At 54.9% G+C, this 57,228-nt stretch carries 56 protein-coding genes and 1 pseudogene (2 of these 57 running past the window's edge); 26 read left to right on the forward strand and 31 right to left on the reverse strand.

The window, feature by feature from the left end:
- On the forward strand, positions 1-675 hold the 3' end of the coding sequence (locus D3261_RS03650; RefSeq protein WP_120069031.1) for an MATE family efflux transporter. The gene continues 846 nt to the left of window position 1, outside the view; only the last 675 of its 1,521 coding nucleotides appear in the window; the start codon falls outside the window, past its left edge; its stop codon occupies positions 673-675.
- Positions 676-1,321: 646 nt separating this feature from the next.
- Here D3261_RS03650 and D3261_RS03655 read toward each other — a convergent pair.
- The 4 genes from D3261_RS03655 to D3261_RS03670 form a co-directional block, all read right to left on the reverse strand.
- On the reverse strand, positions 1,322-1,705 hold the full coding sequence (locus tag D3261_RS03655; RefSeq protein ID WP_120069034.1) for a DUF6220 domain-containing protein: 384 nt from the start codon (positions 1,703-1,705) through the stop codon (positions 1,322-1,324).
- 431 nt (positions 1,706-2,136) lie between these two features.
- The gene (locus tag D3261_RS03660; protein WP_120069037.1) at positions 2,137-2,418 is read right to left on the reverse strand and encodes a hypothetical protein; all 282 of its coding nucleotides are present in this window, start codon (positions 2,416-2,418) and stop codon (positions 2,137-2,139) included.
- Positions 2,415-2,792 (reverse strand): helix-turn-helix domain-containing protein, encoded by a 378-nt coding sequence (locus D3261_RS03665; RefSeq protein WP_120069040.1) that lies wholly within the window; start codon positions 2,790-2,792, stop codon positions 2,415-2,417. Before D3261_RS03665 ends, D3261_RS03660 begins: the two co-directional genes overlap by 4 nt.
- A 757-nt stretch (positions 2,793-3,549) precedes the next feature.
- Positions 3,550-4,113, reverse strand: coding sequence for a plastocyanin/azurin family copper-binding protein (locus D3261_RS03670; protein ID WP_120069042.1), 564 nt, complete (start codon positions 4,111-4,113; stop codon positions 3,550-3,552).
- 482 nt (positions 4,114-4,595) lie between these two features.
- On the opposite strand from D3261_RS03670, the gene D3261_RS03675 reads away from it, so the two are divergent.
- From D3261_RS03675 to D3261_RS03695, 5 genes are all read left to right on the forward strand, one after another.
- The gene (locus D3261_RS03675; protein ID WP_199693906.1) at positions 4,596-5,810 is read left to right on the forward strand and encodes an MFS transporter; all 1,215 of its coding nucleotides are present in this window, start codon (positions 4,596-4,598) and stop codon (positions 5,808-5,810) included.
- Positions 5,811-5,979: 169 nt separating this feature from the next.
- Positions 5,980-6,684 carry an NAD(P)-binding oxidoreductase gene (locus D3261_RS03680; RefSeq protein ID WP_120069047.1) on the forward strand — a complete coding sequence of 235 codons (705 nt, stop codon included), beginning with the start codon at positions 5,980-5,982 and terminating at the stop codon, positions 6,682-6,684.
- Positions 6,685-7,051: 367 nt separating this feature from the next.
- A complete protein-coding gene (gene sod, locus D3261_RS03685; RefSeq protein WP_120069049.1) occupies positions 7,052-7,654 on the forward strand; it encodes a superoxide dismutase in 603 nt (200 codons plus the stop codon).
- Between the two features lie 163 nt (positions 7,655-7,817).
- Positions 7,818-8,903 (forward strand): glycosyl hydrolase, encoded by a 1,086-nt coding sequence (locus D3261_RS03690; RefSeq protein WP_120069052.1) that lies wholly within the window; start codon positions 7,818-7,820, stop codon positions 8,901-8,903.
- Between the two features lie 74 nt (positions 8,904-8,977).
- A complete protein-coding gene (locus D3261_RS03695; RefSeq protein WP_120069055.1) occupies positions 8,978-9,973 on the forward strand; it encodes a glycosyl hydrolase in 996 nt (331 codons plus the stop codon).
- Between the two features lie 113 nt (positions 9,974-10,086).
- Here the strand turns inward: D3261_RS03695 and D3261_RS03700 are convergent, their stop codons facing one another.
- From D3261_RS03700 to D3261_RS03720, 5 genes are all read right to left on the reverse strand, one after another.
- The gene (locus tag D3261_RS03700) at positions 10,087-10,821 is read right to left on the reverse strand and encodes a tRNA-dihydrouridine synthase (RefSeq protein ID WP_120069058.1); all 735 of its coding nucleotides are present in this window, start codon (positions 10,819-10,821) and stop codon (positions 10,087-10,089) included.
- Positions 10,822-10,930: 109 nt separating this feature from the next.
- On the reverse strand, positions 10,931-11,290 hold the full coding sequence (locus D3261_RS03705; protein WP_120069061.1) for an iron-sulfur cluster assembly accessory protein: 360 nt from the start codon (positions 11,288-11,290) through the stop codon (positions 10,931-10,933).
- A 330-nt stretch (positions 11,291-11,620) separates the two neighbouring features.
- Positions 11,621-12,358: an NAD(P)/FAD-dependent oxidoreductase gene (locus tag D3261_RS03710; RefSeq protein WP_120069064.1), complete on the reverse strand. Its 738-nt coding sequence runs from the start codon at positions 12,356-12,358 to the stop codon at positions 11,621-11,623.
- Positions 12,355-12,840: a flavin reductase family protein gene (locus tag D3261_RS03715; protein WP_120069067.1), complete on the reverse strand. Its 486-nt coding sequence runs from the start codon at positions 12,838-12,840 to the stop codon at positions 12,355-12,357. The genes D3261_RS03710 and D3261_RS03715 overlap by 4 nt, the downstream gene beginning before the upstream one ends.
- An 890-nt stretch (positions 12,841-13,730) precedes the next feature.
- Positions 13,731-14,708, reverse strand: a complete 978-nt coding sequence (locus tag D3261_RS03720; protein WP_120069258.1) for a helix-turn-helix domain-containing protein — start codon at positions 14,706-14,708, stop codon at positions 13,731-13,733.
- 340 nt (positions 14,709-15,048) lie between these two features.
- Here D3261_RS03720 and D3261_RS03725 point away from each other — a divergent pair, with 340 nt between their 5' ends.
- The 7 genes and pseudogenes from D3261_RS03725 (at position 15,049) to D3261_RS03755 (ending at position 20,509) form a co-directional block, all read left to right on the forward strand.
- Positions 15,049-15,612, forward strand: a complete 564-nt coding sequence (locus D3261_RS03725) for an NADPH-dependent FMN reductase (RefSeq protein WP_120069070.1) — start codon at positions 15,049-15,051, stop codon at positions 15,610-15,612.
- A 201-nt stretch (positions 15,613-15,813) separates the two neighbouring features.
- Positions 15,814-16,491, forward strand: a complete 678-nt coding sequence (locus D3261_RS03730) for a helix-turn-helix domain-containing protein (RefSeq protein WP_120069073.1) — start codon at positions 15,814-15,816, stop codon at positions 16,489-16,491.
- A 90-nt stretch (positions 16,492-16,581) separates the two neighbouring features.
- Positions 16,582-17,346, forward strand: coding sequence for an SDR family oxidoreductase (locus D3261_RS03735; protein ID WP_120069076.1), 765 nt, complete (start codon positions 16,582-16,584; stop codon positions 17,344-17,346).
- A gap of 228 nt (positions 17,347-17,574) precedes the next feature.
- Positions 17,575-17,880 (forward strand): annotated as a pseudogene (locus tag D3261_RS20605) (cupin domain-containing protein); the annotation flags it as partial.
- Between the two features lie 168 nt (positions 17,881-18,048).
- Complete coding sequence (locus D3261_RS03745) at positions 18,049-18,432, forward strand: DUF2255 family protein (RefSeq protein WP_120069082.1); 384 nt, start codon at positions 18,049-18,051, stop codon at positions 18,430-18,432.
- Positions 18,433-18,671: 239 nt separating this feature from the next.
- Positions 18,672-19,922, forward strand: coding sequence for a nitrate/nitrite transporter (locus D3261_RS03750; protein WP_147464917.1), 1,251 nt, complete (start codon positions 18,672-18,674; stop codon positions 19,920-19,922).
- A gap of 305 nt (positions 19,923-20,227) precedes the next feature.
- Positions 20,228-20,509, forward strand: a complete 282-nt coding sequence (locus tag D3261_RS03755; protein WP_120069087.1) for a winged helix-turn-helix domain-containing protein — start codon at positions 20,228-20,230, stop codon at positions 20,507-20,509.
- Positions 20,510-20,945: 436 nt separating this feature from the next.
- On the opposite strand, the gene D3261_RS03760 is transcribed toward D3261_RS03755, so the two are convergent.
- The gene (locus tag D3261_RS03760; RefSeq protein WP_120069090.1) at positions 20,946-21,692 is read right to left on the reverse strand and encodes a hypothetical protein; all 747 of its coding nucleotides are present in this window, start codon (positions 21,690-21,692) and stop codon (positions 20,946-20,948) included.
- A gap of 667 nt (positions 21,693-22,359) precedes the next feature.
- Here D3261_RS03760 and D3261_RS03765 point away from each other — a divergent pair.
- Positions 22,360-23,022, forward strand: a complete 663-nt coding sequence (locus tag D3261_RS03765) for a CDP-alcohol phosphatidyltransferase family protein (protein ID WP_233553870.1) — start codon at positions 22,360-22,362, stop codon at positions 23,020-23,022.
- Positions 23,023-23,101: 79 nt separating this feature from the next.
- Here the strand turns inward: D3261_RS03765 and D3261_RS03770 are convergent, their stop codons facing one another.
- Positions 23,102-23,461 carry a hypothetical protein gene (locus D3261_RS03770; RefSeq protein WP_120069092.1) on the reverse strand — a complete coding sequence of 120 codons (360 nt, stop codon included), beginning with the start codon at positions 23,459-23,461 and terminating at the stop codon, positions 23,102-23,104.
- A gap of 190 nt (positions 23,462-23,651) precedes the next feature.
- On the opposite strand from D3261_RS03770, the gene D3261_RS03775 reads away from it, so the two are divergent.
- A complete protein-coding gene (locus tag D3261_RS03775) occupies positions 23,652-25,601 on the forward strand; it encodes an aldo/keto reductase (RefSeq protein WP_120069094.1) in 1,950 nt (649 codons plus the stop codon).
- Between the two features lie 38 nt (positions 25,602-25,639).
- On the opposite strand, the gene D3261_RS03780 is transcribed toward D3261_RS03775, so the two are convergent.
- The 9 genes from D3261_RS03780 to D3261_RS03820 form a co-directional block, all read right to left on the reverse strand.
- A complete protein-coding gene (locus tag D3261_RS03780) occupies positions 25,640-26,197 on the reverse strand; it encodes a phosphatase PAP2 family protein (RefSeq protein ID WP_120069264.1) in 558 nt (185 codons plus the stop codon).
- Positions 26,198-26,296: 99 nt separating this feature from the next.
- Positions 26,297-26,761: a metal-dependent hydrolase gene (locus D3261_RS03785; protein ID WP_120069097.1), complete on the reverse strand. Its 465-nt coding sequence runs from the start codon at positions 26,759-26,761 to the stop codon at positions 26,297-26,299.
- Between the two features lie 274 nt (positions 26,762-27,035).
- Entirely contained in the window at positions 27,036-27,797 is a 762-nt protein-coding gene (locus tag D3261_RS03790; protein WP_120069100.1) for a GTP cyclohydrolase III, read from the reverse strand.
- 69 nt (positions 27,798-27,866) lie between these two features.
- Positions 27,867-28,526, reverse strand: a complete 660-nt coding sequence (locus D3261_RS03795; protein ID WP_233553871.1) for a hypothetical protein — start codon at positions 28,524-28,526, stop codon at positions 27,867-27,869.
- Positions 28,523-29,413: a trans-aconitate 2-methyltransferase gene (locus D3261_RS03800; protein WP_120069105.1), complete on the reverse strand. Its 891-nt coding sequence runs from the start codon at positions 29,411-29,413 to the stop codon at positions 28,523-28,525. The genes D3261_RS03795 and D3261_RS03800 overlap by 4 nt, the downstream gene beginning before the upstream one ends.
- A complete protein-coding gene (locus D3261_RS03805; RefSeq protein WP_120069108.1) occupies positions 29,400-30,503 on the reverse strand; it encodes a glycosyltransferase family 4 protein in 1,104 nt (367 codons plus the stop codon). The genes D3261_RS03800 and D3261_RS03805 overlap by 14 nt, the downstream gene beginning before the upstream one ends.
- The gene (locus D3261_RS03810) at positions 30,504-30,881 is read right to left on the reverse strand and encodes a 6-carboxytetrahydropterin synthase (RefSeq protein WP_120069111.1); all 378 of its coding nucleotides are present in this window, start codon (positions 30,879-30,881) and stop codon (positions 30,504-30,506) included.
- A gap of 185 nt (positions 30,882-31,066) precedes the next feature.
- On the reverse strand, positions 31,067-32,074 hold the full coding sequence (locus D3261_RS03815) for a zinc-binding alcohol dehydrogenase (RefSeq protein ID WP_120069114.1): 1,008 nt from the start codon (positions 32,072-32,074) through the stop codon (positions 31,067-31,069).
- Between the two features lie 331 nt (positions 32,075-32,405).
- Positions 32,406-32,810, reverse strand: a complete 405-nt coding sequence (locus tag D3261_RS03820) for a PPOX class F420-dependent oxidoreductase (RefSeq protein WP_120069117.1) — start codon at positions 32,808-32,810, stop codon at positions 32,406-32,408.
- Between the two features lie 398 nt (positions 32,811-33,208).
- On the opposite strand from D3261_RS03820, the gene D3261_RS03825 reads away from it, so the two are divergent.
- Positions 33,209-34,450 (forward strand): MFS transporter, encoded by a 1,242-nt coding sequence (locus D3261_RS03825; RefSeq protein ID WP_120069266.1) that lies wholly within the window; start codon positions 33,209-33,211, stop codon positions 34,448-34,450.
- Positions 34,451-35,154: 704 nt separating this feature from the next.
- On the opposite strand, the gene lrp (D3261_RS03830) is transcribed toward D3261_RS03825, so the two are convergent.
- From lrp (D3261_RS03830) to D3261_RS03845, 4 genes are all read right to left on the reverse strand, one after another.
- Positions 35,155-35,610 carry an HTH-type transcriptional regulator Lrp gene (gene lrp, locus D3261_RS03830; protein ID WP_120069120.1) on the reverse strand — a complete coding sequence of 152 codons (456 nt, stop codon included), beginning with the start codon at positions 35,608-35,610 and terminating at the stop codon, positions 35,155-35,157.
- 29 nt (positions 35,611-35,639) lie between these two features.
- Positions 35,640-36,218, reverse strand: coding sequence for a TATA-box-binding protein (locus D3261_RS03835; protein ID WP_120069124.1), 579 nt, complete (start codon positions 36,216-36,218; stop codon positions 35,640-35,642).
- 627 nt (positions 36,219-36,845) lie between these two features.
- Positions 36,846-37,013 (reverse strand): DUF1931 domain-containing protein, encoded by a 168-nt coding sequence (locus D3261_RS03840; RefSeq protein ID WP_120069127.1) that lies wholly within the window; start codon positions 37,011-37,013, stop codon positions 36,846-36,848.
- A 118-nt stretch (positions 37,014-37,131) separates the two neighbouring features.
- Entirely contained in the window at positions 37,132-37,398 is a 267-nt protein-coding gene (locus D3261_RS03845) for a hypothetical protein (protein ID WP_120069129.1), read from the reverse strand.
- A 112-nt stretch (positions 37,399-37,510) separates the two neighbouring features.
- Between D3261_RS03845 and D3261_RS03850 the strand changes: the two genes are divergently transcribed.
- Complete coding sequence (locus D3261_RS03850; protein ID WP_120069130.1) at positions 37,511-37,948, forward strand: TRAM domain-containing protein; 438 nt, start codon at positions 37,511-37,513, stop codon at positions 37,946-37,948.
- A gap of 218 nt (positions 37,949-38,166) precedes the next feature.
- Here the strand turns inward: D3261_RS03850 and D3261_RS03855 are convergent, their stop codons facing one another.
- Complete coding sequence (locus D3261_RS03855; protein ID WP_120069132.1) at positions 38,167-38,895, reverse strand: DNA-directed RNA polymerase subunit epsilon; 729 nt, start codon at positions 38,893-38,895, stop codon at positions 38,167-38,169.
- Positions 38,896-39,324: 429 nt separating this feature from the next.
- Here D3261_RS03855 and D3261_RS03860 point away from each other — a divergent pair, with 429 nt between their 5' ends.
- Positions 39,325-39,972: a response regulator receiver protein gene (locus tag D3261_RS03860; protein ID WP_120069134.1), complete on the forward strand. Its 648-nt coding sequence runs from the start codon at positions 39,325-39,327 to the stop codon at positions 39,970-39,972.
- Positions 39,973-40,231: 259 nt separating this feature from the next.
- Here D3261_RS03860 and lrp (D3261_RS03865) read toward each other — a convergent pair whose 3' ends face one another.
- Entirely contained in the window at positions 40,232-40,687 is a 456-nt protein-coding gene (lrp, locus tag D3261_RS03865; RefSeq protein ID WP_120069136.1) for an HTH-type transcriptional regulator Lrp, read from the reverse strand.
- Positions 40,688-40,845: 158 nt separating this feature from the next.
- On the reverse strand, positions 40,846-41,676 hold the full coding sequence (tbsP, locus tag D3261_RS03870) for a transcriptional regulator TbsP (protein ID WP_120069138.1): 831 nt from the start codon (positions 41,674-41,676) through the stop codon (positions 40,846-40,848).
- 284 nt (positions 41,677-41,960) lie between these two features.
- Between tbsP and D3261_RS03875 the strand changes: the two genes are divergently transcribed.
- From D3261_RS03875 to D3261_RS03895, 5 genes are all read left to right on the forward strand, one after another.
- Positions 41,961-42,590, forward strand: a complete 630-nt coding sequence (locus tag D3261_RS03875; RefSeq protein WP_233553872.1) for a hypothetical protein — start codon at positions 41,961-41,963, stop codon at positions 42,588-42,590.
- The gene (locus D3261_RS03880) at positions 42,583-43,131 is read left to right on the forward strand and encodes a hypothetical protein (protein WP_120069140.1); all 549 of its coding nucleotides are present in this window, start codon (positions 42,583-42,585) and stop codon (positions 43,129-43,131) included. Before D3261_RS03875 ends, D3261_RS03880 begins: the two co-directional genes overlap by 8 nt.
- A gap of 406 nt (positions 43,132-43,537) precedes the next feature.
- Positions 43,538-44,395 carry a ParA family protein gene (locus D3261_RS03885; protein WP_120069142.1) on the forward strand — a complete coding sequence of 286 codons (858 nt, stop codon included), beginning with the start codon at positions 43,538-43,540 and terminating at the stop codon, positions 44,393-44,395.
- Positions 44,395-44,817 (forward strand): hypothetical protein, encoded by a 423-nt coding sequence (locus tag D3261_RS20295; protein ID WP_199693907.1) that lies wholly within the window; start codon positions 44,395-44,397, stop codon positions 44,815-44,817. The genes D3261_RS03885 and D3261_RS20295 overlap by 1 nt, the downstream gene beginning before the upstream one ends.
- An 849-nt stretch (positions 44,818-45,666) precedes the next feature.
- Positions 45,667-46,869, forward strand: a complete 1,203-nt coding sequence (locus D3261_RS03895) for an orc1/cdc6 family replication initiation protein (protein WP_120069144.1) — start codon at positions 45,667-45,669, stop codon at positions 46,867-46,869.
- A gap of 307 nt (positions 46,870-47,176) precedes the next feature.
- On the opposite strand, the gene D3261_RS03900 is transcribed toward D3261_RS03895, so the two are convergent.
- A complete protein-coding gene (locus D3261_RS03900) occupies positions 47,177-47,566 on the reverse strand; it encodes a hypothetical protein (RefSeq protein ID WP_120069146.1) in 390 nt (129 codons plus the stop codon).
- Between the two features lie 359 nt (positions 47,567-47,925).
- On the opposite strand from D3261_RS03900, the gene D3261_RS03905 reads away from it, so the two are divergent.
- Positions 47,926-48,207 (forward strand): methyltransferase domain-containing protein, encoded by a 282-nt coding sequence (locus tag D3261_RS03905; protein ID WP_120069149.1) that lies wholly within the window; start codon positions 47,926-47,928, stop codon positions 48,205-48,207.
- A gap of 347 nt (positions 48,208-48,554) precedes the next feature.
- Here the strand turns inward: D3261_RS03905 and D3261_RS19655 are convergent, their stop codons facing one another.
- Entirely contained in the window at positions 48,555-49,151 is a 597-nt protein-coding gene (locus D3261_RS19655; protein WP_147464918.1) for a hypothetical protein, read from the reverse strand.
- 125 nt (positions 49,152-49,276) lie between these two features.
- Between D3261_RS19655 and D3261_RS03910 the strand changes: the two genes are divergently transcribed.
- On the forward strand, positions 49,277-54,142 hold the full coding sequence (locus D3261_RS03910) for a hypothetical protein (protein WP_120069152.1): 4,866 nt from the start codon (positions 49,277-49,279) through the stop codon (positions 54,140-54,142).
- 1,814 nt (positions 54,143-55,956) lie between these two features.
- Here D3261_RS03910 and D3261_RS03925 read toward each other — a convergent pair.
- The gene (locus tag D3261_RS03925; protein ID WP_120069159.1) at positions 55,957-56,325 is read right to left on the reverse strand and encodes a hypothetical protein; all 369 of its coding nucleotides are present in this window, start codon (positions 56,323-56,325) and stop codon (positions 55,957-55,959) included.
- A 384-nt stretch (positions 56,326-56,709) separates the two neighbouring features.
- Here D3261_RS03925 and D3261_RS03930 point away from each other — a divergent pair, with 384 nt between their 5' ends.
- On the forward strand, positions 56,710-56,928 hold the full coding sequence (locus tag D3261_RS03930; RefSeq protein WP_233553873.1) for a winged helix-turn-helix domain-containing protein: 219 nt from the start codon (positions 56,710-56,712) through the stop codon (positions 56,926-56,928).
- Positions 56,929-57,096: 168 nt separating this feature from the next.
- Here the strand turns inward: D3261_RS03930 and D3261_RS19660 are convergent, their stop codons facing one another.
- Positions 57,097-57,228, reverse strand: partial view of a hypothetical protein gene (locus D3261_RS19660; protein ID WP_147464919.1) — the 3' portion only. Its footprint extends 738 nt past the window's final position; the window shows 132 of its 870 coding nt (coding positions 739-870); its start codon lies off the right edge, out of view; it ends in the stop codon at positions 57,097-57,099.

Below are 57,228 nucleotides of genomic sequence, written 5' to 3' on the forward strand. Positions count from 1 at the left end.
ACCATCGCCCTCAGTACGACCGTCCTAACTGCCTTAGTCGCCATCGCTGGGGCCGAAGCCGTCGCTGCGTACGGGATCGGCACTCGCATTACATCGCTGATCGTGCTCCCCGCGATCGGGTTACAGCGTGGGGTCGAGGCTGCTGTCGGGCAGAACTTAGGGGCGAATCAATCGGAGCGAGCGGAACAGGGTGTCCTCGCCGCCGTCGGTATCATTGTCGCCTGTCTGGTCGTTCTGAGCGCAGCTATCTTCATGTCCGCAAGTACGATCGTTGGCGTGTTCGTCACTGGCGCGAGCTCCGCAGCGGTCATCGAACTCGGATCCGAATATCTACAGATCGTCGGTGTTACATACGTGTTTTTGGGCGCGTTTTACGTCGTTCAGGGCGGGTTTCGGGGGAGTGGCAGCACCCGGACCGCGATGCTATTCGCCATCCTCGGGTTCCTCGTATTCCGTGGGTTACTGGCATATCTCTTCGTCGAACCGCTCGCGCTCGGAGCGACCGGCGTTTGGTACGGGGAAGCGGTAGCAAACGTACTGATGGTACTGGCTGCCGGTCTCTACTTCTTGCGAGGGACTTGGAAGAAAGGCGTTGTCGATAATGCACCCGACAACGTCCAAAACGATGATTTGATCGGTAAGGAGAACCAGTCCGTTAGTGGTATCAAGGATTGATTGAACTCTGTCCTATTCTCGAGGAAGGATAGTCCATCTCTGAGACATCACGGATCGAGCGCAGTCGATGGAAACCATGGTCGTCGCGCGCTTCCTCTGCACGATTCACGTTTGAACTGAGCGCACGCGTTAGCATGACGACCGCCACGGCACCAAAAACGAGGTTGAGCGCAATGAGCCGATCGATGACCGGGCGCTTCGGCTCTCATGTGGCGGATTGCGTCGACATGTTCAGTTGCTATATTTATTTATATTCTCGCTCGAATCATAAATCTGTGTGAGCGGTACTCACCTGAAATAGCTCATCAAGCCGGGTATTAGGACGATCAGACAGTTGTTTGTCACAACTCATGAATTCCTTCTAGTCAAAGATCGCATTGTAGAACTGGTTTGAAGACCTATTCAGGGCTATTCATTTCGAACGTATCGTTGTCGCACAGAGGTCGTCGTTTGTGTTCGGACATAGGGTTCTTACCACCATTTTCTAGGCGGAAACAGGCTCAAATCCTTTCCAAATCTCGGTTCAGTGGAAAGATGCACATGACTCTGAGTGTGAGGTCATCTGACAGCATTTCTGTCGTCCGTGCACAATAAATCAGACCTGTGCCAGCATCCGTAGTCATCGACTGATGTTTTTTCTAAATCGTTACAATGGTGTGTCTATTCGTTCCCAAGATTCCTTCGCCATCCATAGCGTTAAGATCGACATGAAGATAGCATTAACAGGATGAATGGCTGAGACAAGCGACCCGAAATTTCCGGCCGTCATATACTGGATTCCAATGAGGATGAACAAGCCGAAAGGTGCGCCTATCAGCAGCCGTGGGAGCTGACCGACGTACCCGAAAACGAGCATTGGAAGAAGTAAGACTTCAATGAGGTGCACGAAACTCGTGTGGAGTTCCCAATGTTCCGGGTCGATGAATACTGCCATCCCAGCGATATACGTCTGTAAGAGAACGCCAGCGAAGAAGAGACCTGCCGCAATGAAATACCCGTATTGTGCACCGACAACTCGTTTTGCGGCCATTAGTGACTCCTCCCGGTTCGGCTATTACATGAGATCATTTCGAATCGGTAACCGATTCCATCAGGCATACTGATCGATGCGTGCCACGGACAGACACGGATGGCCCTGTCCTTTCAAAAGTGGATCCCAGAAAACTACCGGCACACATCGTCCTTCTGTGTGTGAGTGTATTATCATCTATCGCAGCGTCCATGGTTTTCCATATGGAAACTAGCGTAAGTATCTACTGAAATCATTAGTAGAGATGTGATAGTGCCCGCTATCAGGCCATAACTGACGTTGAATAGGGCCCAGCGAATTCGATAGCCACCATTGGTTCCATCCCGTCCACAACCCAGACACTCCACCAACCGATAGATTTCGGCATTCTACGTCCTATGCTGCGACCGAATTCTCCTCCTCACAACGGGTTTGCCTCGCTCTGGCTGGTTTCAACCTCGTTCAAGGTAAAGCGAGTATAGAATGATTGCAAGCCCACTACCAACGATAACGCTGTTGAGGAGGACACCCATTTCGAGGGAAACCCCGAAGAGTTGATCCGCGATACCTGCCAGCAGCGCACCAAACGTCATTACACCGAACCCGACCCCGAGTGCACGAAGTGAGGGCGCTCCCGTTTGGCGATACGCTTTATATGCGATAAACGTAATAGCGCTCCCGAGCAGCAGAATCATCGTCTTCACGACGACGATAGCCGTTTCCACCCAGATCATAGGTTGTTCCCCATCCTCGACCAGATATCCGCGAGGCGCTCTTCGGTCTTCCGCGCCGGTCGTTCGACCGTTACTGAGAAGTCGCCATCTTCGTTGACGGATATCTTCACGTCATTAAAATCTCGGGTATACTTCGTGGTTCGCCCTCCGCCGGGATTGATTGTGTCTCGTCCACGGACGAGCGACGCCTGACTGAGGCGTTCCAGTTTTCGGTACATTGTTGATTGAGGGATCTCACAGGTCTCGATGAGTTCGGTTGCGGTCATGGGTTCAGCTATTTCACGGAGGATATCGCGGCAGTCGTCGTCGTTCAGCGCATCGAGGACCCTTTGCAGTGATGGGGAGTCCTCAGACAACGCTGAATCATCTACCATCTTTCTGGTTTCGACGTAGGTTCGGGAGATAGGATTGGATTACGGTTCTTCCTCTTCCGGCGGACCATTGTATTGAATCCGGCATCATGTGTGAGTCTTATCGTCGACGCTCTCGGGGCAGCTCTTCTCGCGTGGTCCCACTGTCGAAGAACGCTCCCCATTCAGACACCCGGTCGACTGAGGCTGCGTCGCCCACCGGGGAGCATTCCCCGCAGATGGCCACACCGTGTTCGCCGTCGCGAACGGTCTGTCCATCACATTCTGGACACGATGACCGCGACCGAGATTCGGCGTGTGAGTGCTGTCCCTCTCTATGACCGTCCTCTTGTTTCAGTGGCGTATTCGTCATGAAGTCGGATCTCAAGTCTCTTCGCTCGCTCTGGCACAGTTGCGAGGGCACATCGAAAGAGGACGCGGTGGATTCCTGGGGGATGGGAATCCGTCAATCTGGCGTATGCGGTTCGAACAAACGCGAGATGGGACACACTTGGTTAATTGATCACAAGAACGATTGTCGGTGGGTAGCTTTTCAGATCTGACCGCTGCTACTTACAACAACAGTAGTATGCGAGTCACTATCTCGTTCGATCGTGACCTAGCGGTTCGATCTTTAGGTAAAATCCCCAGAGACTGATGAGGGTGATCCACAATGGAGACGACTCAATGATCCACCGTTTATGTCCTCATACAACCTTTCATATATCCCACTGCGAGAGTCATCCGTCGTTTGACTCCTCGCTATGCGAGGTCTGCTTAGTCAGTCCGAGAAGTCACTGTATGAGACCGTTCTCTGGTCGACGATCGTTTGGCTTTCAGGGACGTCGCCATCCTGGGGCATGCTCCCCTCAGCAGGACCACCGGGTTCGTTGACAACTACTCGACCGACCATGCCAAGGCTTTTGTGTGGTGTGCAGAAGTAATCGTAGGTTCCCGCCGTTTCAAAGGTATACTCAAAGGTCGCATTCGGTTGACTGAGAACTCCACTGTCCCATGCTTCAGCGCCGTCAGGAATACGTGTCACTGATGCCGACCCGGTTCCTTCCTGGTATGCTGTTGCGGAGTGACCGCCGCTGTCGTTCTCGAACGTAATCGTCTCGCCGGATTCGACGAAAAGCCCGATAGGATCGAAGTAGTATTCACTTCCTTCCGTTATCATCAGAATAGTATTCGTTTCTCCGTTTGACGATGAATTCGTATTCCCGGTTTCTCCAGAATCCGTATTTCCGTCTCCCCCTGCACTCGAACTGCTGCAGCCAGTCAGTCCAGTTAACCCACCGGTTGCCGCGAATCCAGCGACTTTCAAGATCTGTCGGCGATCCATAGTCGACCATGACCTGCCATATATAGACCGTTTTTCCGGATTCCCATATGCCAGGATTCCGTGGTTGATCATCCCTAAGGAAGGGGGGGGGATAGCAGTCCCTCCCCACCAGTCAAGACGAGTAAACTACCGCACATTTCATTTGCTGTGTCTGGATTGACCACTGGAGGCTCTTTCTATTGAGCGTCTGCACACCACTTCGAAACAGTCTTCAACCTGCTTTCCAAATGGAAAATGCTTGCTGACAATATGGAGAACACAAGACAGACCCCCGGCCCGATTAGAGTCGGCAATCAATTCTTTCCGACGGATACGATTTCTTCCAAGATACCGATTCATCCGGTCAGCTGTTCGGGAATGGATGACAACAATTGAACCAGTAGAATGAAATGTACAAATAGTAGCTCCCTACGATCGGGCTCAGGAAGAGACAGATGGTGATGGGTACCGATAATCGAGTTGTCGTACTGGGTATCGCCCGGATGGCCGATGCACTCGGGAACTCGTTTCTCATCGTTGTCCTCCCGTTATATATCGCGAGTGCCACCATTACCGGGGATGGCTTCGGGCTAACAGAGTCATTTATCACGGGACTCGTACTCGCTCTGTTCGGAATAGCCAGTAGCGTTGCCCAACCGATCGCCGGTCGACTCTCAGATCGTGCGGGACGGCGCAGAGCGTTCGTCATCGCCGGACTGCTTCTCCTTGCAGCCTCGAATTTCGCGTTTTCGCTCACTGGAGATTATACGGGACTACTCGCGGTTCGGGTGATCCAAGGGATCGGCGGCGCACTCACTATCACAGCCTCGATTGCGCTCGTCAACGAACTCAGTGCCAACGAGAACCGTGGCGGAAACATGGGGACGTACAATTCACTTCGACTGATCGGGTTCGGTGCGGGCCCGCTCGCTGCTGGTGTCGTCGTGGCCGCAGGTCCGTACCTACTCCCAATCGTCGGCGAAGTGAGTGGGTTCGACGCTGCGTTCTATATCGCGACCCTCTCGGCGCTGCTCAGCATTGCACTCGTGAGTGCTTTCGTTCACGATCCGGCGGAAACATCCCCGACATCCGACGAGTTGGCACTCGCAGTCAGGGCACGTGATGATCACGTCCTCGATCCGGTCTTCACGCTTGGGATGGCGACGCTGTTCATGTCGATGTGTATCGCACTGATCGCCCCGATCGAGGCACAGCTCAACACATACCTCGATCAGGGGCCGACATTGTTCGGGATCGAATTCGCAGCGCTGATCGTCACCCTCTCGCTCGTCCAGCCGCTGATCGGCCGAGTCAGTGATCGTTACGGGAGACGGGTGTTCATCATTATCGGCCTCGTGCTGCTGGTTCCGACGACAGTCGTTCAGGGCCTGGTCGTTGCTCCATGGCAGATGATCATCGCACGGCTGTTCCAAGGTGCGTCAGCCGCCATGGTGTTCGCACCCGCGCTCGCATTAGCCGGTGATCTCGCGAAGTCGGGCCAATCCGGCGCTCAGTTGTCGATGCTTACGGTCGCGTTCGGGCTTGGCATTTCGTTCGGTCAGCTCGCATCCGGTTTTTTGATACGGTACGGTTTCGTCACTCCTTTCGTCTTTGGTGCGGCGTTGGCCGCAATCGGAGTCATACTCGTCTACACACAGGTCGAAGAGACGACGGCGTCTAGTCAGATCGATGACTCCTCTGCACCTTCAACTAACTGACGACAGTACAACCCCCCCAGTCTCGCGGATCCGACTCTCCGAATAGCTCTATGTTGAGAACGGACTCATTCTTTGGAACGATTGCACGGGCGTATGTCGCCGCTCTCGGTTCGACTTCGGAAGGACTTAAGTCCATTTGCCGACTGGAAAACGATAGGAGAATCTTACTATGTCAGATCGCCCTGATCGGGTACTGGTGGCCGGAGCGAGCGGGAAGACTGGTCGAGAATTGCTTTCTTTGTTGCGCGAGCGTGAGTATACCGTTATCGCGCTCACGAGTTCATCCGAAAAATCCGAGACACTCAAAGTGATGGGTGCGGACGAAGTCGTTGTCGGCGATATCATGCGTCGCGCTGACGCGCGTCATGCTGTTGAGAGCTGCGATGCAATTTTATGTACGGTCGGTGCCTCGTCGCGACCGTCGATATTTTGGAGCGATCTCGTAGATGGGGTTGGCGTCGAGAACCTCGTCGACGCTGCGAGCGAGGCTGACGTCTCCCGATTCGTGCTCGCATCCGCGATCGGCGTCGGTTCCTCGAAGTCGGGCGCACCGGGATGGTTCCGATTACTCCTTGGGCGGGTTCTCACCGCTAAAAATGAGGGCGAGCGCCACCTGCAGGCTTCGGATCTCACGTACACGATCTTGCGGCCCGGAAGATTGACCGACGCCCCTGCAACTGGAGATGTCGTCGTTGGGGAGGGCGGGCCGACGGTAGCCGGATCGATCCCACGTGCTGACGTCGCCCGACTCATGGTCGCGGCCCTCAAAACACCAGACGCGACGAACCGGGTTTTCGAGATCGCTGCCCGGACGCAACTGCGTGGGCGGACTCAGGGTGTTGTTGAGATCGAATGGGCCGACGCAAGTTCGTGAACACCAGGAGATAATGTTAATCTCAGAGCTGATCTCATTCCCATTCATGATGAAAAATGAGTAATGGAGTCTCCCGTGGTGATGCCGGCCACGGTTGCCATCAACTACGATGTGGTTCGGCCACCAAGATTTGATGACCATACATCCTACTGCTAGGATGTGGTTTTCTATATGGAAAACAGAGCTATAAGTCCGGCGGAGTTCAACGCATGAAATGAGGATTATTTAATCAAGGTATGGAACGAATGCTGTTGCAGCTGTACTCATAGCATAGGTAATGATGTGAGATTGTGATAGCTTGGTTACCAAATTAGATTACAGGGAACGCTCATACTTCTCTCGCTCGTGGTCACTATTGTCGATACGAATGGCAGACTACGAACTTCCGTCGCTCCCATACGACTACGACGCGCTTGAACCGCATATCAGTGAACAGGTACTGACGTGGCACCATGATACCCATCATCAGGGCTATGTCAACGGCTGGAACAGTGCCGAAGAAACACTTGAGGAGAATCGGGAAAGTGGCGACTTCGGGTCTTCCGGGTCGGCACTGCGGAACGTGACCCACAACGGGTCGGGGCACATGCTCCACGACCTCTTCTGGAAGAACATGAGTCCGGAAGGGGGCAATGAGCCAACGGGAACGCTCGCTGATCGCATCGAACAAGACTTCGGCTCTTATGAAGCCTGGAAAGGCGAATTCGAGGCCGCGGCCTCCAACGCAAGCGGATGGGCACTCTTAGTCTATGACAGCTTCTCTGAAGAACTCCACAATGTAGTTGTGGACAAGCACGATCAGGGCGCGCTCTGGGGGAGCCACCCGATTCTCGCTCTCGATGTTTGGGAGCATTCGTACTACTACGACTACGGACCCGCCAGAGGCGACTTCATCGACGCGTTCTTTGAAGTCGTCGACTGGGACGAACCTACGGATCGCTACGACCAAGCTGTCGAGCTGTTTGAATAGCGAACCAACAAACCGTCTTTCCTGAGCACTGTTTATTCGATCGTGCTCAGCGAGGAATAGTCGCCCTCATAGAGCTATTCCCTTGTTGCAGCCACAAGAGCTTCGAACAGTCTCGCAAGATTGAGCAAAACAGAACGGATTCGGTGACCAAAGCAATACCAACATGACAACGCAAATTTACGCCGCATTGGACTACACCTTGCTCGTGATCGAGGAGCAGGGTGGGAATTGGGACATCAACCAACACTTCGACAGCAATGAACGTCCGTACGCCGTTGCCGTCGATCCATACGCTCCCGAGCGTGCGTACCTCGGGACGTTCAACGATGGACTCTGGCGAACAGTCGATGGTGGCGATTCTTGGTCACGGATTAGCTCCGAGTTCTCCTCGTCACGAGTTATGGCGGTCGCCGTCGCTGCGGAAGACCACTCACAGGACTATGGAACCGTCTATGCAGGGACGGAACCAAGCATGGTCTACCGATCGGATGACGGTGGGGACACATGGAGAGAATGTTCGGGACTCACCGACCTCGATTCGGCGACTGAGTGGTCATTCCCCGGACGTCCTGATACTCACCACGTTCGCTGGATCGAACCCGACCCGAACGACCCTGAACGGCTCTACGTCAGTATCGAAGCCGGAGCGGTGGTGACGACCCCCGACCGTGGTGAGACCTGGGTTGATGGTGTACCCGATGGACCATTCGATGCGCACACGCTCACGACTCACCCGGATGCACCGGGTCGAGTGTACGCCGCCGCGGGGGATGGTCAGGTAGAGGATGGCCATACCTACGGGGAAAGCACCGATGGCGGCGAGTCGTGGCTATATTCCGCCGACGGGATCGAACATACCTATGGGTGGGCCGTCGCAGTCGACCCCGGCAACCCGGACAGTCGTGTGCTAACGTCCTCGCTGGGTGCGGGGCGAGCACACGACGTTGAGGACGAAGCGATCCGAACGCACGACGAACCCAACGACCCCTACTCGGTCGCGTACCGACGACAGGGTGAGGAACCCTGGCAGCGATGTACGGAGGGCTTTCCGGACCCGACTGGGCTGTTCGTACCAGTGCTCGCCACGGTATCCGACGAGCCGAGGACGTTCTACGCCCTGACGAACCACGGTCTCTACCGCTCGACGGATTCCGGGGAATCATGGAACGAACTCGGCCTCTCGTGGAAGGACGAATACCGTGACCAGCAACCCCGAAACGTCGCTGCGACCAGCGTTCAAGACGCGTAACCGGTCGAAAAGGCATCACACCGAGAATAGCGTTCTCGACAAATCGCCCACACCGAACTCGGAATCATCGAATCATGACAGTGTTACTCGGAACATCGGACGGCGTCTATCGAGCAAAGAGCATCCCATTCGAAACCGTCGAACGGGTTCTCGACGCGGGGTTCATAACCGAGATACGAACCGCCGAGACCCCGGATGAGGTATTCGCGGCGACGACATCGGGGTTGTATCACTCGGTCGATAACGGCGAATCGTGGAACGACCTCGAAGTACCGACCGAGTCAGTGTGGTCGGTACGTGCAACGGCGACGGAGCTGTATGCAGGGACAGCACCGGCTCGCCTGTATCGCTCCACCGACCGTGGACGAACGTGGTCCGAAGTCGAAACCCTCCAAGAACAACCCTCACGGTCGAAGTGGACTGCTCCCGGTGATATCCCACCCCGGCTCCGTGGTCTCGGAATCCATCCGAGTGCTCCAGAGAGGATCGTCGTCGGCATTGAGGCTGGAAAACTGCATCTAAGCAACGATAGTGGAGAGAGCTGGGTCGAGCAGGACGATCCGGTTCCGGACGACGTCCACCACGTGCACATGCTCTCTCCGGAGGATTTCATCGTCTCGACCGGATATCTGGGCGTCGATGGAATACAATCGGGTGGTCTCTACCACACGGCAAACTGGGGTGAGGAGTGGTCCCGCCTCGACACCGACGACCGCCCGTACTTCCGGAAAGCGCTCGCTCACGACGGCCGCCTGTACGCTTCCGCAGCGTCCGACGCGCCGCCCGCCTGGGGCGGTGGTGCGGACGCAGTACTCTACGAGTCGGACGACACCGAATCGCTGATCGAGGTGGCCTATCCCGGTGGTCCGGAGGAAGTCGTCGACGCGTTGGCGGTTATCGATGGACAGGTGGTCGGAGGGACGGTCTTCAGAGCCGAGGAGAGCGACCGAGCGATCGACGCGGGGACGGCGGCTGGCACGAGCGGGAGCGTCTTGCAACGAACGACGGATGGCGAATGGCGGCGGATTGGGAGCGCTCCCGCAGGTATCCACTCGCTCGCTTCCATCTGAGACCGTAGCAGCGGTGGCTCGTTCAGAGAAGTATTTAGATCAGGTGAGAGGAACAAACGTTCGTTGAGGAGGACTCCAATCGGATGGTGGTCCTCGAGCGCACAGTAGTCGGCTCACTCCTGCTCCGATCCCCACTCGTCGACGGCGTTCCGCACCCGCTGCAGTACCCGTGGTATGGTGCTCGGCCGTCCAACACTAACTGCATCTGCGCCGTAATCGAAATACTCTCGGACCGTTTCCCGACCTCGAACGCCGTTGTTGGCGACGACAAAGAGGTCGGTTTCGGCTGCCACGTCGCTCACGACCGTCTCCGAGTCCATCGCATCGATGTGGATCATCTCGGCTCCGGCAGCTTCCACTCCTTTCGCCGTCTCGACGAGGTCGACATCGGGGACTTCGGCCCGCACTTTCACGCTAACGGCTGCATCAGTCACCGCGGCGGATTCGACGAACGTGGTCAAACGCTCGGTATCCGCGAGAAGGACCTCTCCACAGCCAGCAGCACAGAGTTCTCGTTGCCGGCAGTGCGCGTTCACTTCGAGGATCGCATCGTGGTCCGCACACACATCTGCAACATTCTGCAGAGGCTCGATCGTCGTCGTTCGGACGTTGACCCCGGGATAGGGGGGGACGTCAGCAAGCTGTTCGAGCTGCTGGTCGATGAATGCGACCGGATCGCTCGGGAGAAACTCGTTTCGGTTGCGGTCCTCGATGCTTTCACGTGCTGCGGCGCGGGCTTTTGCATCTATGGCTACGCCCCCGAGCAGTGCCCCATCTACGTAGGGAGCTGCCGTCCGGGCCCATTGGGCATCCGATCGCCCCGAGAGGGACGCCGCGAGCAGACCCATTGTGCTTCCCTCGGACATCGTTTAGGATCCGGTCCTCATGCAGATAGTGTCTGAAATACCCTGTAGTGGGTCCACCTCAGTACAGTAGCGATGTGCTCACCTTGTCCGACTATTGAACGGTGAACGAGTTCCCGCAACCACACTCCGATTCGACGTTCGGGTTCTGCACGTCGAATCCAGTGTTCTGTAGCTCGACGTTGTACGATAGCACGGACCCTCGTAGATACTTGAGGCTCTGGGAGTCGACGAAGACCCGCAATCCATAGTTCTCACTAACGAGGTCGTCCTCCGCGGGTCCGTTATCGAGGTCCAAGTTGTACGACAGCCCCTCACAGCCACCGTTTTGTACGGAAATACGGAGGCCTGCCGTCTCTTCGTTTCTGCCCTTGCTTTCGAGGAGGGTCCGCCCCTTCTCAGCCGCGACCTGTTCGATGAGAACCGGGTCCTGTGTGTCATGGTTCGACATCATATCGAGGGATGTCGCTTGGGAAACCCAAAAGCGCTCTCTGTAGCGCATTGTTGTTGTTTTGGTTACATCGCCGTACGTGACGACGCGTGGCGTGCGTCGTCTCGAAATACCAACTCACGGTCGGTCCTCACCGAGTGCCCGAACCAGATCGATTCGTGTTTTGTAGCCTATCGAGATGTTGTCGACAGCGCTCGCTGGAAGCACGTCTTTGTCGTCTACTCCCGTTCCAACATCTGACTATGAACACTCCCAATCACCCGGTTGACGAGTCAGTGACCCACCGAACATGTGGTCCGTGGGAGGATGGAATTTCGGTCCGCGGCTTCCCGCTCACTCCTCGCGCACGCTCGGGTGCTGGATCGGTTCGTCGGGGTGTCGTTCGGCGAAGTACTTGCGCATGCGTTCGAGGGATTCGGTCTCTCGGCGCTCACGCTCCGCCGAATCGATCTCCTCACACCCCGGTGGCACCTCGCGGCCGCGGCCGGTGAAGTACCCCTCGGGCGCAACCCAGTCGTGGTAGAAGGGGACGTCCGAATCCTCGACCACTGCGACCCCCACCGACGCGCCGTGGCCGGCGACGATTATCGTCTGGTAAGGTTGGAGGGCGAGCCGCCCTGCAGCATACAGGCCCGGTACACCGGTCCGTCCACGGTCGTCGGTCTTGAGGAACGTCTTTCCCCGCTCGATGAACTCGACCCCCTCGACCCCCTCAAGAAAATCGACCGTGTTCCTCGTCGCGGCGACGACGTACGTGGTGGTGAACGTTTTGCCCGACTCTACCTCGGCGACGAATCCGCCGTCAGTCCGTTCAAGCGTCTCGATGTGGGCTTCGTGGCGCTGGCAGCCGGCGCGTTCTGCTTGGTCGTCCATCATCTCCAAGAGGAGGCGGCTATTGACGCCGGCGGGGAATCCCGGATAGTTTTCGAGATGCGCGTTGCGCTGGAGGATCGAATTCCCATCGTTAACGATCAGCGTATCGAGTCCTGCACGGCCGGTGAAGATGCCGGCCGACAGTCCCGCGGGGCCGCTCCCGATGACCAGTACGTCGTGGTCGGTGGCTATTGTCATGCGACTGTTCCCCACTGACCTTCGTAGAAGACGAGCGGTTCACCATCTCTTTGGAGGATTTCCGCCTGTTCAACTTTCCCCGCATATATCGTGTGGTCACCAGCCTCAAACTCGTTGTAGAGTGTACAGTCGATATACGCAAGTGACTCATTGAATATGGGTGCTGCTGTCATTCCGGTATGGATTTTCTCCTCGACAAATGGTTCAGTAGAAGCATCGGTCATTCCTGCGAAGTACTCACCAAGATGACGTTGCGACTTCGTGAGAATATTTACACAGTAACTCTTGCAGTCCTCATTCGTGAGTAACCGATGTGCATTGGTACCGTGGTCGAGACAGATAAGTACCAAGGGCGGGTCCATTGAGAGGCTGGCAAAGGCGTTGACCGTGATACCATGGGGTGGGTCACTCGGGAACGTTACCACAGTAACCCCGGTAGCGAACTCCCCCATCACCTCCCGGAAATCATCTGATTCAGTCATCGTTCTACTGCACCAATCCTCCGCAGAAACGCCGGTTGGTCTATCATACGCTTGTTTATCTAGCGATGAGTCATATTGAGTTCTTGCTGAATGCGTTTATAGTAGTATATTTGATAGATTTCGGCAGTGAAATCCCGCTCACACGCTTAAGTGGAGCGTTAATTCAGTGGCAGAACGCTTGGGGCTGAGTTGCTGTCGGACCGCTACGAAAATGAGGAGCATCCATAGAGTATTATTCGGCTCAATGGTAATGGGGGGGAGAATGAAGAAGGTCTTGCCGCTGAGAAACTACTGTCCCCAGGGAGACAGAAAGCGAGGACTCGTTCGAACTTCCACACCCCTCAGTAGCATTGAAAGATAGAAACTATCCGACGAACGGGTGATGATATCGAACTCATTACCGTATTCGTGTACAGAAAACGCTTACAGCGGATTTTCCCGAACAGGTAGCTATTCGACATCAGAGATCACCACAGATCATGAACTTACAAACGCCTACAACGAAGAGACCGGTTCTCTGTTATAATTGTGACCACGAATACAGCTACGTTGGTACTGATCCGCATCCCAGTCAATGTCCTCGCTGTGGAGAGCAGGCGGTTTCACCAGCAGGCACGCTTGAACCCATTTCGAGCCGTGTTGTGCTAGTTAACGGCCGTCCACAGGTGAAAGTAGTTGCAACGGATACGACCGACCGACTCTTTCGCTACCGATTTTCTGTTACTGGCGGTTATGCCGCTTGTGTTGAGATATCGATCGAGAGCATCTACTCCTTGAAGCGAGACGAGTGGCCTGACGAGCTTCTGCCCCCCTCGATCTGGCGTACTGCTGAGGAGTATGGATATCCACGGTGGTCGGAGACGGTCGATTCCGAATAAGACGAACTCCTCTCAAGACGGCAGTTGTTCTTGTCTTGCTGTTTCAGTTACCGAGAGGGTTTCGTCAAGCACAACATGTAATTCGTCCCCTGCACACGGAATGTTGACACGGATGCGTAGCGGGTCCTCAGAGAGGACCGTCGTTCGGGCATCACTCACACACCATTCGAAGTGCCAGAACGGCTCCGTGCTCAGATCGATACCGCGCTCAGAATGAAACAGGAGTACTTCGGCATTATCGAGGAGGTTGACACCCACACCCGACTGGAGGTCATACCCACACCGCTGACAGGTGTGATCGACCGTTACGTCAAAGTTGCTGTCGTTGGCTGGGTCGTAGACCAGCGTCGTTTCGACGGTTCCTGTGCATTCTGGACATACCCCATCGGCGGCCATGCAGTAATGATGACGAACATAATGATGAAACGCCTGTAGTAGTTCTTCGGATGTTCGCTCATCAAGCCCGCCCGGAGGAAAGGGATATCTCACAAGGATTGTTGAACAATCAACACAAGCAATCGTGAGGAGTTCATCAATGTACCAACCATGCAGATCTCCCTCACATGCGTGGCAAGAGCCGTCAACTGAGAAGAATCCAAGTTCAGCACGGTCGGTAAGCGTTCCCGCAAATATCGAGCTGACGACTTTTCTACCAGGGTGACGGAACTCGTAGCCGTCTTCAGTTCCCTTAATGAAGTGGTCGGTGAGCTTTTGCAGATGATAATTAAAATTAGCCGTATCCGCTATTTCGACCTGTTCAAACAGTTCGGTGAATCCTACAGGCGTTTTATCGGCGTTTGCGTCCCGTAAGGCCTGTAAAATACCGATTCGGGTATCATTTCCTAGAAGTGCGAATGCTTCCGCGGGAAGCATTCTCTCTTTAGTATGTTTTCCCCTTACAGACCCTCGCTTAGATGTGGACTGAGTACCTACCTCAGCCGTTGAGTCGGTTGCGGGTTCGGAGTCCACATTATGACCGAACTGGGTCATATAATACATAGTGCTGATATCGTGGTAAACCTATTGGTAATAGAAGTGAGAGTTCACTGGATAGCTCCCCCATTGTAGTCCTAATGGAGAATCAACAGAGAGGAGAACAAGGTATCCCTATCGGAAAATAAGTCCTGCAGAGGAACGCTGTAGCTGTATTTTCGTACAGAGAAGGCTTATACTGCTCTTTGCCAATAGACATAGCTGGAATGACTGGAATGAAATCGCGTCGTAGAATTCTTAATCAAAGAAAGGATAAAGACTGGGGGATGGTTCAGACAGAGTCTGAATCAGTGGATTGTGTCCAAATCGAGACATCATCAAAATAGAAAATCAGCCTATGACACGCGATCGCCACACGACGCGCATGGCTTTCTCGGTTGAGACAGATAAACAGCCGAACGTGATTGCCGTTCAGGGCGCCATCGAACAGCGTGGGGTTGCTACCCGCGCAATTGGAGAGGTATTGACGGAGGCAGAGAACACAGGAGCTGAGACAAATATCCTTGACCTCGCCGAGCTAGCGCTGCCACCATATAATCCCGACCAACTAGCGTCGGAGGAAATAGATAGCGTTGTACGCCAGATTTCGCGAGCCGATGCTTTGGTGCTTGCCACTTCGATCCAACATGACTCCTACTCAGCTCAATTGAAGAACGCAATGGATTATTGTAGTTCTAAAGACTTCGATGATAAGCCCGTTGGTTTGATTGGTGTGACTGAGGGACGTGGACCTGCTCTCGCTTTGGAGCATCTCCGAACCGTTTGTACGACTATCAATGCCTTGGTACTGCCAATGCAGGTTTCGATTAGTGCGGACTGGGGGCATGACCAGCTATCCATGGACTCCGTAAATGCACTCCGAGCACTGGGTCGACAAGTGGTAGATGAAGCATTTCATTGAATGGAACGCAAACAGGAGCTGTTTTGGTGCTTTCTCCATGGTTGCTGATTGACTATCAATAAATATAGACATGTACATTCAGGGAGTAGAGGGATTAGTGAGAGTTATCTCGATGAAACATCTTGTTTATTTTTCGGGAATGTGAGTATGAGCGGCTAAGAAGCCCGGAGGATTAAGCCTGAAGAGAGCATATCGATCTCCATGACAATCACCACAGAATTCGTCATTCGTTCGCCCTCACTTCCCCTTGTCACTCTCGCTCAATCCATTCCCTCAAACCAAATTGAATGCGTTCACGGACTTTGTCGCGAACGAACAGCTCGAGTATTCGTTGTCTATCTCAACCCGGACGACGATGTCTCCGAAGATGAGCTTGCAGCTTTCGATGAAATTGTCGATGTAACCCCACTCGGGCGAGCAAGCGGCAAGGATGTCTATCAGGTCACCCTCAAACTGGCGGATGTCGTCTCGGATGCGTTCGCCCCTGAGCGGTTCACTGCGAGCCAGGTTGAGCCGACGATCGTCACGCCCGACGGCTGGTACGAAAAGAAGATATTTCAAAACTATAATGCCTTCAATGGGATGCGAACTCGTTGTGAAAGCTATGGGATCGAAGTCGAATTAGTCTCGATATCACAGAACCCTCCTCAGAACAATGGATCCTCTCGATACGGCCTGACCGAGCGACAACAAGAAGCTCTACAATTGGCAATCAGTCAGGGATACTACGAAAGTCCGCGTCAGGTCAGCACTGAGGAACTCGCCGAGGAGATGGGTATCTCACAACCATCTATGTCGAGCCTTCTCCGCCGTGGTGAGCGCCAACTGCTCACTTCTGCACTTGGCTCACAACCGGAAGTAAAGGCTCTCTCGGAATAACTTCTGACGGATGACTTAGCGGCAATCGTACTTAAAGAGGCTTTCTGAATAGCACAAGTCCGAAGCCCATGGCGGGTTTTCGTTTAGTTGATGTCAACGGAATTCGGCTCAGAGCTGGATGGACAGGTTGCGATTGTCACCGGGGCGTCGTCCGGGATCGGGGACGCGACGGCGGAATCACTTGCATCACGTGGGGCCAGTGTCGTACTCGCTGCTCGGCGAGAAGACGAACTCACGGATCTCAAAGCTCGTATTGAGGATAACGATGGCGACGCACTCGTCGTCACGACCGATATTACAGATGACAATGATATCGATAATCTTGTCGAAACGACGGTTGATGAGTACGGTCGCATCGATATTCTCGTGAACAACGCCGGCCTTATGCCGCTCGCACATATCGCAGAGGCAGATAGAGAGACGCTTCAGACGACCATCGATGTGAATCTTAGCGGGCTCATCAAGCTCACCCATGCAGTCGTCCCGACGATGGTTGAACAGGAGAGTGGCCACATCGTGAACCTCTCATCTGTTGTGGGCCGATTCCTCCAGGCGAACAGCTCCCACTATAACGCGACGAAAGCCGGTGTCAAGATGTTCGGTGATTCACTCCGGCTCGACATTGCCGAGAAGGGAATTCACGTCGCCACCATCGAACCGGGTGCAGTCGATACTGAATTGCTCGACCATATCCCGGACGATGAGGTCCAAGCGGGTGTCAAGGAACACGTCGGGTCGATGGACGCACTTGCACCAGAGGATATCGCGCGAACGATCACGTTCGTCGTCACCCAGCCCGAGCGCGTAGATATCAATGAAGTTCTGATCCGACCGCTTGACCAGGTCCAACCGTAATCGAGCTTATGAGTTGGGGTCCTCAAAGCACAGGAAACCCTTAGGAGTTCAGTTGCTTCTGTAGACCATCCACAGTGAGTAGCGGAGTTCATCTACGATCCGGGCCATCATCTGCTCTGCATTGTGGAATATCTTCGGATAGAATGAACTAGAGTCTACTTAAAAGCCCATTTCAGACAGCATTAGTTCTAAGCGATACGTCGCCATACTTCTGACAGGGTACAATAAATGGATATCACAAACGGCTGTTCGCAACCCTCTGCCGAAGGACCGGGCGAGTACTTCACAGGCGATACTCGGATCGATCCCCTATTTGACCCAGAAGGTGAGGCCCGCACAGCAGCGGCCAGCGTCACGTTCGAGCCGAGCGCTCGCACCGCATGGCACACTCACCCACTTGGCCAACGGTTGGTCGTGACGAGCGGATGTGGTCTCGTACAGCGTGAGGGCGGCGAGATCAAACGGATTCGGGCGGGTGATGTAGTCTGGTTCCCGCCCGAGGAGAAACACTGGCACGGGGCGTCCCCGGACAAAGGTATGACACACATCGCAATTCAAGAACAGGAGGATGGCGAGGCCGTTACGTGGCTGGAGCACGTCACCGACGAGGAGTACGGCCCATCGTCGGACAATTGAGCTAATACAAACTATAGTTGTACCGCAATCCGACTATATCGCTGCTAACTTCCGAAGAAAACAATAATGAGTACATGGTTAGAAGATGAACTGAGCGAGATCGCCGAATCCAACGACCTGCATATTGCGCCGTTCCGTGAGGACGGTGAAACCTACGGCACTCCAACGTGGATCTGGTCTGTTCGGGTCGATGACGCCCTCTACGTGCGTGCCTACAACGGGCAGGACTCCAGTTGGTATCAGGCTGCAGTACGAGAGAATGCGGGCCGAATTGAAGCCGCTGGCATGACGAAGGAAGTTACCTTCGAACAGGTTGATGGCTCGATCAACGATCGTATCGATGATGCCTACCGAGGTAAGTACGAAGACAGTTCGTACCTCGATTCTATGATCAGTGAGCGTGCCCGGTCAGCCACGATGAAAGTCATGCCACGTGATTCCGGCACCTAATTGTGGTTGTCAAACGTAAAAGAACAAATTCGTGACAAAATTTGGAGAGCGAGTAAGTCAACGAACACCCTCAGCTTCTCCACGAGTACTTAAGCGCGCTTTCGGTATGCCATCAGAGTCAAACGCTTTGATTTTCTAGACTTAGTTGAAAAGAACATGGCTACAACGTACTTTTTACCTGCTGGGTGCAAGGCTGATAGAGGCACGACGCACTATCGCCCTCTCAGAGGCAATACGCAGTGACGGCAACTGAGATGTCTAATAAGCGAGAGGAAGCCCTCGACTCCACACGAGGATGGCTGATCGTTGGATTAGGCATATGCATCCTCACGACCATCTGGGGAGCCGCTTTCACGTTCACCGTCTATGCCGATCGACTTGCCGCTACCTTCGCTCTCTCTGCATTGCAAGTTTCGTCGGTCTTCTCGATCATGACCGTGTTTTTCCTCGGGGTTGGCGGTCTTTTCGGTGTGTTTGCTGCTCGATTTCCGCTTCGGCCTGTTCTCGTAGCTACCAGCGTCGGTCTCGCTGCCGCCGCCACCCTCATCCAAGTCGTTGATTCATACTTGGGTGTTGTTGTCGCATTCGTGCTTCTCGGGATTGCAGGTGGCACTGCTTTCACCGTCGTCGTCTCACTACCCCCACAGTGGTTCGACGCTAACCAAGGTCTCGCAACGAGCCTCACAATGACTGGTGTTGGTCTTGGCCCACTCGTACTCCCGCTCGTGTGGCTCTGGCTTCTCGCTCGGACCGGATTTCGAACTGCTTTCGCCGTCGTCGTTGGCGCAGCTATCATTGTCGTGCTGACGTCAAGTCTCGTCTATCGTCGGCCTCCAAGTACCTCTCAGAATGCAGTTACGGTAGATGCTACATGGCTCCGCTTACGACTCAGTAGTTCGAAGTTTCTTAGTACCGCAACCGGGTTTGCTCTTGCTTTCAGTTGGTATTACGTCCTCTCTTCATATCTCGTCGATATCCTCACGGCGAGCGGAATCAATGTCGGGGTTGCTGCCGCTGGGCTCAGTATCATCGGCGGTGTGAGTGTCTTTACCCGTGTCGGGGGTGGGTTCGTTGGAGATCGCGTCGGCCGGCGCGGAACCTTCCTTGCGAGTGTCAGTCTCGCCAGTTTATGTTCCTTTGTACTCCCATTTGCCCACTCAAGCGTTCCAGTCTATATCGTTTTGTTCGGCTTTGGCGTCGCTCTTGGACCTCTTGCCTCGCTCTGGTCGCCGATCGTCCTCACTCGCTTTGGACACGAGAACGCAACTGCGACTGTTGGCTTGCTCAACATCGCTACAGGAGGTGTTGCATTCTTCGCACCGCTCGCCATCAGCGTGCTTCACAGCGTGACCGGTGGATACGTTATTCCATTTACGATACTTGGTACTGTCACCGCTCTCGGGGCTGTCCTCTTCCGATGGGGTACGAGTTCAAAGGGTAGTGAACTATGTCAGGAATCGGAATCTCTCAGCACAGAACCAACGGACTAGAAAATTAAGGACCACTCTGGATTCTCTGAATTAGCCTTTTCAGTTGTCTATCAATTAACTCTATTCGATTGAATTAGCATCTAACTCTCTAGGTCTATATTCCGGAGTAGAAAAGGAGAATTGTCTGTCTCTAAGGAGTGTCCAGAAGGTACTCCTTTTGGGCGCCTCCCACTATCCAGAGCTGTCTCACAATGATTGGCCGATGGGTTCTGAGCATCTACTATCATGACGTCAGGCAAACTAGGATTGACGTTATGGCGGGGTTATTTATTGCTCGGAATTTTTGTGAATGAACGATACCACGGATGATTGACGTTCTTGAAGAGGTACTGGTTAAAACTGAGGGTGGGACCAGTCGAGCACGCATTCTCCATTCGCTAAGTAAACGGCCACGAAACGCAAACCGTCTCGCTGGAGTACTGGGAATGGCATACAAAACGGTCAGACATCATCTCGACGTGCTTGTCGACCACGGACTTATCCGAGCCAGCGGCCCTGAATATGGTGCTGTGTATCTCCTCACCGAACAAGCACGACATTCAGGGGACCAAATCGAGGAGTTTTGGCGCGAACAGACTTGCCAATAGTGAGTCGTGAGTAGCCATCAGTACCTAAGAGAGTAGTATGTCGTCCAGCTCAGAGATAATGAAATGCTCATCGTATGGTACATTGAAGCTCACTCGTTTTACTCGTCCTTTGTTCTCCAATCACCGGTAGGATGATCTCGTAGTTCTCGTCTGGCTCCTCGCTAAGGGCGCAACAAAGATAACGGGCTCCAAGACGCTAGCGACGAAATCGATATCATCATTCACGAAACGATCTTTGTCCTATCAGCGTCCGGTTGTATAGACGAGAGTACGCAAGTTCCGAGCATGTTCTACTTGCGTCCTACAGGCGATGTGATGGGATAGCGAAGCTGCACGGTATGGTTTTTAGAGAAGAGTAGGATCTGGAGCAGTGTCAGGTCAAGTCCGACCACGCTTCGCTCGTATTAGCAACAGCCTGTCACAAGAACGCTCTGATTCATAGGGAGTCCATGCGGGCACTACAGTCGAGGCAAACCACCTCTCCTCCGGTCCAATTGACTTCGTTGGTTCCACAATCGGGACACTGCCAGTCATCACTACGGTGTTCGGTCGTCCCCCGCGGTGGGTGGAGGATGCCCGTTTCGAGTACCGATTCCACCACCATCGGGAAGACCCGCTTCTTATAACGGGCACGGTGGGCGAGGTATTCCTCGTCGGCCGGGTTCGCCCCATGAAGGTCGTCCCACTCAACTGCTTGTGAGGTGTTTCGTGAGCAGTGGAGCAGGAGTTCCGTCGCCGCCGCGAGCGGCGGCTGGGTAGCCCAGTCGACCGGATCGTTGGGCGCGGCAGCCTCGTACGCCGCGGCTGCCTCGTCGTAGGCACTTCCCGCCTTCTCAGAATCTGCGATGACGAGTGCATCGCCAACGAACTCGGAGAATACAGCTCGTTCGACGGGATGGTCACGGACGTGATCGCGTTGGTCCGTGGCGACGAGCTGCGCTTGGTGAGCAAGGTTGCCCCCGCGGTCGTCGTGGCCAGCCAGCCGTGCGCAGAGCGCACTGGTCAGCAGATAGCAGAGGCCATCGGCGACGTAGCCCCGCCCATCAGGATCGAAAACGTCGCTCGGATGGCCACCCGCGCCGGCCCACTCAACGTAGGCCGCGAGAGCGTAGGACTCCCTGGCATCACGGTAGATTCGGTCGATAAGATGGGTGATGGCGGCGTCGCGCTGGTCGTTTTCCATGCTATTCGGTTTGTGTCCACCGAATCTGTAAGTCTCGATCCCAGCAAACTGGGTCAGGCAGTCGTAGAATCAGCGTTCGGAACGGTCACCAAGTACTTCTATGCATTCAGAGGGCCGAGGGTGAAGTTGCACGAAAGTCGGAGAGACGTGAGGGCACCTTTATCGGTAGCCGATGCTCACCAATAGAGGTTGATCGGACTTCTGTATCAGCAGTTCGCGAGTTCCTCCTGCTGAGTGCAGGCAAAAATTTTCGCTCTTATGGCGAGAAGGTCATCATCAACGGGAGCTCGGATGGGATGTTCGAATGAGGGTGTCCAAAAAGATCTCTGTGCGGATAGAGAGACGAGCAGTAGTTGGGGGCGCGAAAGTAAGTGTGAACGCGGAGAACCGAACCCACTGAAGGTGCCTCGTGATTATCATTTTGTGACATATAGCGTTCTGTTAAGTATCTCTGATAGAACGGCAGCCAATGCCCCAAACTTGGGGAAGAAATGGGGGCAGTCTCAGGGGCTATATGTTTGCGATGGGAAATGTAGTTCACGTAGTGAAGCCAGTGGATAAAAATCAGCTGTTGGCTCGACGCGAGACTCACGCACGGGGGCGGCTCCGCACACAGTGGTTCTATGTGGCGTGCATTGCGGTTGGCATCGCGGTTGCTGGGTGGGTCGTGCTGAGCGAGTGGTGGCAACCGATTCACGGCATCCAATGGCTGGGGCTCACCGGATTCGTGCTCACTTACGAGCTATGGCTTCTATGGCGACACATCGGCCGCAATCGACGCTCAAACACCGACCAGCTATTCGAAAGTCTCGGTGCGGGCACAGCTGCGACACTGCTGCGTGGCATCGCCATCGCGGCGGTCGCGGGCTTCATTCTCATTCCACAGCCGACGGGACCCGAAGCGTGGCTCCCTGCGGGCATCTACGGGCTCGCAGTTGCCCTGGATTGGGTCGATGGACGGCTCGCACGCTGGAGCGGCCAGCCGACGCTACTGGGGGCAAAACTGGACCGAGAGTTCGATGGCCTCGGGCTGTTGGTCGCCGGTCTCCTCGGCTACGCCTACGGCGTGCTCCCGGTCTGGTATCTCGCGGTCGGCTTCGCCCGTCCCCTATTCGTGGTCGGTACCTGGCTCCACCGCCACCGTGGTGGGACTATCGGCTCGCTCCCCGAGAGCGGGCATCGACGCCAGCTCGCCGGGTCGCAAATGATCGTCTGTAGCGTCGCGCTGCTCCCAGTCGTCACCCCAACGGTATCGATGGCGCTCGCGACGGTCGTCATGTTGCCGTTCGTCGGTGTATTCATCCGCGACTTCATCACGATTCGAGAGTAGGTTCACGATGAGTCTCCATCACCGAAGAAGCGCTCAAAAAGCCGCAGTGAGAGGCAAGCTCCCGCCCCGAGTGTCTTCCTTACCGATCCCAGTAGAGAAGCGCGACCAACACGAGGACGAGCACGGCCTGAGTGGCCTTGTCGACGACGTCGAGCGTCCCGTAGGAATCGGTGATGAGATACCAGATGACGATTTGGCCTGCGGTGAAGGGGATTCCTAGTAACAAGACGGCTCGTCGCCGTGTGCTGGTGAAAATCGCGAGCGGTGCCACGAAGAACACGATGCCTGCAAAGAGGAAGCTCCAGCCAAGTGGGTTCGTAATGAACGATATCCCGAGGTAAAGATGGATTGCACCGGTAACCAACGAGAGAATGATCGCGACCCGGTACAGCGGAGGGACGGTAGCGATGGTGAATCGAGCATCGGGGTTCGTCGTCATGTCGTCACTACTGCGTAGTTAGTGTTGTATTGTTGGAATGCGGCACCGGAATATCGACTCGAAAAGAGACCCGTAGCGATGCACCCATTCTGAGCCGTTCGTTGTGGCTCCGGTCGGAACCGTCTATCGTGGGGGTCCAAGAAGTCGTTCGATCCTCGGTCTTTTCGCACTGAGCGCTCGAGAGCATCACGTGAACTGCCTCTTCGTTGGCGCCGGGGCCGTGGCGCGGAAGTACGCCCAGGACCTCGCTGATTCGCCGCTCAATCTCGCCGCCGTTTGCGACCTCAGCGAGCAGGCGGCGACGCAGTTCGCGACGACACACGGGATCGAAGCGTACACAGATCTCGCCTCGATGCTCGCGAACGAATCAGCACCGCTCGTCGTCAACCTCACCAGCCACGCCGCCCACGCCCCGGTCACCGAGCAGTGCCTCCGCGCCGACCGCCACGTCTTCAGCGAGAAACCGCTCGCGCTGCACGCCGAGCGCGCAGCCAACCTCGTCTCGATAGCTGAGGACCATCGTCTGGGCCTTGATTGCGCGCCGACCACCCACCGTGCCGCCGCCCAGCGACACGTTCGGTCGTTGCTCGGCGATGGCCGCCTCGGGGAAGTCGGAATCGGGTACGCACATGCACACGTCGGCCGCGTGACGAGCTGGCACGAGAATCCAGAATCGTTCCTCGACGTTGGTCCACTGTACGATGGGGCGGTATACCCGATCACGCTGCTGGTCACGCTCTTCGGTCCAGTGAGCCGGATCCGAGTCGCGGATGCGATCGAGTCGTGGCCGAAGCGGGAAGCCGACGCCCCCAGCGGGCCGACCCACTACGAGGCGACGATTGAGTTCGATGCCGGCACGGCAGTTCGGCTGACGGCGAGTCTCTACACGCCGCATCGAGCGCGCGAATTCAACAGTCTCGAACTCCACGGCGACGACGGGTCGCTCTATCTCGCGGATACCGGTGCGCTCGTCACCGATCGCGAAACGATCTCGACAGCCGGTGAGGGGCGACCGTACACCGCAGCCCCTGACCCGCACCCGCCCCGGCGATATTCATATCTCGATGGTCCGGAACGGTTGGCCGATGCGATCGAACGAGGACGGAGGTCGTACACCGGAGCACGCCGTGCGATCCACGTCGTCGCCGTCTGCAACGCGATCGAGACCGCTGCGGACACCGGACAATCAGTCGAGCTGTCGGCATACGGCGTCGAGTACGACCCACCGACCGTGCCACCGGTTCGACCGACGAGCGCGACAGCCAGTGCTCGTCCTGCGACGATCCGACTACCATCGGTCGGGTTGGGCTGCTCACGGTACCGTGATGGGGAGTACGTCGACCGTATTGATTCGATCGCGACCGGCCTCGACGCCGGCTATCGATTGCTCGACTCGGCCGAACTGTACGGAAACGAGGTGCGGATCGGTAATCTACTCGCGACACCCGGGAGCCCGGACCGTGAGGGACTGTTCCTCTTGAGTAAGGTTTGGAACACGAACCACGGACACGTCACAGAAGCCTGTCAGGGGACCCTCAACGCGCTCGGAATCGAAGCGCTGGATTGTTATCTGCTTCACTGGCCGAGTGCCTGGGCTTATCAGGGACCACTTCGGGACCTCGCGACGAAATCGGTCGCCGAGCAGGAGGCGCTAACGTTTCCGGAGGAAGACGACGGAACGCCCCAAACGGTCGACGTCCCGCTGAGCGAGACGTGGAAACGAATGGAATCGCTCGTCGATCAGGGGTTCACCAGAACGCTCGGTATCTGTAACGTTTCCATCAAAGAGCTAGCCCCCATTGTCGAGACTGCCCGGATTCGACCAAGAATCGTCCAAGTCGGGATCGACCCATCGACGCCCCGAACCCAGCTCGTTCGGTACTGTCACGAGCGCGGTATCAGGGTGCTCGCCCACTCGCCGCTGTCGGGTGTCGACCTCGAAACAAACGCGACGCTTCACGATATAGCGGCGGTCCACGACGTCTCCCCAGCGGGGGTCGTTCTAGCGTGGAACGTCGCCCGTGGCGTCGTTCCGATCCCCGCGAGCGTCGATACCGGCCATCTAGTCGAGAACATCGCTGCCGCACGGATCCGGTTGAGTGCAAGCGAACGACGCCGAATCACGGCACTCGGGGAGTGAGCTATCGCGCTCGTCCAATTTCGTCCCGGGTGTTCCAGTCATCGTGTTTTGAAGAAAGCTCCCGTTCGCCGCTCCCGGGACGAGAGCCCACACGCCACGAGGGCGAACGCGGCCGCACCGATCACGACGCCGGCGACCGTGTCGCTGAGGTAGTGGGTACCGAGATAGACCCGTGAGATCGCGACCGCGGCTGCGAGAATAGTAACTAGTATCGACGGAAGAACGGTGGAGCGCCGTGCAACCAACGCGAAAACCGTTGCGGCAGCCGCGTGACCCGACGGAAACGACGATGTGACCGTTTCGGATCCCGAGGTCAGGCAGACCGGATTCGGGGGGAAGGCACGGTCGACACCGAGCATGAGAGCGAAAACAACGGCCCCGGTTAGCATGAGTGCGGGGGCGGCAGTCTTCAGCTCCCGACGCCAGTCGGCTAGGTAAAACAGCCCAAGAAAGACGAGTGCCGCTGTCGCCGAACCCAAACCAGTGACCGACGTCATCACTTTCGTCACCACCGGCGTCCGGGACTCGAACATCGCTCTCGCGACGGTTTCGTCCAACGCGAGCACCCACTCACTGATTCCATGGAGGAGCCCCATCGTCATCCCTATCGGCGCAACGCGGGAAAGATGCGCTATTCGTCACGACAGTGCGACGGCCATCAGTCATCTGACGAAGGGTGGAGCCCGTGCTTGAAGTCACGAATTTGTTCGCACACCGGTGCGATGGCTGTAGATGACCCATACGATGAGGGCAGTCCAAAAGGCGGCTTCAAGGAAGAACGACGGCGTCCAGAGGTAGTAGATGAAGAACTCGCCGGGCGGAATGCCGAGCGGATCCGTCGGCGAGACCACCGGCCAGCCGAGGAAGAGCGCGTCATCCGGGCGACCATTGAGGACGATGTGGAGTGCATCGAGAGCGAGATGTGAGCCCCAGCCGAGAGCCACTGCCGCCCCGCGTCGGCTGGAGAGCGCGATGAGACAGGCGACCGGGAGCAAGAGCGCCGTGTGGGCGATCGAGTGAAACGGTTCGACGAGACCGAGCCACGCGAGCGGTTTGTCCACGACGTCGGGGAGCGCCGCGCCGACGACCACCCAGACGGCCGGTAGCCGTGTGAAACGGCCGAGAAGGGCTGCCGCCGCGAGGTGAGTCACGAAGAGCATAGATCGACTATGGCCCAACAGTGTAATTTGATTCCGACGTGATGGTTATCGCGGTACGACCACGACGACGAACGGGGGCGATCGCCGAGAAATCGGTTCAATTACGATCAGACGTCGTTGGTTAGCTGGCGCAAGCGGATCTCAAACCCTCGTAACTCTGACTGTGTTGTGTAAATCGTATCGTGTACACTTTCGGTGGGTGTGCACCGACGATAGACGCTTTCTCCCTTTAGGAGTTCACTACACTGAACGACTACCGCAGCTACTGGCCTCGTCAGTTGCCGATGACGACGTCGTGGCCGTCGTGGCGACACACTTCGAGGGCGTGTTTTGCGTCCATCCCGGCGGGCTGGGCGGTGCTGGCCCAGCCGACGCCAACCTTGAGGTCGACGTCGACCGCCTCGCGGACGTGGCCGATGGCGTCGCGGTAGGCTGCCTCGTCGAGAGCGGAACAAACACTGATGATGTTGTCACCGCCGACGAAGAAGGCGAGCGAGTCGTGGGCCTCGCGGAGATAGCGCATGAGTTCGGCGTAGCCCTGCTCGATGTGGATGAACGTATCGAACGCGTTGAGTTGGTCGGTATACCTTCCCGTTGCGTCGTTGACGTCGAAGTGGGCGATCTGCACGTCATTGTCGGTGCGGTGTTCCGCTCGAACTGTCTCGCCCCGCAGGATCTCGCGTCGGTCGCTGTCCTGTGCGCTGCCGGCGACTTGTAACTGCGTACTCGCTGTCTCAAGCGCCGCGGCCGGCGTTTCTCCCACGCCAGTGCTCAGACTCACGGTCACAGGGTAGCGATTCGCCACCGACTCCTGAATCATGGAATGCGTCTCCATGTCGATGCCGTTCGTCACGGCGACCATGTTATCGAACCGCGAGAAGAAGACGTAGCCGTCGCGGTTGCCGAACAGCTGTGAGAAGTCGGCGTAGAGGCGCGACTGGAGCGTCTGGAGGTCGACCTCGCGACGTGGCTCCGGGGTGACGGTCCACGGCCCGTAGTTGTCGATCTGGATGAGTGTGATCTGTGTGTTCGCCACGATTATCCAGCGTAGGACACGAGCCAGTATCGGTATTTGGTTACAGGAATCGTCGACCGTGGAGTAGGGTTACCACCGGGGACCACCCGGCCGAAGCCGAGAGAACACACCGCGGATTCGTTCGTACAGCGGCGTCAGCACTGGGTTTTTCCCGATACCGAGGTACGCGCGCTGCGGGCGGTATTCACCGGTGCGAAGCAGGTGGAGGCAGACCGCAGTCGCGCGGTGGTTACCGTCCGCGACACGCGGCGAGCCGCTACCACGACGTTTCGTGAGCACGAGTTCGGCCAGTTCGCCACCGGTTGCGAGTTCGTCGGCGAACGCGACCACACGTTCGACATCGACGCCGGTCTCCGCACCGAGCACCACCAAATCCTCGTTCTCGACGCGTTCTGCTGCACCCATGACGGTGCCGTCCGGCGAGAGCGCCTGCCAGAGCAGTCCTTCGGGACCACCGACGACGCGGAGGCGCTCGAATTCGGTGCGTGAGAGCGTCATTCGCGACCACTCGATGGGACTGGCACGCCACAGAAACGCGGCCGCACCCGGCTTTCGTTCCAGGAGTTCGTCGAGCGCCTCTCGACGACTCATCCCATCGAGAGCGGTCGTATCGAGTCCCGTTTTTTCGCGTTCGAGGGCGAGCCAGTGTTTGACGAGTTCTTCTTCGGTGACGCGCTCACCGTCCGAACCGAAGACGTCCATCACGGCGTTCCATCGGAGAGATCTCACGCTTCGATCGGCACCCGCCCAAGCACGTCGAGTTGGTGGGCGATGTAGACGAGTCCCTCCCGCGTGATCTGTCGGTGGCGCGTCTCGGTCCAGTCGGCGAGCGATTCAGTCTCGATCCGCCCCGTCTCTTCGAGCGCCCCGGCGACGGTGTCCACGATGTATTCGAGAAAGAACTCCTCCTCGGCCGGATAGCCTTCTCCTTGGGGGTGGACCACCCAGTCAGAACTCCCGGCAGCGAGCACAGTAGAGATTTCACATGCCCGCCTGAGGAGGTGCCGACCCGCGTGGCTGTCACCGCCGTCGTCGATGTGGTCGTGGTACACCCGCTCGATTCGAGCGTCGAGTGTCGAATCGATGGCTGGTTCGAAAACCGTCCCGCCATCGAACGTTATTGGGAAGTAATAGAGACCACCGGGACCGAGCGCCGAGAGCAACGAGTCGAAGGCCGACCGGGTATCGAACAGGTCGAGAAACGCCCCGCCGACGAGGAGGTCCCACGTTCCCCGCTCCGCGAACTCGAAGGCGTCGGCGACGACGAACGTGATCTCGACTCGCTTGCCGTGCCCCACGACGTGGAGTTCGTCGCCAATTTTGGTCGCCTCGTATCCCGCTTCGGCCGCCCAGCGCGGGAGACGTTGGCGCGCGGTGTTGAGGTTCGCTTCTCGAATATCGACCAGTGTGTACTCGACTCTCTCGGGCAGAACGTCGCGTTCGAGTAGTCGTTCGAGGGTCGTTCCGATACCGGCCCCGACGTTGAGAACACGGAGAACTCCGGCACCAGCGAGCTCGTCCGCGAGACGGCGAAGGACTCGACGGTTGAGCGCGCGGTCGTCGACGGTCTGCTTCGCCGCCAAATATCGCTGAAACGACTCCTCAGGCTTCGACACGAGGTGATCCCCTCGATTCGGCCGTCGTCCCAGCGATCGCTTCGAGGAATCGCCTTCCTTCGTCGGTGCTCTCCGCCCACGTCGGCCAGCCCTCGTAGCGCTCGCGGGCGGCAGTTCCCATTCGTGCGAGGCGAGCGCGGTCGGCATCGAGTGTCCGGATCGCGCGTGCCACACTACCGGGGTCATCCGGCCGGAGCAGAAACCCGTTTTCGCCGTGGTCCACGAACGCTCGTGCCCCGCCGGCAGCCGTCGCCAACGCCGGGAGGCCGAAACTCATCCCTTCAAGGTAGGCGATACCGAATCCCTCGTGGGTCGACGGTATCGCCAACACGTGGTGCCGTTCAAGCACGGGTGCGAGTTCGTCGTCCGTGAGTTCGCCGACGAACGATACCCCATCGAGGTCGAACGCTTCGACCCGCCGGCATACGGCAGCGACGTAGGCTAGATCGGTTTTGTGACCGACGACGCACAACTCCCAGCGGCCGTCGGGGATCCGGGAGAGACCCTCGATGAGTGTGTCGAGCCCTTTCCGCGGGACGAGGCTACCGAGAAAGCAGATTCGAAGTGGTCCAGGGTCGGTCGCACGAGCTTCGATTTCCATGGCGTCGATGGCGGGGTCGAATCGATCGCCCGCTGGCGGGACCACCGTCGTCGGGAGTGAGGCGAGTTCAGTGACTGTTCGGCGTGTTTTCTCGCTGTTGCAGATGGCGCCGTCGACACCATCGAGATACCGGCGTTCGAACGCCCGATAGAAGCGATTTCGCCATCGTGGATTCTCTTCGCTACACCGGAGGTGGTGGACGATCGTCACGATAGAGACGTTCCGACGTGCGCGAAGCCGGCGATTCAGACCGACAAGCGTGGGCGAGGCGAGTTCGTCTTCTAGGAGCACGTCGAAGTCGGTGTCGAGTCGGTCGAGGAGTCGGTCCGAGAACCCATCGAGGAGTCCGTGGATGGGCTCACGCCACGGGAGGGAGATGACGTCGACGCGGTCGCCATGGTCACGGAGTGTTTCGATGAGTTTTCGATCGTAGCGAAAGCCACCAGTGTTGGTGGCAAGGTCGCCGTAAATCACCAGTCCAACGTCCATTTAGACGGAGTCCTCGTAGACGGCCGACGCGTTTTCGTCCTCCCAGATCGTTACGGCGAGGGTTTCGAGGGCTGCGGTATCGAGTTTCTCACTAACGAATTCCCAGAGCACGCGCGCGAATCGCTCGACGCTCGGGTTGTGTGCCTCGAAGTGTGGCTGGTCGTTGAGCAGGGTGTCCCCGTAACGTGCACGAATTTCGGCGAGGATTCCTTCGACCGCGTCGATGTCTACGAGGTAGTTGTTTTCGTCGAGCTCGGGGCCGGAGAGCGTGAGTTCGACCTCGTAGTGATGTGAGTGGACCCTGCCCTCGAGACCGGGATCCGATACTGTGAGGTAGTGCTGAGCGATGAACCCCTCAATGACGGTAACGGTGTACATGCTCGGTGAATGATTGCCAAATATAAATATCGTCGCGCTCTGGAAAGTTTGGTGGCGTCAAGGCAGTAGTCATCGCCCATTGTACCACGAGTGAACGAAGCAAACGAGTGAATTTTTCGGTCAGGGTTTGGGTGGAAAACGGTTGTTGAGCGAAGCAAGCTTATCCGAAGTCGGACGTGGAAAGTTCAATAAGTTAGGAGGACTCCGAGAGTATCCGCGGGCGAATCGTCGAGAAGTCGGTAGGCGTCAGCGGCGCATTCAACTGGAATCCGATGGGTAATGAGTGAGGAAGTGTCGAGCTGTCCGAGAAGCCGCCATGCCTCACTGAGTCGGCGTTCTTTGGTCCACCGACCCCGGTCTTCGGGATCGATGGTGCTGACCTGACTGCTTTGGAGACGAATGCGACTTCGGTGGAACTCACCGCCGAGGTCGAGTTCCGTAGGTTTCGTGCCGTACCATGATCCAACGATCACGCGACCGGCGGTTCCCGTGCTGTGGATAGCATCGTTGAGCGCGGACGGATTTCCCGAGAGTTCATAAGCAAGGTCCACTCCATCGGGTTCGATGCTCTCGAAATAGTTGTGTATGTCTTCGTCGGGCGCAAGGGCGTAATCGGCTCCCAGTGACAGTGATAGTTCTCGGCGTTGGGTGTAGTCATCTACAGTCAAGAGGGTCTCAAGCGGAAATTGTGCGAGCAGCGCAGTCGTGAGCAACCCGACGATCCCCTGCCCAAACACCGTGACACGTTCGCCTATCGCTGGGCCACCGTCGAGGAGAAAATTCACAGCGGTTTCTGCGTTTGCCAGCAACGCGGCCGCGGCGTCGGAGACGGGATCCGGAACTCTGTGGAGGTGCTCTGGTTTGGTGAGGAAGTGACTCTCGTGAGGATTGAACGCGAACACTCGTTGATCGAGCCAGTCAGTATCGACGTCCTCACCGACCGCCGTCACACGACCGACTGCTGCGTATCCATATTTGGACGGGTACTCGAAATCACCGTCAAGAGCATCGATGGTCTCGTCGGCTGCCATCGATTGAGGGACTTGTCCACGGTATATTAGTAGCTCCGTGCCAGCGCTGATAGCCGATACTGCCGTGCGCACTTGGACTTCGCCAGCCCCTGGATCTGGGACCGCCGATTCACGAACCATGACATCGCCTGGACCTGTAAACAAGAGCGACCGTGCCGTCATCGGTGATGCTGCGTGGAACCAGCTTGTTCCGGGAGCGAGATATTGGATGCCACAACCGCGTTGGTGCTTCTCACGATAGTTGTGTTCATACCAACATCCATGTCGTACGACTGAAAGTATCTGTGCGTGGCGGAAACAGATGTGAGGCGAGCAAGACGAATTCGAGGAGCTCCACGAGATCTCCGCTTGGTGGATAGCGAGCATGAACGGTATCTCGTTGATTGTTACTCATCCTTTGCTCTCTAAACAAGAATACATCTCTATTGTGAGGTTATAATGTCGATAAGTAGTTATTGTATGCCCATTGAATAGCCTGGAGCGTAATTACGCGTCATGAAATGACACGATTTGGACGAACTTTCAGTAGGACTCGTGGGCCATCTGAGCCACCAAACCCAGGATAGGTATCTTCGCCGAGATACCGTTGGGAAAGTTGGTTGATGTGTTCGTCGGCACCCTCCTCGGTGATTTCCGCGACTTTCCCGTGAATAACTAAAAATCGGTTCCCTTGCTCCGGGTCAGTCATTGAGACAATGATATGAGGGTTCTGCTTGACGTTCCGTTCCTTGCGGCTTCCCCGGAACGTATTCACAAGAACATATTCTCCATCATGGTCAATCCATGTTGGTGTTGCGTGTGGATTTCCATCAGGGAGCGTGGTCGCGATATGTGCATGTGTACGGTCCTCGAAAAGGTGGTGGAATTCTTGCGGGATTTCAGGCTGATTATTGCCCATGCAGCACAGTCCTCCGCAATGCATATACCTGTTTTCTCAGTGAGTGTTATGACCATCACCAGGAACTATACCAAGTGTTCAAAAGGTATTCCTTTTAGACGAATTGTAAGACAACGGATCAGCTGTCTGTCGAGCTCTCAAAGCATTATGCATTCATCTCAGAGCGTATTCTACCGGATCGTTATGCCTATGACAATGACTTCTCGCACAACTCTTTTATAAGTTGCTGACCAATTGGTTAGTATGGTAAAGGCACTACAGAACGAGACGTATTTGCACCGATACGGTACCGACGAACACGGGGCGATCACTTCTTGAGCGAGGCGACAACCACAACCGAAACCAGCGATACAATTCTCGGTGTCGACCGCGAAATCTTTACACTCGGCATCGCCCGGATGATGGACTCAATCGGGAACTCCTTCCTTGCAGTAGTCCTCCCGCTCTACATCGCGAGCGGAGTCATCTCGGGTGGCACACTTGGATTGTCTGTCTCGCTGATCACCGGGATCATCATTTCGGCCTTTGGGTTCCTCAACAGTATTGGCCAAGTCTTCACCGGTCGGTGGTCCGACCGCCTCGGTAACCGAAAACTGTTCATTGTCACCGGGTTGGCGATCCTCGCGATCGCGAACTTCGCATACACGTTCTCGGGAAGTTACGTCGTGACGCTCGTGATCCGCGCGATTCAGGGTGTTGGCGTGGCCTTCACCGTGCCCGCGACTATCGCACTGGTCAACGAGCTCTCAACCGATGCGAACCGTGGCGGCAGCATGGGCACGTTCAACACCTTTCGCTTGTTGGGCTTCGGGATTGGTCCGATGGTCGCCGGTGGCGTCGTTTCAGCGGGCCCGTACTCGATCCTTGGGTTCAGCCTCACCGGCTTCGACGCCGCTTTCTACATCGCGACGATTGGCGCAGCTCTCGGTGCCGTGCTTGTGCTCGCGCTGGTCGCCGACTCCGAGAACACCCACGCAGAGGCCGGCGACGATATTTCAGTGGCAGTGTTCGACCACGATGGTGACCACCTCCTCGACCCGATCTTCGCGCTCGGAGTTGCCTCACTGTTCATGGCCGTCGGGATCGCCTTTTTCTCGACGATTCAGACCGAGATCAATACGCACCTGAATCAGGGTGCGACGCTGTTCGGCATTGAGTTCGGCGCGTTCGTTATCTCTCAAGTGTTGCTCCAGACACCGATCGGGAAGGCGAGCGACGAGTACGGACGAAGGTCGTTCATTCTCGCCGGCCTCGTGGTGCTTATTCCGGCGACGCTAGCACAGGGGCTGGTAACGACGCCGCTCTTCATGATCGCCGCGCGTGCCATCCAAGGTATTGCGGGTGCGATGGTGTTCGCACCTGCGCTCGCGCTTGCCGGCGACCTCGCTGGCGAAGGTCAGTCAGGGAGCCAGTTGTCCGTACTCACGATGGCGTTCGGTCTCGGAAGTGCTATCGGCCCGCTTTCGTCAGGGTTCCTCGTGAGTTATGGGTTTATCTACCCGTTCGCTTTCGCGGCAGTGCTCGCACTGGTTGGAGCAGTCATCGTCTACACCCAAGTCGAAGAACCTACTCACGGTAGTAGTGATACTCCATCTCGATCGGAGGCGACATTCACTGCTGCGAGCGCAAACGACGACTAAATCTGGTCGACATTGGCGGCGACGCCTCAACTGAGTTCACCGATAATTCATGATGAGCTGTTAGACTATCGCTTTAATTTCCAAGTATCATGGTGGCCATCCACAGGACGGATGTCAAGACTGCTAGTGAAGCTGTTCTCCGAACGGCGTGTACCGACGTCTAGAGTAGGAACCAAACGGATCAGGGTTGATGGACGAAGTCACTGATGCTAAGAAAGTAGCTGACGATCCCGTGGACCTCGCCAGCATTCTCTATGTGCAAAGTAGCTACCTTGAACAATATCGCATTACGAACCAAGACCCACCGAGTGTTATTCGTCTTTTGCTCTCCAATCTGGAGTACCTCGCTCGGTTCTTCTGACATCCTCATTTTCTGATGAACTACACATGGTCACCGATGTCAAGAGCCGCTATCAGTCAGCCAGTCGCCTGTTGGCGAGGAAAGTAGGCACGAAGTGGGAAGTGAATGGGTATGGGTACCCAGACTGGATCAGCCACTTCCCACATGAAGAGCTATGTACTAACATCATAGTTCTTTTGATTTTCGGCCATACTGACAATCAATCCCACAAAATAATAAAGTGAATGGGGAGAGAGGATTACTTTGGCTGGATCGGCCACTTTTCCTACGCAACTTCATTAGAGTGCTTGTAGCCACTCGGCAACTCAGCGTGACTCATTGCGTACTCTCGTCTACAGAGATGCTACTCGATGTCGAGTTCGAACTGCTCGTGTTCGCTGACCGTATTCAAAACCACGTTCGTATTGGATTCTTGAATTCCAGATTCGTTCAGCAGTGTCTTGATCTGGTCGTTCGTCTCGTCCGTGTCTTTGAATTTCCCAACCATGACAACGTCGTAGTCACCAGTGGTTTCGTAGATTGTAGTTATCTGGACGTGCTCACGGAGGCTCTCAACGACTTCGTCTAGCGTACTCCCATCGACGTTGAGTTGGATGACCGCTGTCACATCATAGCCTAGTGCGCCGTAATCCACCTCCGGTGAGTACCCCTTGATTACCCCCGTCTCTTCGAGATTGGACAGGTGATTCGAGACCGTCGTGACCGAAACATCGAGTTCTTCAGAAAGGCTTCGGAGGCTCGCCCGGCCATCATCTATGAGTGCGTTGATGAGCTCCGTGTCGAGGTTCTCGTACGTCATTTCATGGGATCGCTTCAGTTCAGGTATTGTTACCCGAAGAGGGAGAGCTCGGAGAGACGTTCAACGAGAACTTCTGTCGCCTTTTCTGCGTCCTCGAGTTGCTTACAGCCTGTGATGACGGTCTTCCCGGAACCGAACAGGAGCGCGACGACATCTGGCTCGTCAAGTCGATAGACGAGTCCTGGGAACTGCTCCGGTTCGTATTCGACGGCTTCGAGTCCAAGACCGATCGCGATCGCATTGAGATTGAGTGTTTCACCGAGGTCACCGCTCACAACGATATTCTGGACGGTGATCGCCGGGTTTTCATCAACTCGGAGGCTGAGATTGTTGAGTGTTTCAAACGTCGATTCCAGCGCCTCGTAGACGCCCTCAACCGAGTTCGCGCCAGTACACACTATCTTTCCGGAGCGGAAGATCAACGCTGTTGCTCGTGGCTCCTCAGTCCGATATATCAGGCCGGGAAAGTTCTCAGGGTCGAAGTCAACGCCCTCGAGATCCATTGCGAGAGCCTCAAGATCAATCTCCTGACCAATCGCTGATGAGGCAACGACATTCTGAATTTCGAGGGCGTCCAGATATCGGTCTACGTTCGGGCGCTCAGCCATTGGAGTCATCTGAACTGAAAGTAGCAGTGCTAAATAACCTCACATCATGAGCTCCATCGGTACACGCACATATCGCCAGTGAGGAACTGCATAACTCGGTGTGCATGTTCGCGACGGCGAAGCCGAGCTCGGCGGCACTCGTGGTTACCCCACGTATTCGATTTCTCTACATCGTGGGGTAACGTTTAACCCCACCATGTCCGCGGTTCCGTGTCTTAGCAAATATTGGAGCGAGACTCTGGTTCGAATAGTGGGTGAGAACTAGTGCGGGGCTCCCTTCCTACTGAACATATGAGGTTATGAGCGAGAGTCCACATTCAACACCGTGACCACCGCCTCTGTTCATATTCAGGACCTCCTGCTTCTCTCCGACCCCTCAGGTTGAGAGTGCGACCGAAACCAGGACACCGAGTGCGTAATTCGACCAGCGATTTTCCGAAGTTTCAGTGGAAACCCGGTGTCCTGCGAGGTTGGTTACCCCACGTTCGGGAACAATCCCCGAATTGTGGGGTAACGAAAGACGCCTATATCTGAAGACTCGTCGTTTAGGCACACGGCACAGAGGCGACGCTTGCTTGTATCTACGTTCTACAATAAAAGTGGCTCTCTAGCGCATTCGAACTCGGTTTAGAGGTCGCGTGACTGAACGGTCTTGCGGTCATTATCTTCGGCTCGGCGAGCGGCATCAGCGAGGAGGTCGGCTACCTCGTCGTCAAGGGAGTCATAGAAATCCGCGGAGACGTTCATCTGGTCAAGCTGCTCCTTCACCGCCGACTGGACAATCAGGTTTGCCATACCCGGAGTTTTCACCAAGAGAGACTTATAAGCTATCGAAGTACACTGAAAGTGGAGAATTCGTCAGGCCAGATGGCTTCTCAATCTCTCACTGACTCGATCGAAGAGCCCTCAACCATCAATCGTCAGTCGGCGTGAGATAGACCTTGTCGTCAACGTAGTAGATATGGCCACGACTTTCAAGCAGTTCCAAGGCATGCTCCGCATCGGCTTCCGTGAATTCCTCGTCTGCGACCAGCACTGCCGTGGCACTATCTTTTGTGAAATCCGCGTTCGAGAAATCCTGTTCGCCAGTCTCGTTACTGCCGGTTTCATCCTTCGCTGCTTCACGCAGGATATCGAGGGCGTCCTCGGCGAGTGGCGGCAGTCGCCGCTCCCAGCTCATGCACGATGTTGGCCTCCGAAAGCATGAATTCGTGGATAATTCGTAGTGACTAGTCTCGATCGTTTGGGAGCGAAGATTCAATACCCCCGCTCGAAAACGGAGGAATCACGCAATGGTTGAAATCTCAGAGCGGTTGGAATGTCTTTACAGTGGGTCTGTCGAACAGCATGGTGAGTCGTATCGAATCGAGGTTCCGCAGAATGAACTACAGAACGGCTCAGTCGTCGCCGGCGAAACCTATCGTGTCGCGATTCTCTCAACAGAGCAAACTGGTGAGGAAAGCGACTCTCCCTCGCAGTCGTCATCCAATACTTCGGAGTCAACGACACGATCGCCGCCAGTCGAAAGCGGCGACAAGCGCACACTCACTATCGAATCAGTCGGCGACCAAGGTGACGGCATCGCGAAAGTTGAGCGAGGCTATGTTGTCATTGTCCCCGGTGCTCGCCCGGACGACGAGGTTGAAGTCGAAATCCAGAACGCTCGTGAGAACGTCGCGTTCGCGGAAGTCATTGGAACCGCGTCATCGACCGCTGACGAAGAAGCGTAGGTCCCGCTGAGAGAGGCACGATTCCTTGTGTGAAGAGCTCACTGTTGTCCTCAAGACTAAGGATACCACTCGACAGCAAGACTTCGGTACACAGCAACAATACAGCAAAATGGCTAGTTGCTAGAAGCGACGAAATGGGAGCCCATTCAACTCCTCTCGTATCTCTACCTTGTCGCCAGAAGCACTTAAAGAATGCACTCAATTCGTAGATTCGTGGGTCATGCCGAGGAACCAGCCACAAGATCTGGCAGACTCGGGTCCCGGTAGGGATTCCGGCCATAGACTGCGTTGTGAAGGTCTTGTTCGTCTAGCTGGTCGACGAGCGTTCGCCGTAGCCGGTTCAGGTTCGTTACACCGAGGTCGTGTTGCTCGCAGAGTTCTGTGAACTGCTCATCGTCCATGATCGACTGGAACTGCTCGTAAAGGTCGGCGAGTCGCTCGGGTGGCTGTTCGGCGATCCAGTCGTTGTCATGAAGACCAAGGTGGTGTTCTCGTTCAAGATCGACAACGTGGCGGATCACGACGAGCGCGACTTTCGGGATAGCGCGCTGACTTCCGAACGCGGTGAGATCGAGGTCAACCATCGTCCCAATAGCGCGGTCGCGTTGCCAGGATGTAAGTCCGAGACTACTGCAGAGCGCGTGCGTGAGGCGAAGTTTCTCGAGACGGTGAGCCCGCTCGCTGTAGCCTTCCATCGCTGGATGGCGTTCCTCGTGGAGTCGCCGAATGTTCTCGCTGAGGTCGTGTTCGGGTGCCTCAGCGCGTCCGATACGCGTCGCACTCGGGGTAACGAGACCCCACCGACGAACGGTTTCGTCGCGCTGGAGGTCCGCACGTGAGACGGTACTGTCGCCGGGTAGCCTACTCAGTTCAATGAACTCTTCACGCTTGTCGTCTGTCTCCAGAGTAGGGGAGGGCGACTGTGGAACGGTTCCACTGTTGGTCATATCTGTACCTATTATCTGCTCGCGGTTGAAAGATGCGTCTGTGTAGAATTCTATCCCGCGCAGAACCCAGCGACCCTCTCTCGTATCTTTACCTTGTCGCCAGAAGCACCTAAAGAGCTAAGCGGTAATGAAGTCACCGAACCTTTTGAGGTCAATCATGTACGCCTACCACGTACACTGAAAGACCGCCATCTGGCGACAGGCCATGTACTATTTTGTATTGCCAAACTACGGTCTGCCTGTTAGATCCAAGTTGATCAGACGTCCAAACAGAGTTGGTATCCCATCCATCAGAATAGAAAGAGTGTTGTTGGCAAGAGCAAGCAAGAGCATCGTCTCTGATAGCGACCTTCTCAGATAACCGCGACTATACCCGCAACTGTGGAAAAGGACTCGCCACTATTTTGTCCGATCATCAGGTTCTTGGTTATGCAGAGCGTAGAGAAAAAACCGATGACGGACGTTGAGGATCTGACATCCATCTATATGGATGTCTCGAGGGGAGACACCACAACGACAGAGCGACAAGAAGACCAGCGAGGAAGATGGAACTCGAATACGAATGCTGACCAGCAAATTCGTTCAACCATCAAGGAAATGCACGAACGATATAACCTCAGTACCCAACTGTCGACCGACCAGCTGGTGACGCTCGTGAGGGCGTTCTTTAAGGGCGAGGGTGATACGGCAATCGCCCGACAACTCGGTGATAGCAGTCTGGATAGAACTGTGACTCGAGCTCGCCTCGGTCTTCATCTCTTTCGTGAACGAGACACAACAGCTGATTTCGATCTTGAGACGCTCAGCGAGTGCTTTGAGGCGGGTAATTCAGGGGCTGAGTGTGCTCGCCAACTGGATATCGCCGCCTCGACAGCTAACCAGTATCGGCGGATTCTCAGCGCACAGCAGGAAGCCAAACGTGTCGAGAACACCTACTATGAACGCTTCCGGCGTTTGTGCTCTGCAGAGGGCACGACAGAAGCTGAGGATCCCGACGCTGAATTCGAACCCGACTTCGATGATGGCCTTGCCGACGCAGTTGCCGGTGCTGGCGCGGACAACCCTCAATTCCAGTAGGAGTTCGTAGCAAACGCGGATGGCAAAGTGCGTGTGAGACTTCGCCACCACAGGACGCCACCTCAGAGCGACTGATATGCCATCCTGTGAATTATTCACCACCCATACCAGCATTAAAACCTCCGAAACCACCACCAGAGAAGGTGATAGAGATCTTGGATCACCTTCTTGATTCAGCACGTATCCAACGGTATTCTAGCTGACCGTTGCGTGTCTCTCTAATCTCGTACTCAGAGGGCCAATCATTATGAGAAGTGATCTAGTTGACGTCGAGTTCGAACTGCTTGTGTTCGCTGACGGTGTTCAACACAACGTTGGTGTTGGACTCTTTGACCCCGGAATCGTTCAGGAGAGCCTTGATCTGGCCGTTCATCTCGTCGGTATCTCTGAACTTCCCGACTGCAATGACATCGTAGTCACCAGTAACCTCGTAGATCGACGTGATTTGGTTGTGCTCGCGGAGATTCTCGATAACGTCGCCGAGTTTACCCCCTTCAATGTTGAGTTGGATAGTAGCCGTCACATCGTATCCCAGCTCGTCATAATTTACTTCTGGCGAGTAGCCTTCGATCACACCTGCATCTTCGAGTTCGGCGATGTGGTTTGAGATCGTCGTGACCGAGACGTCGAGTTCCTCGGCAAGGCTCCGAAGACTCGCGCGACCATCATTCAAGAGTTCGTTAATGAGTTCTGTGTCGAGATTTTCGTATGCCATTTCTCAGAATATAGCACGGAGATATGAGTTCTTTGCGAACTCAATCGGCGTCTGCCCACCAACTCAGAAGATGCACTGTTAGAGGATTCTACCTAGTTCCCCCATTGTCTGGTAAAAGGGGAGAAGTGCTCTACCGAGAATGCTGATGACAGCGAGAATTATGCTGGAATTCTTGAGGTCAACCGTTGAGCGACACTGGGGAGTTCGTCAATATCGGCATCCCGCAGATCTTCTTCGCCGAGGAGCAACCGTAGACGCGGTCGGCCGACGTCGATCGGGACTTTTTCGGTTTCGATGAGGCCGCTCTCTTCGAGGTTTGTTTTTGCTCGTGAGAAGGTTGCTTTACTTGCGAGGCCAATATCCTCTCCCCACTTCGAAACATCGTAGAGCAGGAGTTCGTGTTTGGCGGCCACGAGGAGACAGACATCCACTGCATCGAGTCCCTCATTGCTGCGAGTACTCTTAACTGCGTCCAGCATCGCTCGGAAGTCTTCCTCGACCTCCGAGCCGAATTCATCGTTGAGAGAGGCTTCCACCCGTGAGCGTGGCGGTGTTCGGAGCGAGAATTCCTCGGCCTGATTCCAGCGTTCGTTCCATGTCTCATTTGCTGCTCCGACGAACTCCTCGTTGTCGGTGGGGAGTCCAGCGGTGTATTCACCGGCGGTCACGAGTGAGACAACGGATTCTTCGCTGATGACCAATCGATTCTCGGATACGCTTTCGTCAGTCCGCATCGAGAGCGTCTCACTTTTAATGAGATCTGCAGCCTCGCTCGCTAAGACGAAGTCGTCTCGAACCCATTTCAATACGGATTCGGTTGCGAGAAGGTGAACGTTCGGTGGGTCATCTATTTCTCCGAGTACGGTGATGAGTGCCTCTGTAAGAGCCTCATCAAACCCAGTGCTAAGGAGATCGTTCGACTCATTTTCGAGAATTGCATCGAAGAGAGTTGATTTGGACGTGTCTACGGTGGTTTGAGGTAAGGCCATGCACAATATTAGCTTTGAGAGTATATCGACCTTTTGCCTAAGTAGTAAGGGTATTGTATAAGGATTCCAGTAAGCCCGCGATGTTTCAATCATGGTAGAAGTGTGATTGAGAAACTACGAATGATATTCAGTCGCCACCCCCCTTCTCAGGGGACTCATCCTAACTGGCTCTTTCAATGTAGGGTGAGACTCAAATGTAATGACGAGATAACTCAGAGTTTCTCACCCCATACCAACTCGGATTCACCGGAACCGTTTAGTCTATAGTTCGCGTACTCGGGACTATGTCAAATACGCCGCTCCCAACCCGTCCGCCAGATGTTGGGGATACAGCCCACCGATTTTTCGCCATCCAAGAGCTACTCAGAACGCCCGAGCTCGCGCGCTTTTATACCGACCTCTTGATCAATTCCCCAACCACAGTCACCGCTGCGCGTAATCGCCAGGGATTCTCCAAGAGCACCGCCTACAAGTACGCCAACACCCTGGCTGAGCTGGGTGTTGCAAGGGAGCTTGACTCACATAAGGATGGATCCGCCCTCTGGCGTGCTGACGCTGTAAGCGGGGACTGGACCGATGAAGCTACTCTCAAGCTCAGTCCGGTCACTATTGCTGTCTATGGAGCAACGAGCATCAACGAAGATCTGGAGCTATTCATTGATCGCCACGGAAAGGCCGCACTCGCACCTGCTATTACCGCAACAGTCGACTACCTGAAAGGTGAGATGACGCGACGAGGGGTCGCGGATAACTTGAGTGTGCCTGCTGTTGAGGCAATTGCAGTCACACAGGCGATCGAGCGGGTCATCGCTGTGGTGAAGGAGTTTGATCCAATACTCAGTGATATTTCTTTTGAGGTGGAGACTCCTCAGCAAGCGCTTGAGCAGGCTCCCTACGAGCGCACCGATGAGTGAGGGCCATCCATCGCCGTTTCCAACGGCCCTTATTCTTGATACGAGTTTTCTCCGGACAATTGGTGGCACGGATAGTTCGCAGTATCAGACGTTCATCGAATACGTTCGGTCCAAGGACAGAGATCTCTATCTGACCGAGAGCGTCGTTGAAGAGCTCACTGAACAGCGTGGATACATTAGCATTGACTGGGTCGATCGAGCGAACACGACGGAGTGGGTAACAGCCCTTGGTGAGGTTCAGACGGGTGTTCGTGTGCACGATGGACCACGAGCGGGTGAAGTTCTCGAGCGGGCACACGAACGACTAGCAGAGTTCGAGAAGACAGCCCCAGATAAATTACGGAAGACCGATGCAGAACTACCAGCAGCAGCCGTGATGCTGCTTGGTTCAACACCACATGATTCCGTTGGAGTCGTGATGGATGACCGAAACGCTGAACGAGCTATCGAAGGGGTGATTGAAAACACGTACTACGAGGGGCGGATACGAGTTTTGGATATCTGGACAACTATAGAACACATGAAGTCACAGCTGGGCTGAAAGATGGGTTTCTCGGAAGTGGCTGCATCATTCCTCTAGGGGATGTGCTAAACCAATTAGACCGTAGCCGCTCTGTGACTTGTCTAGCAAGCGCATTTTTATGCAGAGTATAGCACCATACGATTTACCGATATACTATATCAAGCGTGAACAGTGCTAGGGATCGGTTAAGGTCCTCATTTACGTGTGACCGCCAGAATCCAGTCCAATGACCAAAGGAGCGGATAGTGGGAACCCCACGGATTTACCGAGTAGCCACTTTTCATATCTGAACCATAGCTGTACAGTATAGCTTTGTGCTATAGCCACACACTATAGCTATGATGTATAGCTATACTTTCCAACTATAGTTTACAACTATATCGTCTGACCTAGATTTATATGTGCTTCCCGCAACTAGGAGGTTATGCTGACGTATGCGCCTGTTTCCGAGGCTGGTGGAGTAGGGAAAACGACGACTGCAGCGACACTAGCGGTTAGCCATGCACGCGCTGGGAATCGCGTCCTTGCTATCGACATGGACACACAAAACGGGAGTCTTACGTATTTGTTCGGCCCGGAATACGACCGGGGAAATCAAGAGGTCGATAATCTTGTACGACACTTAGTTGGTCGTCCAAAGGGCGATTTTGAGGAGCTCATTCATACTGTAGAGCATGGTGTGGACCTAGTGCCCTCACATAACATGCTCGAAGACCTCCACGAATTTCTTCTCAACGAAAAAAACCAGGCAGAGAGGCTTGGAGAAGCGTACAGCATGTACCGCCAACTCCACCGAGTGCTTCGTGAAGCAGATATCCGCGAAAAATACGATGTTGTGATTGTAGATTCGGCCGGAAAGGCTGGCCCGATTTTGTACAATGCGCTCGTTGCTGTCCGTAACGTCGTTATTCCGTTTGAAGCGACAGCAAAGGGCCAAGAATCAATCGAAGGCCTGGATGACCTTGTCAACGGTTTAGAGGAAGGGGTTGGGGTAGATATAGGCGTATTAGCGATTGTTCCAATCGGATACAAAGACACTCGTGACCAGCATGAGATACTCTCTGATCTTCGAGAAAGTGGGTTCCCGGTCCCCGTGGTTGTTGGTGAGCGAGGGTCGTTGATGGAAGGCTGCTGGAAACAGCAGTGTAGTCCGTATTACTATATAGAGAATCATCGTAGTCGGAAGCGTGACTACGAATTAGAAACACTCGAACAATTCGACGACCTCGCTCGTAGTCTTGAGGAGGAAGCAGGGCTGGAGAAAGGAGAGGTGACTGTATAATGGGCCTCAAATCAGGATCACGAGACGCTGGGCTCGACGGCTCACAGGAGGAAGACGATCAAGAGACCGAAACGGAAACAGTCAGCAGAGACGAGGAGAATATAGGAACTTCTGGCAATCAGGGGAATGATTCGACACAGGCCACAGAAGCCACTTCGAACCCAAAACGTCTAACAAGAGAGTCGATACCATACAAACTGCGTAGAGAAAAGGTGAACGCTGGCCGGGAGCAGGTTCCGTTCTTCCTCCGTGATGAAGTGGTCGAAGCAGAGAGTGATCTACAGGATGCCCTCGAAGAGATGGTGGGTGAAAATGTGTACAAGTCAGATTACCGCGAAGCGGCGATGGTCGTTGCTCAGCGAAATCCAAAACTTGTCGCTGAAATATTGCGTGAATGGGGATACGACCTTGATGCGACCTAATTTCGGTTCTGTATTTCCCTTATCCTGTCCTAATTTCGGTTCTGCATTTCCCTTATCCTGTCCTAATTTCGGTTCTGCATTTCCCTTATCCTGTCCTAATTTCGGTTCTGCATTTCCCTTATCCTGTCCTATAGAAACTCTTCAGTGATAATATTCTGGTGTCGATCGAAGTGCACTCTATACGCGCTTCGGATTGAATAACTGTGTTAATCGCTGGCAGACGGTAAAGTTGAATATACCGTGGTTCCGGTGAAGAGTCAACTGAGGAAGTATGTCTTCAGTCAGTGGGCCCTCTCGTGATCGGAGAGACACACCATGTTTCCGGTGAAATCAAGAATCATCATCGGAATATTCCGGTGCTGTTGACGAGAGGCAGATGGGTGTGCACCCAGTTGAAAGAGTTTACTGTAAGGTACTGACTATGCGCACACACTACGTTTCCGATGTAATGGAGATTGAGAGGTCCTCAAAATAAGACGAGTTCTAGGTAGCAAGACAGAACAGCCAGTGACATCTAAGCGATTTGTCTGACATAGATTTTTATACCTCGTCTGTGTACTGTCCGTATGCCACTATCGCTACAAAAGAAAGCGATCGCTAATCGCTGACAGTTTCAATTTTCAAGTGAACTGACTATCGCCTTGTCCTATAATTCTGAACCATCTGTATACCCTTTTCTTCTTCCCTCCTGCCCGAATTCTTGCCTAATCACTTGCTTTCCGATGAACGTGGACCCTCGTTTCAACTGCGCTTCACGGCTACTTCAGGGTGTTTTCATCGGAAACGTGGTGTGTGCGTCTCCCCAAAACATTAAAGCCATTTCACCGGAAACGTGGTGTCCAAGGAACCATGTCAAACGCAGGTGAGCTATTCATCCGTGAGGACCCAATTTTTGCGAACAAGGAGCTGCTTGAGATCAGTCACCTACCAGAGGAGGACCGCATCGTCGGTCGGGACGATGAAATCGCTAACCTTGCCAGCGCAGCGAATCCTGCGATCTTCGGCCAGAGTCCAAGCAACGTCCTAATCTACGGAAAGACTGGGTCTGGAAAATCTCTTTGTGCGAAATACGTCGCCGAACGACTTGTCGGTACGGCAGAAGAGGAAGGAGTTGACGCGGCGTTTGCGTACGTAGACTGTGCACAAGATACCACCGAAACACAGGCCGTCCAGACGATCGCAAGCTCGCTCAACAATCCGTCTGCAACCGATATCCGAATACCCGACAAAGGTCTCAGTACAGCAACGTACTACAAGCGGATGTGGAACCTTCTTGACGCCCAGTATGACGTCGTAATTGTCATACTAGATGAGATTGATAAGCTGGACTCCGACGATATCTTGATGCAACTATCCCGAGCTGGCGAAGCAGGAAAACTCAGCCGCTGCAAAATCGGAGTTACTAGTATCAGCAACAAGATAAAGTACAAAGATAGGATGGATGAGCGGGTGAAAAGCAGCCTCTGTGAACGGGAGTTCGTTTTCCCACCCTACAACGCGACACAGCTGGAGAAGATCATGGCTGCACGAAAAGATGCCTTCCACGAAGATGTTCTTGAAGAATCTGTGATTCCTCGATCTGCTGCGCTCGCCGCTCGTGAACACGGTGATGCGAGGAAAGCTATCGACATTCTCCGATACGCCGGTGAGATCGCCCAAACTACCAATGCAGAAAATGTTCGGGAAGAATTCGTCATCGAAGCACGTGAACAAGCCGAAACGGACCGGTTCAGAGAGCTCATTCGTGGGTTGACCCCCCATTCCCGTCATATACTGCAGGCCCTGACAGTACTTTCAGTGAATAGTGAGAACCAAGTGGGATTCCGAACCACGCAAATATTTGACCTCTATGAACAGGTTTGCCGACAGAATGCCACAACTAGTCTCTCCTTGCGACGTGTTCGTGACCTCCTCAAAGAGCATGCCTTTCTAGATATTACCGAACAAACTCGTCGTAGTGGTGGCAGTGCTGAGGGGAGCTATACCCAGCACAAGCTCCTTGAGGACCCGGAAATCGTCAAAAAGGTTCTAGTAGAAACAGATAGCATATGATTGACAGAAGGTAGATTCACCGGAAATCAGGTGTGTTGCTTTCACCGGAAACCCGGTGTCCTCCTTCCGTCTACTGTTGCCATAAGAGGTTAGCTACTCCAGTCTCCCAAGGGTAGACCACGAGGGCGAAGGTAACGACGAGAAATTGTGTGCTGAATACGGCTCCATTGAGGGCCGTACATTAAAAAGCCCTCAGCAACCATCCATTCAAACCCCTCTCACCACCGCATAAGTCACAGCTTACCAGTAAGGGTTCTCGGAAACGTTCAACTAGCAGGAACTAGGATCGGCAGGACTCACCACTTGTCTACTCTCGTGGGACCACGGGTGCGATGTACTCATTCTTCCAGGAATCGCCTTCTCGCCACTGCCAGTAGTAGTATCTGTATGACGTCTTTTCAGTTTCCTTCGTAGTCTTGACCGTAATGTATGCACCACTGGCTGGGACGTCTTCGTAATTCTTTGGATCCGTCGATATCTCGCGCTCACCTAGCTGTTCGATTTCTTCCTCGCTGACCTCTTCCTCAGCTCGCCGACGCTCGAGTTCCACTTGATGTCGCTGACGCTTCCAATCCGCCAAATCAGCTGCGTACCCGGCAACTGTTTCCAAACGTTCAGGGGATTGGTTCTCAAGTGGCTCCCAAAGGTACTTGGGCAGTTCTGGCGCTGAGGGCTTAATTCGATTCTCTTTGGTCATAGTTACCCCTCGAGTGGTGAGTATGTCAATATGTGGGGTAACTATGGATGACAGCACGGAGTTCCCTACCATCGGTATGTAAATCGCGTCTTCTCGACTGTTCCTATTGAACCACTAGATTGAGTGGTTGGGATAGTTTAAAGATCACTTCATGTGGACCTATTGATGTAGTACGTTAATCTCAACGATGGTCAACCACAGTTACCCCACCAATCAAAACCACATCAAACGTGTGGGGTAACTATCGATCTTAGACGACCGCGGATCCGAAGCGCCTGAACGATCCGTGACTATAATCACCTTTATGCTGAGGAGTTCGAATGAGATGATTTATACTGGCACCTGCAAAACGACAAATTATGGCTCCCAGAGAGGATGCCTACGGTGAAGCCATACGCGCGCATCACGCGGGCGAGAAGAGTTTCGAGATGGTCGAACGCGACGACGGATTTGTCAGCCCATCCGGTGGTCCGGAACTCTCCTTTTCTATGTGTGATGAATGGGCCCCGCGCGAGCGCGCGGCGACAAATCGTGCCGAGGGCCGCGTTCTCGACGTGGGTTGTGGCGCGGGTCGACACGCGCTCTATCTCCAGGAACTGGATCACGAGGTCGTCGGGGTCGGCACCTCACCAGGAACGTAGCAGTCAGCCGCGATCGGGGCGTCGACGCGCGTGAGTGTAACCCAATGTTCATAGGTTCGAAACTAGCACAATTGGAACAGTGGCGATGGAGCGGGAATACCTCGGTTTGGGTGGGACATGCACAACAGCCCCTCACATCCTCGACGAACTAGCGACAGTGACCAGCGATGAGGCGTGTCTTCTTTCGGAAACTCGCAATTTCCACGTCTCGGAGGATCCAAACCAGATTGTCTATTATGGATTAAATCGCCAGCGAGAAGCGCTCCGCGACAAATACAAGTCCTGAGCAGACAGAAAGAGGAAGAGAAGCGATCGATGCGATTCTTGAGAGTTCAGACCCGGAGCAACTAGTCTGAGCCGTAGGTGCCTTTTGCTATTAGGTCACAAACTGTTTCAGGGTCAGGAACGGAACGGTATGTTGTTACTTTCTCGCCATCCTCCTGCCATTTTATCGCGAGGTCACCGCTTGAGAGGAATTTATCTAACGGAGATCGGCTCTCTAAATTTGCAATCACAATATCAGTCATCGCAATCACTGAGATGTAGTCCCCCCGCCTTCGGTATGTGGATTTCGTGGTAACTGCATAGTACTTCTTTCGATGTGACCAGTAGGTGTATCCAGCAATACCCACAGCAACGAACAATATTACACCCCCCAAAACTATCAGTAGTAGCTGGGCATTTGGTGGACCCTCACCCACGGTCTCGAGCGAGGATATTCTAAGAACAGCTCCTCCTGCAAGGACGAATAGGAGACTACACAGCAGACCCGGTACGAGTTCCTTCGGGCCTTCACGACCCTCCCAAAGGAGTTCTTCGTCTTCATCAAGGGAAAAATAATTCGATGAAGGTGTATCAGGAATTGATTGATCCCCTGATAGCGCCACTGTATCCTCGGCCTGCTCAGAGTTCGTTTCGTTTCGGTGAGGTGTGCTTTGTTCCATTGGCAGCAGGGAAGTTGTTTGCGAGTTATTTACCGTCGGCCTTATATGTTACTCGCGTGCGCCCGCCTCGTTGAATACTCCTATTTCGCAGGAGATTTTAAGCCGGTGACAAGCAAGCATAGGATATGAAACGGGATCACATCCGCGTTGTTCCCACGTCAGAGGACATCTCGAGCCGAGACGTAGCATCCACGATTGGAACTCTCCATGCGATATGGGACGACCAAATCGTGAGCAGGCTTGATAAATGGCTCCCCACTCGATCGGGGATTAAAGAACCGATCAACTACACCTTTCACATAGTTTCGATGGGCGAGGATGAGGCAGTCGAGATGTACTACCACGTAGACAACGAGGAGCACGTCGACACCCTCAAAGAACGACTCGACTCCATCTACCCATCGACATTCAGCGTTGAGAAGGTCCATACGGATATCGTCGGGAAACTCATCGAGCCCATTGAGTACGACCGCGATGACTACCTTCGGAAGCTCGATCGGGACGAGCTCTACTACGATATGTATAACGACAATCGAATGGATATGACGCGGATTCTCCCTGAAGAACGCGAGCCCAGATACGGGGAGGATGGAACCGAATACGAGATCCTTCCGCCTGAGAACGTTGATTCGGAGATGACTCAGCGGAATAGCCGATTTCTCAACGGCGAGCGCGCCGCCGTGCGGATCAACCGAATGGATAGGGTGCCGACAGATGGGCTCTTGAACACCCTCCGGCGACCCACCGTCGCTTCTCTCACTGATCCTGATTCTGATGCAGTATCGGACATCCGCGACTCGGATGAGGAGCTCTTCGGCCGCAAGTCTACCATTGATTCTGACTCAGAAGTAGCGAATAACGGGGTGGGGACAGCATCGACGGACAGTTCACGAGGTGCCCCCCTCCCAGTTGGGACTGGAGAAATAACCCCTGGAGAACCCCGGACAGCGAACACCCCATCACTCGGTGAGGCAGGCACGAAAATCGTCGATACGGTCTACGCACGCCCGCCGCTCGATCAGCTCACTCCCGTTGGTGTCCGCTGGCGAGCGAAGGTGGAGCAAACCGACGATTGGATGACGTCTCTCAAACGATACAGCGAGAAGGTCTATACCAGCGCCAGCTCAGAGGAGATTGAAGCCCACGAAGGCGAACCACCACTCACTACCGTCATAGAGTATCTCACAAAAGCAAAGCAACCGCTCGCCGTTCAGATTCGTTTCTCGCCAATGGAAGACTGGACCGATGCGCGGGAGGACCGCGAGGATGAAATCCAGCAGGTCGAACGACAGGGGAGTGAGTGGACGCGCTTTTTCACTGGGATCTTCGAAACCAGCCAACCAGTCCCACAGAACGAGGACGAATACTACTACAACCAACCTCGTGAACCTGCACCCGAGGAACCTGTTGAGCCACTCCAAGGCAGTGACGACGCAAATCGCATGGAAATGCTTGAGGAGATGAGACAGCGGGAATCGTTCATCGTGAATATGTGTGCGTTTGGTGTCTTAGGCCCCGATCAACAGAGCCCGGATGCAGAATTAGATCGCCGGCTCAACCAACTCACCTCGGCGTTTCAAGCGTTCAATGGCCCTCTCTACAGGGTGGTTGGCCACCGTCTTGGGGGTGGCTACCTCGCCGATCGAGAGCTTAACAGGGAGTTCGAGCGCTTCATCAATCACACGATCGACACGACCAACACCCACTTCTGGAACCCAAGGAAACCCCGGATGGATTTCGTACTCGATCCCGACGAACTCGCGAATTTCATCGTCGTCCCTCCAACCCATCATCTCTCGGTGAAAGCGAAGCGAGGCACCCGCGCTCAACAGCAAACTCAGAGCCCACTTCCACGCCCTCACTCGGGTGTGATGGACCATCTACGCGGCGCACTCGAAGTTGGCTATGCACTCAACGAGAACGGCCACCCGGAGGACGAACCCGTAGGTATCCCTGTGTCATCGCTCAACAAACATTACGCACGCTTTGCGGCGACAGGTGGTGGGAAAAGTATCGCCGCTGGGAACGATGGTCTCTCCATCACTCGAAACACCTGTGGCCCCATGTTCTCGATCGACGCGAAGGGCGGCGGGTTCATGAAGAACTATATGCGGGCGTATAGCGCGGAGTTCGGCCAAGATGCTCTCGAGGAGAACATCATCTACTTCGACTTCCCGGATGAGCTACCGGGCATCTCCTTTTTCGACATCCGAGCCGACCTCGAAGCCGGTCGCTCTCGCCCGGACGCTGTCCAAGACGTCGCTGACCAGTTCGTCGAGATCCTCAAAGTCGTCTTCGGATACGAGCGCTTCGAGGAGGCCAAAACCGCCGGGAACCTCATTCGCTACCTAGTCAAATTCCTCTTCGACAAACAGCACGGCCACAAACTCGGCCTCAATCGCGAATCTGCCGACGTATTCGCCTACAAGGACCTCGAGTGGCTTGTCGAGCAGATCGACCACGTTCTCGGCGACAACGACGAGTTCACCCAACTCCCCCAGTGCTCGAACGATCAGGTCCGACGGCGGATTCACGAGCGGGTCTTCGAGCATCCGGACACCTTCAGCAATAGCCTGGAAGGTGTGAAATCCCGCTTGGACGAAGTGTTCCAAGACCGCCGCCTTCGCCAGATATTCAACAACACCAGTCCCGAGCTCTCGTTCCCCGAACTGCTCGACAGCGACAAACAAGTGCTATTCGACCTCGGGAATATGCGGGACAGTTCAGCCGAGACCATGACCGCAGTGTTGATGATCACCCTGTTCACCTCCCTGCGGAATCACGATATGACGACCAAACCAGACGATTACCTCGTGAACTTGCAGATAGACGAGGCTGCGAAGGTCGTCGTTTCCGAACCCATGCAGAAATTCCTCAGCGAAGGGCGGGAGTTCAGAATGTGCGTCGGGCTCATGACGCAGTTCCCCAAACAGATGCAGTTCAAGGGCACTCGCGAGGTCTACATGAACGTCCTCAACAACGTCAGGACCACGCTCGCGAGCAACATCAACATGGGAGAGGACCTCGCAGAATCCTTCTCACACGAGGAGATGGACGCCACTGAGGCCAGCTATCGACTCCGCCAGATGCCGAACGGTGAGTGGATGATACGGACCATGAATCCCGGCTGGACCGAGAACCAGCCCCAGCCTTTCTCCATTCGAGCAATGGAGATACCACCCGGCCATCCCGAAAGCGACGATCCCCTCACCGAAGAGGAGGAAGCCGAGTTCCAAGAGATCCTCGCCCAGATTCGAGAGCGGGCCTCCAACGAGTACGGCGTCGTCGACAACCGCGAGGTTTCCGAACTCACCGTGCCCCCATCCGTGCAGTCCGTGGTCGGTGTCTCAGCCCAGATCGATGAGCTGATCGCGAAGGCGATCGGGGCCGTTCAGATCGATATGGGCAACAACGCACGCAGTGAAAACGACCCCGTTAACGCGAGCGACGTCCTCGATAAAATCCACGACTACTACCAAAACTCCGGTCAGCTAGCTAAAAGTGACGACTCGATCCCGACCGCCGAGGAATCCTCCGATGAGTACCTTCCGCCCACCCTCGAGATCCTCATTCGCACTGCACGAAATCGATCCGAGTACGTCGAGGTCGAACCCGATCGAAGCGCGCGCGACCCCCAGATGATTCTCACTGAGGCAGGTGAGAAAGCGATCGCAATCGACACTGGCGAGGTTCGATCGGCGGGTGGCGAAGGTCACGATTCGGCGCTCGAAGCGATCGATGAAGCACTCACCAAAGAGGGGTTCACGGTAAACGTTCTCAAACAGGATCGGAGCGATATGCCGGACGCCAAAGCAGTCCATTCCGACCTCGATACCACCCTCATTCTGGAGGCCGAAACCACCACCCCATCGAAGCCAGCGAAGGTGCTCGAAAATCTCAAGAAAGCTCAGCGGCTGGACGGCACCCCAGTGTTCGTCGTGGAGGCTGGGCAGGATGGCGGCGGTCCAGACGACACTGGAGAGGACTATAATTACTGGGCACGCCGTGTGGAAAACATACTCTCCGAACCCGTGAATGAAATCGACGACGAGACGGGGCACATCCACTACTACGTCACCAACAATCTGGTTCGGATCAACGAGAAACTAACAGCTCTCAGACCAGTCACTGGAGACAAACGAAAGACCCGCTGGATCAACGAGGGCGGCGAACTCGTGTTGCGAGACGGGAACCATTTCGAACACGCTCGCCTCGATAGCCTGGACGACATCGGCACCTCATCGTTCCCCGCCGTTGATATGTACGACGAGTACAAGAACCAACATCTCGTCCAACCGCAAATTGAGTCTGACCAAGAATATGAGGACGTTGACAGTCTCAAGGAAGATTGGGTGCAGGTCAAACGGCCCGCGATCCCCGAAGAAATGCTCCCCAATCCGGAGTACGATCGGGGCGATTACCACATCATCATCCTGTCGCCCGACCGGGAGGACCCACCCGAGTTCTATCGCGATGGCGAGCGCTTCCCCCTCAGTCCTGGCACGAAAGAACCGGCCGAAACCTTCGAAGACGACGACAAAAATTCACAGGAGTTAGACGTAGATGGAAGTCTTTCTCTCGACCCCGAAGAAGAGCTAAACGAACCCTCATCCGAGGCCGGTGCCCCGCCCGGTGAACCAGCTCTCGATGACGAAACCTCTAATGATTCTGATAGTGGTCCAGCAGAGCCGGTTGCCGACGAATCCGAACCCGAGCAACCCCCCGAAGGAGAACTCGGAGGAAAGGACGAAGGGGTGGCCGCGTTTGCTGATGCACGCCTCGTGCAATCCCCAGACAACATCACGCCCAGTACGAAACTCTATCCAGAATATGAAGAATATGCAACGAGAAATGGGTTCGAGGTACGAAGGAAAAACCAGTTCTCTCGCTCGCTCAAGAAATCAATCGATTACGAGATCGACACCGATCGAGCCGAGGTAGCTGGTACTCTCACCACCCTCTATATCGGAGTCGCCCTGCCTCCTCAATAGCGGATTATATCTCGCTTCCACACTGTTCTTCTATTATCCACAGCTGTCAAGTCGGCCTATTTCGGGCATAATCGGCAAATATCACTATCGCTGGATAGAGTGCTTGAAATATGGTTTTACAGATGATGAGGGGATGAACCTCACCTCCCTGGAATAGCCACTCTTCAGAACCTGCTAAAACCGAGGTAGAAAGCTTCTAAATCCGCTTTACAGATGATTCCTTGTAGATCGAATTCTGCTTCACCGAAGAAAGCACTCTCAGCGAGGAATCTGGCCGCTAACACCCTTTTACAGATGATTTACGGATGATCCGTTCATTTGGCAAAATCTAATCATCTGTAATTCATCTGTATGGTTGCTCTACGGACGATTTCACCCTCTCAGGAGGGGGTGTTTGGTCGTCGAACGACCAATATAGAATGGGGGGTCCCTGTCGTTCAGCCTGTTGGAGGGGTGAGTGGCCATTGAGAGTCTCTCAAGGAGATGAAAGGTAGAGAGCTACCTTTCAGGGCCCACCAGGTGAGGAGGAGCGAGGATAGCGTGTGATCGATGCTAATCTGAGAGAACAGAGTAACCCTGTGACCTCCAACTGAGAGCGACAGCACCGACCTGAAAAGAGAGGAAGTTCAGGACCACCCCGAGAGAAGTAGTAGTTGAAAATCCAAAGTGAATTGAGAACAGCACCGCCCCGGACCAAGAGAGAAAACCAGGCCATTCGAATAGCAGCTGGGGACCGAAAGGATGGATGAAAACTGATCCCCAACACACCCCGCAACGAGTGAGGAAAGAAGGTGAGTTCGAAACGAGAGCGCACCCATCAGGACAGCGATGTACCCAGAAAGTGAGAGGTTACTGAGATGGGTTCGGTACCGAGAGTTTGCCCCTCCAGCCCGACGAGTGAGTGCCCCGTTTGTTTGTCCCGATAGGGGTGAGGAGATTTCGTCCAATGATCACTGCACTCATCAACCACGTCGAGTCGATGTTCAGTACCGATCGGCACGATCACCAGCAGTCCGAAAGCGGCGAGTGGTGTTGTTCCGAACAGCTCCGATGCGACCACCCCGAGTTGAAGCAATACCTGGATTGGGATGAGGAGTTCGAGTACCGCTTCTGTGAGTGTGGCGCATACCTCGAGTGCCGCGAGAAGTAAACATAACTTCGCCAATATATTCCCAATACCTCAAGGAGGCGATACATTGGATGGACGATACGAATTCGAATAGTTTGTTCCCCCGAGAGGGGTGAGGGCAGAGGAAGACGAGACACGCCGGTTCGAAACAACGAGTCAGTAGTGGCACCGAGAGGGAAGGACTCGTCGTCCCTCGGTCACGAGATCCTGAGAGGGATATCTCGGCTTTCTGACTATGAGCACGACCAGTAAAACGGAATGATTCACGGCGGGCAAACAGCACACCAGAACATCACGACTTCACGTCTGTTGCGGCCCTCGATGTGCTGCTTACCTACGCCCCCTTCGCGGGCTGGCTCACAAGCGACTACCTCCCATTCGCGATCGCCGGAGCCGCAATCGTTCTCGGCATGTCGCGGACACCAGACACGGTTATTTGGCGTGTCGTTCCACACGGCTGGACCCACTTGCCGGTCAAGGCAACCGCTTTCGGAGCCGCGCTGGCCGCGCCTAGTTGGTGGGTCGCTTCGAACATCGCCGTCCACACTGGCGGCGCGATCGTCATCCCGTTGGCCACCAAGCCATAGTCAGTTTCCGCTACTTGATCTCGCTACCACTACCTATTGAGCCCAAAACCATTCGAAATGCTCTCTGAGGCTCGTTCAGAACTGAGTGTGCATCAGGGTCAGAATTCCTCTACTTTGTCGATGGCATACTCTTTATTTGCTTCCACGGCTACCTCTACGGTCTCAGGTGCGACCTCCTCGAGGCCAATTCTCATGAGCAAGCGGAGTGCCTCTGCACGGTTCGGTCGTATGTGATCGGTGTCGCGGCCGAGTTTGGTCCTCGCCGCAAAAATGACCTCAGTGAGCTGGTCAGCCTCCTCCAATCCATGCATGAGAGTGGCCAAGTGAAGGTCTCGGAAGGAGAGGTTGTGACTCACCTCCTTGTCATCGATTTGTTGATGCGTATTCTGAATCGCCTTGTATAGTTGGAGTGAGGCCATCTCGTCGCTCCATTCGAATAGCGCTTCAGCATCGGGCTTATCTGACATTTATGCGACCTCCCTTCCGATGCAGGCTACTAACGAGTACTCTGCTTCCGAGTAGACCGGCTCGTTTGACGAGAGGTGCTGGTACTTAGAGGGGATCATGGTTTGGGTAACGGATTGCTCACGGGCATGACGACCTCCCGACTGTTTGGAGAGTACTGTTTGTCTCCTAGTCCGGGATACGGATCTCATAACCGGCAGTTGAGTCAGTGTGTGAGTCATTTTAGCTGGTATGAAACGATTTTGACTCCGCTCACATAAAACCAGTTGCTAATTAGTAGCTATAAGCTACTATCTAGTGATGAATTGTCGGATAATCGATAACACTATCCGGCATTTCGGCTTCGAGTCAGGCGTATGCGAAAGCGTGGGGAGTGGATGACACCGATGGATGACCTGCTCTTGGAGGCGCTGGCGTCGTCGGGTATGGTCCTATCCCCATCGATTATCAGCTTCAATCTCGATCTGAGCCGCGAAGCAGTGAATCGGCGTCTTCAAACGCTTGCTGACCACGGACTGGTTGAGAAAATCGAGCGCGGCAAGTACGAGATTACTGATGAAGGAAGCGAGTACCTAAGCGGCGACCTTGATGCGAGCAACCTGTAGCTTTTAGCTGAGTATCTGGCTACACTCCTCGAAAATTCGAATAAAGGCTTATTTGTATGAGTCCATAAAGGGAGTATGAGGACGCGGGCCAGGCCCGCTGGCTGAAACCCTCGGGACTGGTTCGGTTAGGGACGTGGGGTAGTGGCCTACGTCCTGTTGACGTCCGTTCTACAAGCGAACATCTTCTAAGAGATACTTCTGAAGTAGTGGCGAATTCAGAATCCTAACAGAACTCTCCCATCGAGATGAGATATCGTGCGTATCGCCATCCGGATGGCGTCCCGTTATCCAAGCCACCAC

This window comes from Halococcus sp. IIIV-5B, from assembly GCF_003602035.1.
Taxonomy (GTDB): Archaea; Halobacteriota; Halobacteria; order Halobacteriales; family Halococcaceae; genus Halococcus; species Halococcus salsus.

Excerpts from the sequence above, each read along its gene's own strand:
- D3261_RS03710 (WP_120069064.1), bottom strand. The coding sequence starts at position 12,358 with ATGACAATAGCCACCGACCACGACGTACTGGTCATCGGGAGCGGCCCC.
- tbsP (WP_120069138.1), bottom strand. The coding sequence starts at position 41,676 with ATGGCCTTACCTCAAACCACCGTAGACACGTCCAAATCAACTCTCTTC.
- D3261_RS03660 (WP_120069037.1), bottom strand. The coding sequence starts at position 2,418 with ATGATCTGGGTGGAAACGGCTATCGTCGTCGTGAAGACGATGATTCTG.
- D3261_RS03855 (WP_120069132.1), bottom strand. The coding sequence starts at position 38,895 with ATGACCAACAGTGGAACCGTTCCACAGTCGCCCTCCCCTACTCTGGAG.
- D3261_RS03665 (WP_120069040.1), bottom strand. The coding sequence starts at position 2,792 with ATGGTAGATGATTCAGCGTTGTCTGAGGACTCCCCATCACTGCAAAGG.
- D3261_RS03735 (WP_120069076.1), top strand. The coding sequence starts at position 16,582 with ATGTCAACGGAATTCGGCTCAGAGCTGGATGGACAGGTTGCGATTGTC.
- D3261_RS03845 (WP_120069129.1), bottom strand. The coding sequence starts at position 37,398 with ATGAGCTGGGAGCGGCGACTGCCGCCACTCGCCGAGGACGCCCTCGAT.
- D3261_RS03780 (WP_120069264.1), bottom strand. The coding sequence starts at position 26,197 with ATGGGGCTCCTCCATGGAATCAGTGAGTGGGTGCTCGCGTTGGACGAA.
- D3261_RS03820 (WP_120069117.1), bottom strand. The coding sequence starts at position 32,810 with ATGGGCAATAATCAGCCTGAAATCCCGCAAGAATTCCACCACCTTTTC.
- D3261_RS03725 (WP_120069070.1), top strand. The coding sequence starts at position 15,049 with ATGACACGCGATCGCCACACGACGCGCATGGCTTTCTCGGTTGAGACA.
- D3261_RS03770 (WP_120069092.1), bottom strand. The coding sequence starts at position 23,461 with ATGACGACGAACCCCGATGCTCGATTCACCATCGCTACCGTCCCTCCG.
- lrp (WP_120069120.1), bottom strand. The coding sequence starts at position 35,610 with ATGACGTACGAGAACCTCGACACGGAGCTCATCAACGCACTCATAGAT.
- D3261_RS03860 (WP_120069134.1), top strand. The coding sequence starts at position 39,325 with ATGCAGAGCGTAGAGAAAAAACCGATGACGGACGTTGAGGATCTGACA.
- D3261_RS03730 (WP_120069073.1), top strand. The coding sequence starts at position 15,814 with ATGACAATCACCACAGAATTCGTCATTCGTTCGCCCTCACTTCCCCTT.
- D3261_RS03930 (WP_233553873.1), top strand. The coding sequence starts at position 56,710 with ATGGATGACCTGCTCTTGGAGGCGCTGGCGTCGTCGGGTATGGTCCTA.
- D3261_RS03875 (WP_233553872.1), top strand. The coding sequence starts at position 41,961 with ATGTCAAATACGCCGCTCCCAACCCGTCCGCCAGATGTTGGGGATACA.
- D3261_RS03810 (WP_120069111.1), bottom strand. The coding sequence starts at position 30,881 with ATGTACACCGTTACCGTCATTGAGGGGTTCATCGCTCAGCACTACCTC.
- D3261_RS03850 (WP_120069130.1), top strand. The coding sequence starts at position 37,511 with ATGGTTGAAATCTCAGAGCGGTTGGAATGTCTTTACAGTGGGTCTGTC.
- D3261_RS20295 (WP_199693907.1), top strand. The coding sequence starts at position 44,395 with ATGGGCCTCAAATCAGGATCACGAGACGCTGGGCTCGACGGCTCACAG.
- D3261_RS03910 (WP_120069152.1), top strand. The coding sequence starts at position 49,277 with ATGAAACGGGATCACATCCGCGTTGTTCCCACGTCAGAGGACATCTCG.
- D3261_RS03655 (WP_120069034.1), bottom strand. The coding sequence starts at position 1,705 with ATGGCCGCAAAACGAGTTGTCGGTGCACAATACGGGTATTTCATTGCG.
- D3261_RS03675 (WP_199693906.1), top strand. The coding sequence starts at position 4,596 with ATGGCCGATGCACTCGGGAACTCGTTTCTCATCGTTGTCCTCCCGTTA.
- D3261_RS03805 (WP_120069108.1), bottom strand. The coding sequence starts at position 30,503 with ATGGACGTTGGACTGGTGATTTACGGCGACCTTGCCACCAACACTGGT.
- D3261_RS03760 (WP_120069090.1), bottom strand. The coding sequence starts at position 21,692 with ATGGAAAACGACCAGCGCGACGCCGCCATCACCCATCTTATCGACCGA.
- D3261_RS03670 (WP_120069042.1), bottom strand. The coding sequence starts at position 4,113 with ATGGATCGCCGACAGATCTTGAAAGTCGCTGGATTCGCGGCAACCGGT.
- D3261_RS03880 (WP_120069140.1), top strand. The coding sequence starts at position 42,583 with ATGAGTGAGGGCCATCCATCGCCGTTTCCAACGGCCCTTATTCTTGAT.
- D3261_RS03885 (WP_120069142.1), top strand. The coding sequence starts at position 43,538 with ATGCTGACGTATGCGCCTGTTTCCGAGGCTGGTGGAGTAGGGAAAACG.
- D3261_RS03720 (WP_120069258.1), bottom strand. The coding sequence starts at position 14,708 with ATGACCCAGTTCGGTCATAATGTGGACTCCGAACCCGCAACCGACTCA.
- D3261_RS03680 (WP_120069047.1), top strand. The coding sequence starts at position 5,980 with ATGTCAGATCGCCCTGATCGGGTACTGGTGGCCGGAGCGAGCGGGAAG.
- D3261_RS03785 (WP_120069097.1), bottom strand. The coding sequence starts at position 26,761 with ATGCTCTTCGTGACTCACCTCGCGGCGGCAGCCCTTCTCGGCCGTTTC.
- D3261_RS03715 (WP_120069067.1), bottom strand. The coding sequence starts at position 12,840 with ATGACTGAATCAGATGATTTCCGGGAGGTGATGGGGGAGTTCGCTACC.
- D3261_RS03705 (WP_120069061.1), bottom strand. The coding sequence starts at position 11,290 with ATGATGTCGAACCATGACACACAGGACCCGGTTCTCATCGAACAGGTC.
- sod (WP_120069049.1), top strand. The coding sequence starts at position 7,052 with ATGGCAGACTACGAACTTCCGTCGCTCCCATACGACTACGACGCGCTT.
- D3261_RS03755 (WP_120069087.1), top strand. The coding sequence starts at position 20,228 with ATGATTGACGTTCTTGAAGAGGTACTGGTTAAAACTGAGGGTGGGACC.
- D3261_RS03925 (WP_120069159.1), bottom strand. The coding sequence starts at position 56,325 with ATGTCAGATAAGCCCGATGCTGAAGCGCTATTCGAATGGAGCGACGAG.
- lrp (WP_120069136.1), bottom strand. The coding sequence starts at position 40,687 with ATGGCATACGAAAATCTCGACACAGAACTCATTAACGAACTCTTGAAT.
- D3261_RS03695 (WP_120069055.1), top strand. The coding sequence starts at position 8,978 with ATGACAGTGTTACTCGGAACATCGGACGGCGTCTATCGAGCAAAGAGC.
- D3261_RS03815 (WP_120069114.1), bottom strand. The coding sequence starts at position 32,074 with ATGACGGCACGGTCGCTCTTGTTTACAGGTCCAGGCGATGTCATGGTT.
- D3261_RS03900 (WP_120069146.1), bottom strand. The coding sequence starts at position 47,566 with ATGACCAAAGAGAATCGAATTAAGCCCTCAGCGCCAGAACTGCCCAAG.
- D3261_RS03840 (WP_120069127.1), bottom strand. The coding sequence starts at position 37,013 with ATGGCAAACCTGATTGTCCAGTCGGCGGTGAAGGAGCAGCTTGACCAG.
- D3261_RS03905 (WP_120069149.1), top strand. The coding sequence starts at position 47,926 with ATGGCTCCCAGAGAGGATGCCTACGGTGAAGCCATACGCGCGCATCAC.
- D3261_RS03690 (WP_120069052.1), top strand. The coding sequence starts at position 7,818 with ATGACAACGCAAATTTACGCCGCATTGGACTACACCTTGCTCGTGATC.
- D3261_RS19655 (WP_147464918.1), bottom strand. The coding sequence starts at position 49,151 with ATGGAACAAAGCACACCTCACCGAAACGAAACGAACTCTGAGCAGGCC.
- D3261_RS03835 (WP_120069124.1), bottom strand. The coding sequence starts at position 36,218 with ATGGCTGAGCGCCCGAACGTAGACCGATATCTGGACGCCCTCGAAATT.
- D3261_RS03895 (WP_120069144.1), top strand. The coding sequence starts at position 45,667 with ATGTCAAACGCAGGTGAGCTATTCATCCGTGAGGACCCAATTTTTGCG.
- D3261_RS03825 (WP_120069266.1), top strand. The coding sequence starts at position 33,209 with ATGATGGACTCAATCGGGAACTCCTTCCTTGCAGTAGTCCTCCCGCTC.
- D3261_RS03700 (WP_120069058.1), bottom strand. The coding sequence starts at position 10,821 with ATGGGTCTGCTCGCGGCGTCCCTCTCGGGGCGATCGGATGCCCAATGG.
- D3261_RS03745 (WP_120069082.1), top strand. The coding sequence starts at position 18,049 with ATGAGTACATGGTTAGAAGATGAACTGAGCGAGATCGCCGAATCCAAC.